General features: G+C 37.0%; 54 protein-coding genes (2 of these 54 cut by a window edge). 46 read left to right on the top strand and 8 right to left on the bottom strand.

The genetic code is table 11. From position 1 onward, the window contains the following. On the top strand, positions 1–343 hold the 3' portion of the coding sequence (locus DFQ12_RS21755; protein WP_120261172.1) for a DoxX family protein. Its footprint begins 65 nt before the window's first position; 343 of the gene's 408 nt are visible here — the last part of the coding sequence; its start codon lies off the left edge, out of view; it ends in the stop codon at positions 341–343. A 108-nt stretch (positions 344–451) separates the two neighbouring features. Here the strand turns inward: DFQ12_RS21755 and DFQ12_RS21750 are convergent, their stop codons facing one another. The 3 genes from DFQ12_RS21750 to DFQ12_RS21740 all read right to left on the bottom strand — a co-directional run bounded on the left by DFQ12_RS21750 (position 452) and on the right by DFQ12_RS21740 (position 5045). After that, complete coding sequence (locus DFQ12_RS21750) at positions 452–1282, bottom strand: universal stress protein (RefSeq protein ID WP_120261171.1); 831 nt, start codon at positions 1280–1282, stop codon at positions 452–454. A 238-nt stretch (positions 1283–1520) separates the two neighbouring features. Next, entirely contained in the window at positions 1521–3641 is a 2121-nt protein-coding gene (locus DFQ12_RS21745) for a carboxy terminal-processing peptidase (RefSeq protein WP_120261365.1), read from the bottom strand. 306 nt (positions 3642–3947) lie between these two features. After that, entirely contained in the window at positions 3948–5045 is a 1098-nt protein-coding gene (locus DFQ12_RS21740) for a tetratricopeptide repeat protein (protein WP_147420460.1), read from the bottom strand. Between the two features lie 243 nt (positions 5046–5288). Between DFQ12_RS21740 and DFQ12_RS21735 the strand changes: the two genes are divergently transcribed. After that, on the top strand, positions 5289–6569 hold the full coding sequence (locus DFQ12_RS21735; RefSeq protein ID WP_120261169.1) for a replication-associated recombination protein A: 1281 nt from the start codon (positions 5289–5291) through the stop codon (positions 6567–6569). Positions 6570–6659: 90 nt separating this feature from the next. Next, positions 6660–8225 carry a S41 family peptidase gene (locus DFQ12_RS21730; protein ID WP_120261168.1) on the top strand — a complete coding sequence of 522 codons (1566 nt, stop codon included), beginning with the start codon at positions 6660–6662 and terminating at the stop codon, positions 8223–8225. Positions 8226–8342: 117 nt separating this feature from the next. Here the strand turns inward: DFQ12_RS21730 and DFQ12_RS21725 are convergent, their stop codons facing one another. The 5 genes from DFQ12_RS21725 to DFQ12_RS21705 all read right to left on the bottom strand — a co-directional run bounded on the left by DFQ12_RS21725 (position 8343) and on the right by DFQ12_RS21705 (position 12916). Continuing rightward, positions 8343–9257, bottom strand: coding sequence for a hypothetical protein (locus tag DFQ12_RS21725; protein WP_120261167.1), 915 nt, complete (start codon positions 9255–9257; stop codon positions 8343–8345). A 120-nt stretch (positions 9258–9377) separates the two neighbouring features. Then, positions 9378–11006 carry an ABC transporter ATP-binding protein gene (locus tag DFQ12_RS21720; protein ID WP_120261166.1) on the bottom strand — a complete coding sequence of 543 codons (1629 nt, stop codon included), beginning with the start codon at positions 11004–11006 and terminating at the stop codon, positions 9378–9380. 21 nt (positions 11007–11027) lie between these two features. Further along, positions 11028–11297, bottom strand: coding sequence for a PqqD family protein (locus DFQ12_RS21715; protein ID WP_120261165.1), 270 nt, complete (start codon positions 11295–11297; stop codon positions 11028–11030). Positions 11298–11527: 230 nt separating this feature from the next. Further along, the gene (locus DFQ12_RS21710) at positions 11528–11998 is read right to left on the bottom strand and encodes a S24/S26 family peptidase (protein ID WP_120261164.1); all 471 of its coding nucleotides are present in this window, start codon (positions 11996–11998) and stop codon (positions 11528–11530) included. 3 nt (positions 11999–12001) lie between these two features. Further along, positions 12002–12916 (bottom strand): DUF5106 domain-containing protein, encoded by a 915-nt coding sequence (locus DFQ12_RS21705; RefSeq protein WP_120261163.1) that lies wholly within the window; start codon positions 12914–12916, stop codon positions 12002–12004. 304 nt (positions 12917–13220) lie between these two features. Here DFQ12_RS21705 and DFQ12_RS21700 point away from each other — a divergent pair, with 304 nt between their 5' ends. The 43 genes from DFQ12_RS21700 to DFQ12_RS21490 form a co-directional block, all read left to right on the top strand. After that, positions 13221–15752 carry an SLBB domain-containing protein gene (locus DFQ12_RS21700; protein ID WP_120261162.1) on the top strand — a complete coding sequence of 844 codons (2532 nt, stop codon included), beginning with the start codon at positions 13221–13223 and terminating at the stop codon, positions 15750–15752. 1 nt (position 15753) lies between these two features. Next, positions 15754–16827, top strand: a complete 1074-nt coding sequence (locus DFQ12_RS21695) for a Wzz/FepE/Etk N-terminal domain-containing protein (protein ID WP_120261161.1) — start codon at positions 15754–15756, stop codon at positions 16825–16827. A gap of 10 nt (positions 16828–16837) precedes the next feature. Beyond that, on the top strand, positions 16838–18364 hold the full coding sequence (locus DFQ12_RS21690) for a lipopolysaccharide biosynthesis protein (protein WP_120261160.1): 1527 nt from the start codon (positions 16838–16840) through the stop codon (positions 18362–18364). Further along, on the top strand, positions 18361–19089 hold the full coding sequence (locus tag DFQ12_RS21685) for a glycosyltransferase family 32 protein (RefSeq protein ID WP_120261159.1): 729 nt from the start codon (positions 18361–18363) through the stop codon (positions 19087–19089). The genes DFQ12_RS21690 and DFQ12_RS21685 overlap by 4 nt, the downstream gene beginning before the upstream one ends. Continuing rightward, the gene (locus DFQ12_RS21680; RefSeq protein WP_120261158.1) at positions 19089–20075 is read left to right on the top strand and encodes a glycosyltransferase family 2 protein; all 987 of its coding nucleotides are present in this window, start codon (positions 19089–19091) and stop codon (positions 20073–20075) included. Before DFQ12_RS21685 ends, DFQ12_RS21680 begins: the two co-directional genes overlap by 1 nt. 20 nt (positions 20076–20095) lie before the next feature. Continuing rightward, positions 20096–21160 (top strand): glycosyltransferase family protein, encoded by a 1065-nt coding sequence (locus DFQ12_RS21675; protein ID WP_120261157.1) that lies wholly within the window; start codon positions 20096–20098, stop codon positions 21158–21160. Between the two features lie 17 nt (positions 21161–21177). Next, on the top strand, positions 21178–22269 hold the full coding sequence (locus tag DFQ12_RS21670) for an EpsG family protein (RefSeq protein ID WP_120261156.1): 1092 nt from the start codon (positions 21178–21180) through the stop codon (positions 22267–22269). Next, entirely contained in the window at positions 22262–23158 is an 897-nt protein-coding gene (locus tag DFQ12_RS21665; protein ID WP_120261155.1) for a glycosyltransferase family 2 protein, read from the top strand. Before DFQ12_RS21670 ends, DFQ12_RS21665 begins: the two co-directional genes overlap by 8 nt. A 4-nt stretch (positions 23159–23162) precedes the next feature. Beyond that, positions 23163–24062 (top strand): glycosyltransferase family 2 protein, encoded by a 900-nt coding sequence (locus DFQ12_RS21660; protein WP_120261154.1) that lies wholly within the window; start codon positions 23163–23165, stop codon positions 24060–24062. A gap of 34 nt (positions 24063–24096) precedes the next feature. Then, positions 24097–25182, top strand: coding sequence for a glycosyltransferase (locus DFQ12_RS21655; protein WP_120261153.1), 1086 nt, complete (start codon positions 24097–24099; stop codon positions 25180–25182). 23 nt (positions 25183–25205) lie between these two features. Continuing rightward, the gene (locus DFQ12_RS21650) at positions 25206–26300 is read left to right on the top strand and encodes a glycosyltransferase family 4 protein (RefSeq protein WP_120261152.1); all 1095 of its coding nucleotides are present in this window, start codon (positions 25206–25208) and stop codon (positions 26298–26300) included. Positions 26301–26552: 252 nt separating this feature from the next. Continuing rightward, positions 26553–27674 carry an MraY family glycosyltransferase gene (locus DFQ12_RS21645; RefSeq protein ID WP_120261151.1) on the top strand — a complete coding sequence of 374 codons (1122 nt, stop codon included), beginning with the start codon at positions 26553–26555 and terminating at the stop codon, positions 27672–27674. A 50-nt stretch (positions 27675–27724) separates the two neighbouring features. Beyond that, the gene (locus DFQ12_RS21640; RefSeq protein ID WP_120261150.1) at positions 27725–28246 is read left to right on the top strand and encodes a 3'-5' exonuclease; all 522 of its coding nucleotides are present in this window, start codon (positions 27725–27727) and stop codon (positions 28244–28246) included. Between the two features lie 115 nt (positions 28247–28361). Then, on the top strand, positions 28362–28826 hold the full coding sequence (locus DFQ12_RS21635; RefSeq protein WP_120261149.1) for an adenylyltransferase/cytidyltransferase family protein: 465 nt from the start codon (positions 28362–28364) through the stop codon (positions 28824–28826). A gap of 52 nt (positions 28827–28878) precedes the next feature. Then, on the top strand, positions 28879–29301 hold the full coding sequence (locus DFQ12_RS21630; RefSeq protein ID WP_120261148.1) for an adenylyltransferase/cytidyltransferase family protein: 423 nt from the start codon (positions 28879–28881) through the stop codon (positions 29299–29301). A 6-nt stretch (positions 29302–29307) separates the two neighbouring features. After that, the gene (locus DFQ12_RS21625) at positions 29308–30306 is read left to right on the top strand and encodes a mannose-1-phosphate guanylyltransferase (RefSeq protein ID WP_120261147.1); all 999 of its coding nucleotides are present in this window, start codon (positions 29308–29310) and stop codon (positions 30304–30306) included. 356 nt (positions 30307–30662) lie between these two features. After that, positions 30663–31040, top strand: coding sequence for a hypothetical protein (locus DFQ12_RS21620; RefSeq protein WP_147420459.1), 378 nt, complete (start codon positions 30663–30665; stop codon positions 31038–31040). Positions 31041–31276: 236 nt separating this feature from the next. Then, complete coding sequence (locus DFQ12_RS21615) at positions 31277–31801, top strand: ArsR family transcriptional regulator (RefSeq protein ID WP_120261145.1); 525 nt, start codon at positions 31277–31279, stop codon at positions 31799–31801. Between the two features lie 59 nt (positions 31802–31860). Further along, positions 31861–32979, top strand: coding sequence for a non-hydrolyzing UDP-N-acetylglucosamine 2-epimerase (gene wecB / locus DFQ12_RS21610; RefSeq protein WP_120261144.1), 1119 nt, complete (start codon positions 31861–31863; stop codon positions 32977–32979). A 9-nt stretch (positions 32980–32988) separates the two neighbouring features. Further along, complete coding sequence (wecC, locus tag DFQ12_RS21605; RefSeq protein WP_120261143.1) at positions 32989–34200, top strand: UDP-N-acetyl-D-mannosamine dehydrogenase; 1212 nt, start codon at positions 32989–32991, stop codon at positions 34198–34200. Between the two features lie 2 nt (positions 34201–34202). Further along, positions 34203–35249, top strand: coding sequence for a dTDP-glucose 4,6-dehydratase (gene rfbB, locus DFQ12_RS21600; protein ID WP_120261142.1), 1047 nt, complete (start codon positions 34203–34205; stop codon positions 35247–35249). A gap of 16 nt (positions 35250–35265) precedes the next feature. Then, complete coding sequence (gene rfbA, locus DFQ12_RS21595) at positions 35266–36138, top strand: glucose-1-phosphate thymidylyltransferase RfbA (protein ID WP_120261141.1); 873 nt, start codon at positions 35266–35268, stop codon at positions 36136–36138. Positions 36139–36151: 13 nt separating this feature from the next. Continuing rightward, positions 36152–36850, top strand: coding sequence for a GNAT family N-acetyltransferase (locus tag DFQ12_RS21590; RefSeq protein WP_167457332.1), 699 nt, complete (start codon positions 36152–36154; stop codon positions 36848–36850). Continuing rightward, positions 36837–37967, top strand: a complete 1131-nt coding sequence (gene rffA / locus DFQ12_RS21585; protein ID WP_120261139.1) for a dTDP-4-amino-4,6-dideoxygalactose transaminase — start codon at positions 36837–36839, stop codon at positions 37965–37967. The genes DFQ12_RS21590 and rffA overlap by 14 nt, the downstream gene beginning before the upstream one ends. Before the next feature lie 2 nt (positions 37968–37969). After that, positions 37970–39103, top strand: coding sequence for a TDP-N-acetylfucosamine:lipid II N-acetylfucosaminyltransferase family protein (locus tag DFQ12_RS21580; RefSeq protein ID WP_120261138.1), 1134 nt, complete (start codon positions 37970–37972; stop codon positions 39101–39103). After that, entirely contained in the window at positions 39103–40389 is a 1287-nt protein-coding gene (locus DFQ12_RS21575; protein ID WP_120261137.1) for an MOP flippase family protein, read from the top strand. Before DFQ12_RS21580 ends, DFQ12_RS21575 begins: the two co-directional genes overlap by 1 nt. Positions 40390–40539: 150 nt before the next feature. Next, positions 40540–41757, top strand: a complete 1218-nt coding sequence (locus DFQ12_RS21570; RefSeq protein WP_120261136.1) for a hypothetical protein — start codon at positions 40540–40542, stop codon at positions 41755–41757. A 5-nt stretch (positions 41758–41762) separates the two neighbouring features. Beyond that, positions 41763–42920, top strand: coding sequence for a hypothetical protein (locus DFQ12_RS21565; RefSeq protein ID WP_120261135.1), 1158 nt, complete (start codon positions 41763–41765; stop codon positions 42918–42920). Next, a complete protein-coding gene (locus tag DFQ12_RS21560) occupies positions 42920–43741 on the top strand; it encodes a glycosyltransferase family 2 protein (RefSeq protein WP_120261134.1) in 822 nt (273 codons plus the stop codon). Before DFQ12_RS21565 ends, DFQ12_RS21560 begins: the two co-directional genes overlap by 1 nt. A gap of 2 nt (positions 43742–43743) precedes the next feature. Further along, entirely contained in the window at positions 43744–44865 is a 1122-nt protein-coding gene (locus DFQ12_RS21555) for a glycosyltransferase family protein (protein WP_120261133.1), read from the top strand. 2 nt (positions 44866–44867) lie between these two features. Then, the gene (locus DFQ12_RS21550) at positions 44868–46112 is read left to right on the top strand and encodes a glycosyltransferase family 4 protein (protein ID WP_120261132.1); all 1245 of its coding nucleotides are present in this window, start codon (positions 44868–44870) and stop codon (positions 46110–46112) included. Continuing rightward, positions 46105–46722 carry a sugar transferase gene (locus DFQ12_RS21545; RefSeq protein ID WP_120261131.1) on the top strand — a complete coding sequence of 206 codons (618 nt, stop codon included), beginning with the start codon at positions 46105–46107 and terminating at the stop codon, positions 46720–46722. Before DFQ12_RS21550 ends, DFQ12_RS21545 begins: the two co-directional genes overlap by 8 nt. 76 nt (positions 46723–46798) lie before the next feature. Then, positions 46799–47815: a 3-oxoacyl-ACP synthase III family protein gene (locus tag DFQ12_RS21540; RefSeq protein ID WP_120261130.1), complete on the top strand. Its 1017-nt coding sequence runs from the start codon at positions 46799–46801 to the stop codon at positions 47813–47815. Between the two features lie 5 nt (positions 47816–47820). Then, positions 47821–48051, top strand: coding sequence for an acyl carrier protein (locus DFQ12_RS21535; protein ID WP_120261129.1), 231 nt, complete (start codon positions 47821–47823; stop codon positions 48049–48051). A gap of 1 nt (position 48052) precedes the next feature. Next, the gene (locus DFQ12_RS21530; RefSeq protein WP_120261128.1) at positions 48053–48784 is read left to right on the top strand and encodes an SDR family NAD(P)-dependent oxidoreductase; all 732 of its coding nucleotides are present in this window, start codon (positions 48053–48055) and stop codon (positions 48782–48784) included. Further along, complete coding sequence (locus DFQ12_RS21525) at positions 48762–49403, top strand: acetyltransferase (RefSeq protein ID WP_120261127.1); 642 nt, start codon at positions 48762–48764, stop codon at positions 49401–49403. Before DFQ12_RS21530 ends, DFQ12_RS21525 begins: the two co-directional genes overlap by 23 nt. Before the next feature lie 2 nt (positions 49404–49405). Next, positions 49406–50539: a DegT/DnrJ/EryC1/StrS family aminotransferase gene (locus DFQ12_RS21520; RefSeq protein WP_120261126.1), complete on the top strand. Its 1134-nt coding sequence runs from the start codon at positions 49406–49408 to the stop codon at positions 50537–50539. A gap of 338 nt (positions 50540–50877) precedes the next feature. Beyond that, positions 50878–51543 (top strand): polysaccharide biosynthesis/export family protein, encoded by a 666-nt coding sequence (locus DFQ12_RS21515; protein ID WP_244211818.1) that lies wholly within the window; start codon positions 50878–50880, stop codon positions 51541–51543. 8 nt (positions 51544–51551) lie between these two features. Next, positions 51552–53951 carry a GumC family protein gene (locus DFQ12_RS21510; RefSeq protein WP_120261124.1) on the top strand — a complete coding sequence of 800 codons (2400 nt, stop codon included), beginning with the start codon at positions 51552–51554 and terminating at the stop codon, positions 53949–53951. A gap of 133 nt (positions 53952–54084) precedes the next feature. Further along, a complete protein-coding gene (locus DFQ12_RS21505; RefSeq protein ID WP_120261123.1) occupies positions 54085–54777 on the top strand; it encodes an outer membrane beta-barrel protein in 693 nt (230 codons plus the stop codon). A 30-nt stretch (positions 54778–54807) separates the two neighbouring features. Further along, positions 54808–56109: a T9SS ring complex lipoprotein PorK/GldK gene (porK, locus tag DFQ12_RS21500; RefSeq protein ID WP_120261122.1), complete on the top strand. Its 1302-nt coding sequence runs from the start codon at positions 54808–54810 to the stop codon at positions 56107–56109. Positions 56110–56145: 36 nt separating this feature from the next. Continuing rightward, the gene (gene porN, locus DFQ12_RS21495) at positions 56146–57198 is read left to right on the top strand and encodes a type IX secretion system ring subunit PorN/GldN (RefSeq protein ID WP_167457331.1); all 1053 of its coding nucleotides are present in this window, start codon (positions 56146–56148) and stop codon (positions 57196–57198) included. A 188-nt stretch (positions 57199–57386) separates the two neighbouring features. Next, positions 57387–57671, top strand: the start of a protein-coding gene (locus DFQ12_RS21490; RefSeq protein WP_120261120.1) for a nucleotidyltransferase family protein. Its footprint extends 672 nt past the window's final position; 285 of the gene's 957 nt are visible here — the first part of the coding sequence; the start codon lies at positions 57387–57389; its stop codon lies off the right edge, out of view.

Raw genomic sequence — 57671 nt, 5'->3', positions numbered from 1 at the left:
GGGAGTCATGATGATTATGCATGGTTTGCCGAAGTTGCAAGGAGGTCCTGAGCTCTGGGCGGGGGTTGGAAAGGCCATGGGCAATATGGGCATCAATTTTATTCCGACATTTTGGGGCTTTATGGCCGCGGCTACGGAAACTATTGGTGGTCTTTTCTTACTATTGGGCCTTTTTTTTAGACCTTCAGCCTTGTTACTTGCTTTTACCATGGTTGTTGCTGGATTGATGCATCTTTCAAAAGGCGATGGAGTCTCTGGCGCATCTCATGCCATTGAATTGTTCTTTGTATTTCTGGGACTCGTGTTTATCGGTCCAGGGAAACATTCTGTAGACAAGAAATAGATCCTGTACATAGAAATCTATGTAAAATGGCAGCAACCCAAAAAGACAAAAGTATATCCTGAATATTGAATATTCAGGATATACTTTTGCCCCAGCCCTTTATGCTATTTATGATTTATCCATCGGAATAACTAATAAGTTTGCCGCGCCATTCCAAGCGATTTTTTTGGATATACTTGTTTTAAATAAGCTCGCCAGTAAACCTTGTTTCTTGTGAAATGATAGGATGAGGTCTATATGTTTCTCTTTCGCATATTCCGCTATTCCCAATGTAATATCGTCATGACTGATGTAATCATAGATTGGTTTATATTTGTCCAACCGTTCATGCAAATATTTTAATTCTTGTGCCAAATCTGCGGCGGAGCCTTCTTTCTTCGCAACATTCAAAACATATAACTGCGCTGAAAAAGTGTCGAGGACTTGATCCAGATTAAACAAACTCAGTTTTCTGTCAACTTCTTTCAGGTCAGTGGTTGCCAATACATTTTTTGGAACCGCCGGATTTACCTTATGGGAGACAATTAACATCGGTTTATTGCAGATGTCCATTAGGGTAATGGCATTGCTTCCCACCAGGATCTTGGCGAAACCAGTCTGTCCTGTTATCCCTAATGCGACAAGATCAATATCTCCGGATTTACAGAGGTCATTTACACCTATTGGGAGATCGACATCTTCCATCTTGTGGGACAGTGTCACTTGTGCTGGAAAGAGTGGCCCGATTAGCTCCAACCAGGCATTTAATTCTTTCTCTTTGGCCTCTTTAACTTCGTCATTAACCACAACAATAGGTTCATTGTTTACAATTGTTACACTGTTATAAGTATGGTAAACAATAACTTTTTCAGTTTTCCAAGCCTCTGCACATAAGGCCACTTGTTTTGCCGCTAAAAGTGCATTTTCTGAAAAGTCGGTTAGAAGCAGGATACGTTTCATTGTGATATCGTTTTAAGGGTAAAATCCATCATTATCCAGACTCTTATTTTATAGATTCTGACGTTGTGAAACAATTGTCAGTGCTATTTTTAAAGTCTCTATGTGTAGAACAATTAATGTTAAGATAAGTTACAAAGAAAAGATGAATTTAATGTTAAAGGATTGAGATTGTGATGAGCATCATAAAAAAAGGCAACCGTTGTTACGATTGCCTTTTTTCGTGGAATTTTATCCGTCTTTATTTTTTGTTCGCAAAATTAATGATATAATCAGTCATTACTTTCGCACTCTCATCTTTTACAAAGTCAAGGTCCATCTTAGGTTGAGGTTTGCCTTCTTCCCATGCCGGTTTACCTTGTAATTTCAATAAAGCATTGATACGTTCTCTGTTTTTCTTGAGATTATCGTCTTTTTCTTTTTTGAATTTATTTAATTCCAATGAAATTTTGACATCTTCATCTTTTTGAGCCTCTTCAATATCTTCTTTCAAATACTTGTATTCGAGTGAATTTTTAATCCGGGTCTCATGTAGCGTCTCCAGCTTTTTATCCACTCCACTCATATCCGCTACTTTTTTGAAGTTACTGGATTGAATTTGATCCCAAGGAAGAGCAGATTTTTCTGAGCTTTCACCAAATTTCTCTGCAGAGAATTGGGACGGGAATGTAATGTCAGGAGTTACTCCTTTGTGTTGGGTACTGCTACCATTGACACGGTAAAATTTGCCCAACGTGATGTTGATTTGTCCATATTGTGGTGCTCCTTCCGGTGTGTCCGGATCTTTCTCTCCTGATGCTTTTAATAATAGGCGACTTGTAGGGCTAATCACGCGCGACATGTCGATAGCCGATTGAACAGTTCCTTTACCATAACTTTGTGAACCAAGGATTACTCCTCTACCATAATCTTGAATTGCACCAGCGAAAATTTCTGAGGCTGAGGCAGAGAAACGGTTGATCATTACACCTAATGGGCCGTCCCATGCTACACCTGCATTCTTGTCTTCTTCGACATCAATATTATTTTTGGTATCTCTTACTTGTACAACAGGTCCCTTGTCAATAAACAATCCGGTAAGATCAATCGCTTCAGGAAGTGAGCCCCCGCCATTGAAACGTAGGTCGATGAGTACAGCATCCACTTTGGCTTGTTTCAGCGTATCTAAGATCAGCCTTACATCTCTTGTTGTACTTTTATAGTTCGGATCGCGTCTTCTGTAAGCCTCAAAATCCATATAAAATTTAGGGATATTGATCACTCCGACTTTATACATTTTTCCATCAGCCCCTTTGATGTTCATGATCTCTTTTTTCGCAGATTCTTCCTCAACAACGATTTTTTCACGTACTAAGGAAACAATGCGCGGATGCGAGTTCATCGGTTGTCCTGCAGGGATAATCTTAAGTCGTACGATTGTTCCCTTCGGACCTTTTATTTTGGCTACAGCGGCGTCTAATCTCCAGCCGATGATATCTTCAAATTCGCCATCTTTACCTTGTGCCACAGCGATAATCTTGTCATTCACCTGAATGGTCTTGTCTTTAAAGATAGGTCCACCCGGAATGATCTCATTGATGCTTACGGCTTCATTGTCTATGGTCAATCTTGCTCCAATACCTTCAAATGTATTGGCCATCCCTTCATTAAAGGCTTGCGCATAAGAAGGGTTGAAATAAGAAGTATGCGGATCTACAGCATCTGTAAGCGCCTGCATGATGATCTGAAAGGCGTCATTTGAATTATATTTCTTTGTTTGGGAAATTAAATTCACATAACGTTTTTTCAATGTTTCTACCTGTTTAGTTTTTGCACTGTCAGTAGATTTACCACTAGCAGTTTCCAGGTTCAACAAATCGTACTTCACACGTTTACGCCATTGATCGTTGGCTTCGGCATCCGTTTTGAACCAACCTAATTTTTCACGGTTAGGCTGATAATATTCATCTTTGGTAAAATCTTGCTTTTTGTCGATTTCAGAAAGTGCATATTGCATTCTTTCCAAATATCTCTTTTTATAGACATTGAAGATCTGAAAGGCCGAAGAAAGATCTCCTCCTTTTATATCCTGGGCAAGGTTACTCTTGTAAGCCTGAAATGCATCAATATCCGATTGAAGAAGATAATTCTTGCTCTGGTCTAAACCTTTGATCAGATTATCATAGATAATTCCAGATATCGAATCATTCATTTTGACCTTCTTGTAGCTCGCATTTTCCAATAATCCAATCACTTCTTTCGCGATGATCTGATGCTGTGTGCTCGGTTTGAGCCCACCATCATCTGGAAGTGCTACCCGTGGTTTTGAACCACAAGAGACAATAGATACCACAAAAAGTGCAAATATGAGTTTCCTAAACATATTTTCGACAGTTTTAATAATCATTTTATAAACTAAGATAAATTTGCTTCTATATGCAATTTTAAATTAAGCTGAATATAGAACAAATTTATCGTTCTCTCCTTTGCCATCAATAAACTTTTATATAAAGGAAATAAAAATATTCAGCTCTTATTGATAAGCGTGCTAAATTTAGTGAAATTCATAGCACATTATCATAGATTCTAAAAATTTATTTGATTTATCCTTTAATATTTACAAAAAGCTTAAAATACGATTTATTTCTTACTTTCGATTCTTCGGCTGCTATTATCTTACGAAGATCAATTAATTGTACAATTCGTTTTTCAGTTGTGTATAAGCCTTGTAGGTCTGGTCGGCCGAAGGATAGTCCTTCAATACAAGGTATACTTCGCCCAATTTGTCTAATATCGCCAACGACAACTGTTTGTTATTCTCGTTTGCGGCCAATTCAGCTGCTTGAATAAATTCTTTGATGGACACCTTGTAATTCCCATCCTTTTGCTTGGAAGCGGCAAGCAGATATTCGATCTCCGCAAGTTCACCACTCAGATTTTTTGCATTGGCCAAGTCACGTGCCTGCAATAAAAACCATTGTGCCTCGGTGTATTTGTTTTGTTTAAAATAGATCTCCGCCAGCATCTCCCATGCGAATATTTTACCTTCATAAGCCTTTGCTTTATTAAATAAGGGGATAGCGCTTCGGATAATGTTATTTTCGGCGGCCTTAAAGTTTTTTTGCCCTGCACGGGCCATGGCAATTAATAACCAAGCATTGGCCTGCTCGAGATAGCTTTTGCTTACCGTGGCATAGCTATGATATTTTTGGGCACTTTCTTCGGCTTTGTCGAAATCGCCATGATACAATTGAAAATTGCTCAAATTCAAGTTAATTGTTGCAATATCATCTTTGTTGTCGGTACGATTTGCTAATGATAATGCGTCATATAGAAATTTTGAAGCTGCACTACTATCATTATTCTTAATTGCAAATAGGGCTGCTTCATTGGCTAAGGCATAGCCCGCAATCCAGTTTTCTGCTTTTTTCTGATTTTCGATGGTATTATTCCATGCTGAGGTATTAGCCGGAACGGGATTCATCAGATATTGAAAATGCCCCATATTATTGGTGCTTTTCAACTGCAGTAATAAACGTTGGAATAGCAGTTGCCTGGCGATTTCCTTGCTAAAGCTTTTTTTGCTCGTATAATTGTCTTCAATAATTTCGTTTTCAGTCTTTGGAGGAGGTAGGAAATACACCTCAGGACCTACGCCGCTAAATGAAGCATCATATTTTTTTATCGCCCCAGTATAGTCCTTTGGGGTATTCTGTGCCATAACCTTTCCGCTCATTCCAAGGGTCGTGGTTAGGGCAGTCAAAAGTAAGGTCCAGTATTTCGTCATACTCATTCATTATTACGCGTCAATTAACGTCTAATGCAAATATGAAGAAAAATTGTGTGAAAAAATGTTAAAGTGTTTTTTGAGTATTAAGTAGTTAGTATTGAGTATTGAGACCTTGGTGGTACAAGCCTGTGGCTTACCGATTATTTTCTTTTTTAGTTACACGCCCACTGCTTGGGTATACTTCATCAGACTACACTAAAATATTTAGTTATTGTAGGGTTTAATTTTTAAATTTGTACTATGGCAACACGTATCCCTCTTGCAGAACGATTACGACCACATCAATTGAAAGATTATGTGGGGCAGCAGCATATTGTTGGTCCCGATGCAGTACTTTATCATGCGATCCAACAAAAGAATATCCCTTCAATGATATTATGGGGGCCTCCAGGTGTTGGAAAGACAAGTTTAGCGCTGTTGATTGCCAAGGAGCTGGATAGACCTTTCTTTGCCCTGAGTGCAATTCAGGCTGGGGTAAAAGATATCCGGGAGGTCATTGATAAAGCCGAGCGACTGATGAATTTCAATCAGGATCAGCCAATTCTGTTTATTGATGAGATACATCGTTTTTCCAAATCCCAACAGGATTCGCTACTGGGAGCCGTTGAGCGCGGTTTGGTGACACTGATTGGCGCGACAACTGAAAACCCTTCATTCGAGGTTATATCCGCTTTGTTATCCCGTTGTCAGGTCTATGTACTGGAGCATCTCTCAGAGGCAGATCTTATCGGTCTGGTTCAAAAGGCGCTTCATGAGGACGAGTATCTCCAAAAGCAAGCGATTGCTGTTGAAGAGTATGAAGCGCTGTTACGCTTGTCCGGTGGTGATGCACGAAAGCTGTTGAATGTGCTTGAACTTGTTGTCAATGCCGCAGTTCTCCATAAGGAATCCATTAGCAATGCTTTTGTGCTGAAGCAGGTGCAACAGAATATGGCGATCTATGACAAAGCTGGGGAACAACATTATGATATTATTTCAGCTTTTATAAAATCTATACGAGGATCTGATCCGAACGCTGCCGTATACTGGCTTGCCCGAATGATCGAAGGGGGAGAAGACCCTTCATTTATTGCGCGTAGGTTATTGATTTTGGCCTCTGAAGATATTGGCAATGCCAATCCCAATGCGCTCTTGTTGGCGAATAACTGTTTCCAGGCGGTGAACGTCATCGGATGGCCCGAATCACGCATTATTCTTTCGCAAACCGTCATTTATCTTGCAACTTCGGTCAAGAGTAATGCATCCTATGAAGCCATTAATAAGGCGCAGGCGCTCGTGAAACAAACCGGGGATCTGTCGGTTCCCTTACATATCCGTAATGCACCGACTAAACTGATGAAGGAGCTCAACTATGGAGCCGAATATAAATATGCACATGCATATCCTGGGAACTTTGTGTTACAGGAATTTCTACCCAAAGAGGTTAGTGGTGTAAAATTATACGAACCAGGACAAAATCCTCAGGAGGAGAAGGTCCGACAGAGCCTTCGGGACAAGTGGAAAGAGAAATATAGATATTGAGAAAGTAAAAATGCCACTACAAAATCTCAATACTCAATACTAACTACTCAATACTAATATCTATATTTGTTTTACAAATTGCTTCAACATATGAACATAGTGCCTCTAAAGCAAGTAGGGCGTTGGGCAGCGATAGCGCTGATCGGACTTACTGTTCTTTCCTGTAAAAAGGATAATCCAAAACCCGAACCGGAGCCGGAACCAACTGACCGTACCGAAGGTCAGCTTATTAAAGACGATATTTATAAATATTATAAGCTTTATTCCGTATGGGCGGATGGATCTATTCCGGATTATTTAAAAAATCCGGCTCAGTATACCGATCAATATGGTTCGGCGAGTAACGTGCTTGATGCACTCAAAAGGCTGACACCAGTCCATATTGCCGCAGGATATGCGGGTGTTTTTGACCGCTTTTCCTTTATGGAAGGGATCAACGGCTACAATATCGCCGAGCAGGCCAGTACAAAGATGGATAATAACGAAGGCTATGGCATCTCAGTACAATGGTTTTCGCTAGATAGTAAGACTGCGCGGCCCTATATTTCCTTTGTTGAAGGGGGCTCTCCAGCGCAATTGGCGGGGTTTAAACGCGCAGATATCATTACAGCTGTCAATAATGACAAGGAAAATTATTCGATCGAAGTCAGCTGTCCTGACGCGGGCGGTACCTGTCAAGTGAAAGATCCAGCAGCCTACAGCCGCTTGCGGAATAATATCAATTCGGCATTGGATGCCGCAAATCTTACATTGCAGGTGAAACGTGCGGATAATAAGCTGTTCGAAAAACCGATGAGCTATAACAATTCGTATGTGATCAATCCGATCTACAAGGATACGATCTATCTCAACAGTAATAATAATGTCGGTTATCTGGCCTTATCTTCTTTTGAGGAGATTGGCAGTAACAATCAAAATCAGAAGAATATTGATGCGGCCTTTGCCCAATATGAAGCCAAACAGATCAAAAGCCTGATTGTTGATCTGCGTTACAATGGCGGGGGCTATGTAGATGCGGCTATCTATGTTGCGGATAAGATCGGCGGCGCCAAGACCAAAGGTAAACTGATGCTGACTTATGAAATGAATAAGTATATGCAGTCGGATGCAGCAAAGAACTTAAGAGATCAACTGAATATGCATGATACCTACTTTGACGGACTAAGTACGTTAAATCTTAATAAGGTTTATTTCTTAGTGAGCGAAGAGACTGCTTCAGCGGCTGAGATGCTGGTCAACGTACTTACTCCGCATCTTCCAGTTCAGATTATAGCCACTGAATCCAGAACCTACGGTAAGCCCGTAGGGTTTTTCGAGCAGAAAGTCCGGGACAAAGTATCTTATTGGCCGGCTTCATTTATTCTGAAGAATTCACGCGGAAATCTAGGCGAGAAATATAACAAGGGAACTGAATCTGGTCTGCGTGATTATTGGGACGGTCTAGTTCCTGATAAGAGCGGTATCGGTGACGATGTTTCAGCTGATGTCGGAGATCCTAAGGAGAAAATGCTGGCAACGGCTTTAGCTGATGCAGCTCCCACAAGTAAATCTCGAGCGGCTATGCGCAGTATTTCTGCACGTACGATCCAAACAGTGGATCAGGGCAAAATGCATACAAGGCCAGAGCGGGGCATGATCAAGACAAGGAGTAAATAAGTTAGTGTTGCTACTTGCGAAGAGAGCAAGTATGAGAATAGCTATGAGAGATATGGAGGTCACAGGATAATTAAGTCATCCTGTGACCTCTTAGTTTATTAGAAATCTCAATACGAACTATTTACTGCCAAATATGAATGAATGACACAGCTGGGCAGCAGCCGCGTCGGGCAAGCATTGTAAATAACCTACCGGTATTTCACCTACAATTTTTTCCAAAATTGTATTCATACTCGCAAAGAGATCTTTATTCCATCGGATTGCTGTGCAACTTGGTAAAACAGCAACAAAGCCTTTGAGTCCTGGTTGCCAGGTAAAGGTATTGGTCGGAGCCTGCTGTAACCGGACAAAGGCTTTTAGTGGTAATCGTTCATTTATATAACAAGGGGTCTTGCCACTCCATGGTGTTCCATAGATAAAAATGCCCTCCGCTGTTATTCGGACAGCCGGATTATCATCATTGAGCAATACAGTGTTGGGAATATGGGTAAGCCATAGTCTACTATGCGTACTTTTTCCGGTTCCACTTTTCCCTAAAAATGCGATTCCAGTACCTTGATGATTGACCACGGAGGCATGGATCATAATGGTCTCATGTAGAAGGCTGGCTTGGCCGAATATCATCATGGACATCCAGGTAATTACAGCACTCTGTTCAGCTGCTGAGCTCTCAGGAACATAAATCGTAGATCGCTCAAAGTTGCGGTTGCTATACTGATACCAAGTTCCATTTCCGTTATCATTTACTATTGTCGTAATAAATGTGTCCTCCTTCTCATAAAAACGAAAGCGATCTCCCCAAGCAATAGACTCATCTGTCCGCAATAACCCCATATCCGCTGTTACTGGTGCTTTTTCTAGACTGATATTAATTGTAATATCAGCTTTATCGTCAGCAATACCGATCTGAAAATCCCGAAAGGAACCCAGGATATGATTCAAAGCAATATGAGTTGGATGGTTAAACTCCAAGATTAAGTCAGCGATGCGGTAGCGGGTTTGAGATAACTCAGGTGAATTCGTTATATTCATAATTCAGTTCCTATGTAATAATTACTTCATGAGCTTGAAGGCTCGGTTCGTCTTTTATATTTATTGGTATGCCCAGATTTTTTTCATAACTATTTGTATTTGCTAATCACTGCTAGTACATTAATCGAGGTAGATGCGGTGTTGGCATTTATCTGCGAGATGTAAGTCGTGTGTTACAAATAGACATATTTTATGTTTTCCATATTCGAGCAGGCGTTGTGTAAGCATATCTGAAGTCGTTCTATCTAATGCAGAGGTTACTTCGTCAAAGAGCCAGATATCACCATCGTGCATCAGCGCGCGGGCAATAGCGATACGTTGCGCTTGTCCCTCGGATAAACCCATACCGGATTCCCCTACGAGGGTATCAACGCCATCTGGAAAGTCAAATACAAATTCTGCACAGGCCAACCATAGCGCCTGTTCTATATCTAGCACTCCGTCTTCTTTCACATGGAGGAGAAGATTTTCCCGTATTGTTCCGCTAAAGAGTGAATTGCCCTGTGGGATATAGGCAAAATTGACGCGATGTTTTGCCTCCAGCGATCGTTCTCCATCTATGTCTACCAATGTGATATCGCCTTTTTCAGCTTTGAGCAGTGATAACAATAGACGGATTAAGGTGGTCTTTCCTTTTCCACTGGGACCAATAATTGCTGTTGGTTCACCCACTTTGAGGGAAAGGTTTAACTGCTGCAGTACCCATTTGTCCTCGTAACGAAAGGATAGGTCGGTGATGCGCAGTTCTTCTGTTTTGTTCAGGCGCTCCTGTTTTACTTGAGGTTCAATCTCACCTTCTTGTAATTCCAGTAGCCGATCTGCAGATACCCGAAAGCGAACAAAACCTGGAATATAAGCAATCAATGCAAGAATTGGTGTTTGAATTCGAGCGACCAATTGCAAAAAGGCCGTCATTGTTCCAAAAGTAATCTGTCCGGATTGTAGCCGATAGACTCCCCAGATGAAGGCGACCAAATATCCTGCATTCATGGCGACTTTCATAGCGCCCTGGGTATAGGTTGAAAAATTAATCTGACGCATTTTCAGTAAGAAAAGCTGCTGCTGACTTGCTGTCAATTTTGCCCTCCTTTTTGGGAAAATGCCCATGGCGCGGATAAGCAAACGGAAACGTAAATTTTCCTGGAGAACTTTTGAAAAATTACTTTCCTCCTCTTTTACCTCCTTGCTCAATTTGCGCATTCTGCGGAAGTAAATCTTTGAAAATACAAATAGAGGTGATATGGCCAGGATCATAAGCGCAAGCATCGGATCCATATACCATAAGAAGCCGACCGAAGCCAATAGTTGGATAATAGTCAATACAAAGGAAAGCACCATATTGGCAATGGTATTGGCAACTTCTTCACAGTCAGTCTGAATCCGGATCTGGATATCACCTGTATGCCAGTTTTTGATCAGTTTCCATACGGATAACATCTGTGCATCGAGCATGGTTCGTTGCAGTTGGAGTGTAAGCATGAGCTTGACACGCTCCAGAAGACGGCCTGAATAGCCTTTTATAGCCACATTTAGCGTGATGCTTCCAATAATGCCGATCAACAGCCACTTAAGGGATAATACTCCCGGGGAAGTCGCCACATCAACTGCTTTTTTGGACAGGTATACAAAGATCAGGGAAAGACCGATACAGATCAGTTCCAATACAAAGTATAGGAGCAATCTACCGCGGTAACCATCGCTGACTGACCATGCCCAGCGCGCATGTTGTTTCAGGCTGTTGTTGTTCATTTGGATAGATCAATGGAAAGGTTATTTTTCCAATAGTCCTTGTTTCTCAAAATCCGCAAGTAAAACTTTAGCATCGGATTGTGCTTGTTCCTCTTCCACCTCATAGTTTTCACAGAGTAGTTTAACGATTGTGGTCGTGTCAAACTCTTTTTCTTTTAATTGCTCCCAAAGCCATGCTGCAGTGCTGTTTAGTGTGTATACCGTTGATAAATCAACCATATCCTGACTCGGGTCAACAATTAAATGATCTGAACCAATTGTTCTCAATACTAAATCCGATCTTAATTTCATATATAAATTATCTGTTTATTCATGAGCTAATTTTCCTTTTTTAATATACTCATGCTGCCTTCGGCGGTTTTAATATCCTATTGAATACCCAAATTTTTCTTACTTGTTTATCGTATTTGGGTATATCACGTATTAGGGTTAAATAGAATAAGTAAAATCAAAGTTAATAATTATTTTTTCAACCTTTTTATTTGTCGTTATAGATTTCAGTTTCTTCAGTAGGATCTGCTCTATCGGGCTATTAAGCGTTTCAGTTTTGCAATAACCCGGCGTAGCAGACGAATATGATACCATCCTAAACCGCGTAATCTCGCCCAACTACGATTTAAATTAATTTCCAATGCTGAGTTTTGTGGAAAATGAATAGAAGCGACCGCAATAATATCTTTGCTACTTATATACTCCCGCAATACAAGATTGCCATCGCCTGCTAATACGATCTGCGTATTCTTTTCTCCTACATAACGGTGAAAAACATATTTCCCCTCATGTTTGGCCAATATATTACTGCCTAGTTGCAAAGGTTCACCGCGATAAGCCTGTAATAAAACGCTGTCTCCGTCATCAATAAAAGGACGCATGCTCCCGCCTTTGATACGGATACGAACTTCCTTGCCCTCATTTAGCATACCTTGTACTTCGGTAAAATAGAGCTCATTGGAGATAACACGTGTCTTATTGTCTTCCGAATGTTCAGCCATATATTATTGATTGGGTTGAACAAAATATTGGATCACTGGTTGTAAATACGTGTCTTTTAATAGGACTTTCTTGTTTTCATCCAACAGATATATTGTTGGAGATGCCTTGAGGTCATACAAGTTGAACGACAGTATCTTGCTATCGGTATCAAAACCATTGATCCATTTTTCGGACATTTCTGGCATATAATTTTTCCATTTACTGCGATCTCCCCAAGGGTCGATGGCTAATACTTGCACTTGTAGTTGCGAGAATAACTCAACCAATTGTGGCGTATCACGGAGTTGGTGAATCGTCTCCTTACAATGGGCACAATCGGGGTCATAAAAGATCAAAAAGGTGAATTTTCCTTTAGTTTGTGATAGTTTCTGTTTTGTCCCATTGGCCAGCTCATAGCTAAAATCCTCAGCGGGTTGACCTACCTTATTACGCAACACTAACTTGTAGACAGGTCTATAGGCCTCTTTCTCCAGATCCGATAATAAATCTGTTTTGATCATATAACGTAGAACAGACTCGTAGATGATGTCATTTCGCATCGGTGAATTACCATCATAGAGATAACGGTCGTATAGTTTGATGAAGTAGTCGAAACTGGTTCTATTGGATTTGGCTTTGTCTAACATCAGGTCTACCGCTTTGTCTCGCATAGCGGAATCAGGTGTTTTTGATAATAATCCGATAAAATCAGCGAGTTGCTGCTCTCCTTTGTCTGGATTTTTAACCTGAGCAGTGTCTTTCATGTCGAATTTATCCCAGAAATGTAACAAGCTACTATCTGCGGTACTCATGGCACTCGCTTTTTGCGGTATTGTTTCGTTACTTTCTTTTTTTGATTTATTATTTCCATCACAGGCCCACAAAAGACCTACAATCATGCCTATCGGCAACCAAAAACCAAGAGTTGAACTTTTCATTCTAATTTAATGCTTAACTTCGCTAAGTTAATAAAACTTTCAGGATTCCATGGATAGAATCGACAGCATTAATTGAGGTTACAGCTGCCTATGTGCCTGGCCACTATTTAAATTGAAGTTCCTGATTTCTTTGGGGCAAGTCGTAGCAAAAGAAAGCCTTTTTACGTTAGATACCTGAATAGCGAAAGATTTATGCGAGGAGGTAGAGAGCTCTTTCCTGCCTGTTTAGAACCACTGGTGTAAATATTTTAAACGATTTAATTAAATAGTTTTACTAATTTTGCGGCAAACGCCAATATATCGAATGAAAAAAATAGTATTATGGTTTTGCATGATCGGATTTGTGGGCTCAGTATACGCACAGACCAATCCTGCCAATATCAAAGTAGATAATCTGACAGATGCACAGATAGAGCAATACGTAAAACAAGCTGCCTTAATGGGCTATGATGAAAGTCAGCTAGATGGTTTTGCTCGTGCGCAAGGGGTGTCTGCTGTTGAAGTACAAAAATTAAAAGAACGTTTGGCGAAAATTAAGCGTAAGAAACAACAACCCGATCAATCGCAGCGAACTAATACGACCGCTACCACAGGACGAGCAGTTGGTCGTCAAGTGGGGGGTGTAAATACGACAGATTCCTTACAGAATAAACGCAATGATAATCCCGATTCCGTTCAGCATGATGATGGAAAATTGAAGATTTTTGGCGCGGACTTGTTTAAAAATAATAGTATTACTTTTGAACCTAATCTTCGGATGGCGACGCCAAGTTCTTATATCATTGGTCCTGATGATGAGATCTTATTGGATATCACTGGTGATAATGAAGCTTCTTATACACTTCCTGTCAGCCCAGATGGAATGATCAAGGTGGAATATGTTGGTCAGATTAATGTTGCGGGCTTATCGATCGCTGCGGCGAAGAGCAAGATTGAACAACGTTTGAGTGGAACCTATCCTGCAATCCGTTCAGGAAGGACCAATGTAAGTGTAACAATTGGTAATATCCGCACCATTCGCGTTACCTTGACCGGAGCTGTCTCCAAACCAGGTACCTATAGTTTACCCTCTTTAGCCACAGTCTTCAATGCACTCTATGCTTCTGGAGGTCCTAATAAAAATGGTACCTACCGTCAGATCCAAGTGATCCGTGGTAATCGTGTCGTCAGCACAATCGATGTCTATGACTTCTTGGCTAATGGTATACAACAAGGTAATATACGTCTACAGGATCAAGATATTATCCATATTCCTGTATATGGAGCACGTGTGCAGTTTGAGGGTGAAGTAAAGCGACCTGCTATTTTCGAGACTGTAGCAGGAGAATCCTTATCCGATATCTTGCGTTATGCAGGCGATTTTACAGAGAATGCCTATACTGCAAAGATCAAGGTTTTGCAAACAACAGGACGTGAGCGCAGTGTGCAAGATGTCTACGCTGATCAATTCGCAAATTATACGCCTAAGGGTGGAGATCAATATATTGTTGAGCCGATATTGGAACGTTATGCCAATCGGGTATCTGTGCTTGGGGCGGTATTCCGTCCGGGTATATTTGGTTTGGAGTCAGGTCTGACGCTCAAGCAAGTGCTTGAAATGGCCGATGGTGTGCGTGAGGATGCCTTTTTGGAACGAGGGATCATTAACCGTTTGAAAGCAGATAATACGTCAGAACTGATCAATTTTAATGTACGGGAAGTATTGGCTGGTACAGTTGCTGATATACCATTGAAGCGTGAGGACAAGATCGAAATCGCTTCTATTTTTGATTTACGTGCCGAATATAAATTTACCGTTCAAGGCGAAGTACGTTTTCCTGGTGATTTACCTTTCGCTAGCAATGCAACGCTAGGTGACGTTATTCAAAAAGCTGGTGGATTTACTGAGGCTGCTAAAAATGCACGCGTGGAGATTGCTCGAAGACTTCAACAGCGCAATGCTGACGATCATAGTTCTTCGCAAACGATTTTAGTCGATATTAAAGATGGTATCCTTACAGATCCGACTATCGCTTTGCAACCTTATGATGTTGTTTCGGTATTAGGAGACGCGGGGTTCCGTACACAGCGACAAGTGACGATTGAGGGTGAGGTACTCTACCCGGGTATTTATACCATTTCACGCGAGGATGAACGTATTTCAGACATCGTCAAGCGGGCGGGTGGCTTAACAACGTATGCTTATACTGAAGGAGCATCTTTAAAACGTACGGGGATGTCCAAATTGAAAGCAGAGGAGAAAAAAGAGAAAGAACGTTTGAAAAAAGAGTTGGAGCAGGATAGTTTGGACGCGATAGGAGATAATAATAAAAATAAACAAGATAAGGAAAACGACGAAGAGAATACAGACAGTTCAAAGGCAAAAAGTAGTGCCTTAGCGAAGGTGTCACAGCAAGGGATGACGGCTGCTGATGTTGAACCAAGTGATCTTGTTGGGATTGAGTTAAATAAAATTTTGGAGAAGCCTTACGAAAAAGGCGATTTATTGGTATTAGATGGTGATATTATTACTGTGCCCAAAGAACTGGAAACAGTGAAGGTCGTAGGAGAGGTTTTGAATCCCAATAACGTCGTATATGTCAAAGGTAAAAACCTAAAATACTATATCAATCAAGCTGGTGGATTTACGGATAATGCCTTGAAAAAACGTGTCTTTGTTCAGTATGCCAACGGCGCTGTAAAAGGTAAATCGGGCGGGTATCCTGAAGTAAAACCGGGAGCGGAAATTGTTGTCCCGAAACGTGCGCCAAGAGAGCGAATGAGCGCTCAAGGTTGGGTTGGACTGGGAACAGGTATTGCCTCCTTGGCGGCTATTATTGTAAGTTTATTGAGATAGTATGGACGGAAAGAATAATTCTGAAAAGATTAGCCTAAAGGAGATACTTTTAGAAGTAGCAGCGTTATTTAGCTATTTATTTTCGAAATGGTATATTATCCTAATCGTTAGCATTTTGGGTGCAATGTTAGGTTTTTTCTATGCAAAAATGCAAACACCAACTTTCAGATCCACAACGACATTTGTTTTAGAATCAGGTGAAAGTGGAGGCGGAGGAATTGGACAGGTTGCTGGATTAGCAGCTTTGGCAGGTGTTGATTTGGGACAAACAGGGGGTGGGATCTTTCAGGGCGATAATTTATTTGAATTATATAGATCTAGAAAAATGATCGAATCTACGCTATTGCAACCGTCAGTTAGCGACAGCTCAATACTTCTTTTGGATCGCTATCTGGAATTGACCAAAGAAAGGGAGATGTGGAAAAAATCAAACCCTGAGCTGTTGAAAATTGATTTTTTAAAAGACCTAAATTCTAAAAATATTCGTTTAAGAGATAGTATTCTTCAGAGAACAGTACAGGATATAAATAGAAATAACCTTGAGGTGGGTAAGCTTGACAAAAAGTCTTCGATTATAAAAGTTGATGTGCTATCCCAAGATGAAGTGTTTTCAAAAGAATTTAATGAAGAGCTGGTAGGTCAGGTAAATAATTTTTACATCAAAACTAAAACAAAAAAATCTTTAAATAATATTCAAATTTTACAGCAAAAGACCGATTCTGTTCGTGCGGTGATGAATGGCGCTATCAGCGCGTCGGCCGTAGTCGCCGACGCAACCCCCAATCTTAACCCGACCAGACAATCGCAGCGTCTGATTCCTACACAGCAATCACAGTTTTCTGCGGAAACAAATAGAGCAATATTGGGTCAGCTCGTGCAAAATTTAGAAATGTCAAAAATGGCTTTACTAAAAGAGACTCCCCTTATTCAAGTGGTAGACCAGCCGATCTACCCCCTTCATGTTATTAAAGCAAGTAAATTAAAAGGCTTGATCGTTGGTGGATTTTTAGCCTCTTTCATTTGTATTGTTACTTTGTTGGGAATTAAATCATTCCGAGATTTAATGGCTAATTAATATTATTCAAATGGATTTGAGGCGTTTTTTAGTGAATTTGCTGTCAAACTGCATGAGTGCTTTGACGGGGGTGGGATTGACTTTTTTTTTGACGCCTTATATTGTTGATACACTAGGGAAGGAAGCCTATGGCTTTTACCCGCTGTCTAGCAATTTTATTATGTATGCCGGAATAGTAACAACTGCTTTGAACTCCATGTCTAGTCGGTTTATTACCATTAGTCTTGAGAAAAAAGATCTAAAGCAGGTAAACGTCTATTTCAATTCCGTTCTATTCGGGAACTTGTTGGTTTCCTTTTTTTTTATAGTTATTGGTGGGCTATTTTGTTATTTTGCCCAGCATATTCTAGACATTCCTGTCAATATCGAGTTGGATGTTAAGCTCCTATTTGCCTTTGTATTTTTAGGATTAGTTATTAATGTTTCCTCTTCCATATTTTCTGTAAGCGCATTTGCACTGAATCGATTCGACAAATTAGCAATGATTAATATTGTGATGAACGTCATTAGGTTGCTGATCATTATTCTTCTATTTTATATTTTCACGCCACGAATTTATTTCCTAGGGGTAGCCTCGTTTTTTTCATCATTATATTTTATGTATGCAAATTACAGGCTTACAAAAAATATAATGCCGGAGATTATTTTCTCTTTTAATAATTTTTCATTGGCAGCTATTTCTACGCTAATTGGAGCCGGGATATGGAATTCGGTACTAGCATTATCGAATGTCATTAACACTCAATTAGATCTAATATTGGCAAATCGTTTCTTTGGAGCCAGTGAAATGGGGGTCCTTTCTCTTACTAAAATGGTGCCTATAGCTCTCCAGATGCTTTTGGGTATTATTGTACCGCTTTTCCTTCCAGAGCTTTTAAAAGCGTATGCAAATAATGATTTAAAAAAAATGAAGGCTAATTTGGATTTTTCTTTTAAAGCTATTTTTATTGTTTTATTGCTTCCTATAGCTGTTTTCTTTGTGTTTGGACAAGAATTCTTCAAACTTTGGCTTCCACATGAAGATTCCGAGCAGCTTTATCTGTTATCGGTTATAACTCTTATACCCTTTATTATACATGGGACTATCGAAACAATACATCATGTCTTTGTAATCACAAATAAGTTGAGATTGGCGTCCTTTTGGGGTATTTTTATTTCTATTCTCAGTATTATTTCGGTTATTTTGCTGTGTAAATTTTCCAAACTGGGACTTTATGCTATCCCAACTGCGGCTCTTTTGACCGGTATAATTAGTCATCTTACATTTACACCTCTCTATGCTGCACGATGTTTAGGAGAAAGCCCTGGATATTTTTATAATCGAATAGGAAAGGGATTTGGTAGTTTTTTAATATTAATGCTTATTGCATATTTATGGAAATACTTTGCTATTATCTCACTGGATAGCTGGCAAGGTTTTATTTTAAATCTATCAATTTTGACTGTAATTCTACTAGTTGTTTGTGTAGTAGTGTTTTTTGATAAATCCATTATGAACAAAATATATATGGAAGTGAAAGGAAAGTTAAATATATGATACCGAAGATAATACACTATTGTTGGTTCGGCCGTGGAGCGATGCCTGATTTGGTATTGAAATGCATTGCCTCATGGAAAACATATTTGCCCGAATATGAGCTACATCTTTGGAACGAAGATAATTTTGATATTAATTTATATCCTTACGCAGCGGAAGCTTATACAGAACGTAAATTTGCTTTTGTTTCGGATGTATGCCGATTACATGTATTGAAAGAATTTGGTGGTATATACGTAGATAGCGATGTGGAAATCTTAAAACCTCTGGATCATTTTTTAACTCAACATGTCGCTTTTTCGGGGTTTGAAGATAATAATTATGTGCCCACGGGTTTAATGGCAAGCGAGAGAAATGGTCTATGGGTTAGCGATCTTTTGGCATATTATGATAGTAGGAGCTTTTATCTAAGTGACGGATCGCTGGATATGACAACCAATACCGAAGTAATAACTCAATTTATGAAAGGTAAAGGACTTATACTTCAGAACTCTTTTCAGGAGATAAATAATTATTGCACTTTTTATCCTAGTGAGTATTTTTGCCCGAAAAGTTGGAAAACAAAAGAGATTAATATCACAGCAAATACATATTGTATACATCATTTTGCGGGATCCTGGTTGCCGACTAAAAAGCGGTGGAATAAAAATGAATTTTTACTGAAGTTGTTGGGACCTAAAAAATTTGAACGATTGGTGGCCTTCTATTGTAAATTAAAGAAATAATGGAAAGGGTTATTCAGAATAATGTAAACAACTCCCAAGCGTCTTTGGTCTCTATTATTATTCCCATTTATAATGTGGAACGGTATCTTCGTGACTGTATTGAAAGTGTAATTAAGCAAACATACAAAAACCTAGAAATTATTTTAATAAATGATGGATCACCGGATAATTCAGGAAACATCTGTGACGAATATGCAAACCAAGATGCACGTATTAAAGTCGTCCATAAGAATAACGGCGGACTTTCAGATGCGAGGAACGTAGGATTAGATATTGCACATGGAGCATATATTTCTTTTATAGATTCGGATGATGTTATAAATGAGGATTTTATCCGTATTTTGTTAAGTATGTTACATGACTCAGATGCTTCGATTTCGATGTGTGATTATACCGAATTTTCAACGATTATACCGAAGATAGATTCTACACATAAAAATACATTCGAATTATACACCGGGGAATACATGCTTAATAACTTATATAACAAGTGTTGGACTCCAAGAAATGTAATTGCTTGTAATAAGCTTTATGAAAGATCTGTTTGGGATGGATTGCGATATTCAGTTGGTGTTCTACATGAAGATGAATATATTATTCATGAATTGTATGCTAAAGTACAGTCAGTTACTTATTGTTCAGCGCCTCTTTACTATTATAGGCAGCGAGAATCGAGTATTACGAAGGAAATTTCGTCTAAACGAATTCAAGATATATTAGCTATTTTTGATCTGCGAACAACATTTTTTAGAAAAAGAGGTTACAATGATCTTATTGTGCAGAATGCTAATGCGAAACTTTTGAATATTGCCATATTAGCAATAACTTATAAGAATAAAACCACAAGACGGCTATTAGTAGAAAATCTTCCAGCAATACTTAAACAAAGAAATGTTCCATTGAAGATGAAATGTTCCTGTGTTATTTTAGCAGCATTCCCAAAAATATTTTGGAGGATTAAAAGTCTGAGGAAAAGGGCGGTCTAAAACTAAAAGAAGGTGGTGTTATGAAGTTTTACATTAAACATTTTAAGGGAATTGTTTCAGAGGGCGGTGCTGTACGTAATGAGGCTTTTTATCAATATTTTAAAATGCGTGCTGATGTAAAGATAATGGATCTTACTTCTATGAATATACTGGATAGGATCATAAACACCCTGAAGTTTATTTTCTATTTTAGCGTTCGACGTAACGATTACATTTATTTGCACATGGGGGCAATTTTTGTTTTATTCCCCACGTTTTTATTTCGGATGGGTTTGTCACGTCTTATCTTTATCATGCTTGACCAGATTTCCAAAAAACATGTTTTGCATATAGAAGTAAACGATTTGCCTTTCGAACAAAGTAAAGATCTAGAATTACCAAACTTATCTTTTTGCCAATCTTTTCAAAAAAATCTTTTTAACCTTAAAAGAATAAGATTTGATTTTGCATCTAATAGTATGCGAAATTACGTAATAAACGAATATCAGCTAAAAGCAGAACAATGTCAAGTTATATTGAATGGGTCAGATAAATTAGAAGTATTTGATCAAACTATTTACGAATCTCTGTTGGTTAAAAATTCGAATAAGTTAAAATATGTTTATGTAGGTTCCTTGAATAAAGGACGTCAAATTGAAGATTTGATTGGAATTTTTAAACAGTCTCAACATGAACTGTTTTTACTTGGACCCGGAGGGCAATGGATAGCGCAGGAGCTGAAAGGTGATACTACTCCTAATATTAAATACTTAGGTGTCTTTAGCGATCCTATAGCACTCCAGATCTCTTCGCTTTGCGATGTCGGCGTTATTCCCTATGACGACAGTAGGTTCTACTATAATATCTGCTATCCAACCAAAGTGTCTTTTTATCTCGCCGCGGGTCTGCCTATTCTATCAACAAGATTATCGGAAACACAAGGGGTATTAGCACATAAAAATATAGCATGTTTTTTGCCAATTGATGCTTGGGGAGAGTATATTTCAAAGAGCACGATAGTGGAGATCAATACGTTGAAACAAAACGTTTTGTTTTATAGAAGTCAATTTTATTGGAGTTCTCTTTTAGAAGGACTGAATTTTTAATTATTGGATTAAAAACTATGGCACTATACTACATTATTTTTATAACGAGTTATCTGCTCTGCATATTTGATTTCACAGAATCAAGATCGGTCAAATTCTTGGTTTATTTTTCATTTTGCACATTAGTAACGCTTATCGTAGGGTTTCGTGAGGTTGGTATTGACAATGACAGTGTTGCTTACCAGGAGATGTTCGGATCCTATACCAATTCTACTTTTGACCAGATCATTGCTGGAGGTTACGGTTATGTTGAAAAAGGTTATGTATTTCTCAACAAGCTGATTGCCTTATTAGGAGGAAATTATAGGATACTTTTTATAGTTATGGCAATAGTTACAGCATTGTTTAATTATATTTTTTTCTGGAAGAAATCTGATTACTTTTTTTTAAGTCTGTTATTTTATATCAGTTTTTTCTATCTCTATAGGGATTTTACCCAGATACGCTACGGTTTGAGTGCTGCAATCTGTATGTGGAGTACGTATTATTTTTTCAAAAAGCAGTACTTTTATACCATATTAACTTTTATTCTTGCATTAGGTTTTCACAACTCAGCTGTTATTCTTCCCTTAGCTATACTTATTATTCGATTATTTAGAAGCCAAATTTGGTACGTTGTTATACCCATACCATGTATTTTCATTGGGAAATTGCTGACGCTCCAACTTCTATTCTCAGTTTTCGGCAATGGTACCGATCACATGGATATTTACTTAAAAGATGAAAGCCTGGGCAGTGCGTCCATTTCTTTGGTAGGCTATTGTATATGCCTGCTCTATTTCTTCCTTGTAAATTTTAAAGCGGAACACCTGAATAAAGAGTCATTTCTCATTAGAACCGGTGATTTTTATTTTAAATTGGTTTCTATAGCAGTGGCGATGAATTTTCTTTTTATCAATATTTCGATTTTTCAACGTTTTTCTTTTATCCTCTTCCAATTTTCCAGTATATTAATATCTATTACGATAAGTTTAATGGCGGAAAGAGTAAGAGAACGATACCTGTTTGTCATCTATTACTTTTTTATCGCCTCATTTTTTTTATTTTATGGTATGAGAATGATTAACGTTGACTTGGTTAGACCGTATAACTTACCTTTTTATGATTGATATATTACTTGCAACATATAATGGCGGAAAATTTATAGAGAGTCAACTCCTCTCTATTATTGGTCAGACGTTTAACGAGTGGAGATTAGTTATCCATGATGACGGATCGTCTGATGACACCATGCTGATTTTGAAGAAATATCAGTCTATTGATCCTAGAATATATATCATAGAAGACGCTGTCATGTGTCATTCTGCTGCTAAGAATTTTCTGCATTTATTATCTTATGCCACCGCAGAACATATCATTTTCTGTGACCAGGACGATATTTGGTTTGAGTCAAAATTGCAGACATTATATGATGCAATAAAACTAGAAGAAAAGCCGATGGTTGTATATTGTAATGCGTTTGCCTATAACGGTGTCTATATTACAAAAGATAAGGTCAATCTTTTTGAGCGGGATTGTTTAGCAAATAGTCTTTTTTTAAATAGTGGCGTCCAGGGGTGTTCCTTGATGTTTAATCGTGCACTTCTTAATGAAGTCATTGATTTTCCGGATTTCATCATCATGCATGATCATTATATGACAATGGGAGCAGTATCTTTTGGTAAGTTGAAGTACATCGACCTGTCTCTTATGCTCTATCGCCAACACGATAAGAATGTAACTGGCCATGTTGCCACCTCTTTGCTAGACCGTATGCGTAGCTTTTTTAATCACGCTACTCCTATCTTAGATCGCGGACATTATGAGGCGAACAAATCATTTTACGAAAGATTTAGAAAAAAGTTTACTCCTGAACAATCAGTTGTTTTTGAAGCCTATCTTAAATTTCCCGAATTGAATTTTATAGAAAAGATATTCTATATTTTTAAATATAATTTTCGGATTGGAAAGAGCAGAACCGTTTTATTACTAAAACTAATTTTGAAACGTACAATTTAATTTAATGTTGCTTTCTATCATTACACCGAGTTTCAATAGAGGCTATTGTTTGCACAGAATTTATCAGACACTCATTCAGTTTGACCCCCATGACTTTGAATGGGTTCTGGTCGATGATGGATCTACGGATGATACGATGTCAATAGTACAGCCATGGCTTGATGAGAAGAAACTAAATATCCGATATATAAAACAGAATAATGCGGGCAAGACAAATGCTGTTATTCATGCATTTGACCAAAAACCTGTTGGGACCTATACATTGGTCTTGGATTCTGATGATTATCTGCTCCCAAATGCATTGGAACTCATCAAACGATATATTTCGGAGTTGAGGGCGGAGGAGATCGGTTTGGTATTTCTCAAATCAAACACAGTAGGAGAAATTATCGGTACCGAGTTTAATTTGGAGACTTCGACCTACATCGAGATGTACTTTGGAAAGTACAAATGTGAAGGTGATAAACTATTTATTGTACATACCGCTTTATATAAAGAAAGTTTGGTCGCTGCCTATCCGGGGGAAAAACTGATTCCCGAAGGTGTTATCTACATGAATATGCAACGATACGGAAAATTTAGATGCGTAAATAAACTTTTATATGCTGGAGATTACCTAGCAGATGGTTTATCCTCCAGTACAACTAATCTTGCGGCAAATAATATTAATGGGTTTATACTTGAGAAGCGTATGCTCCAAGATCAACCACTCGATTTATTGTCTGCAGCCAAAAATTACGTCAAATATATATCATATTCTATCTCGGGAAACAAAAGTTTTAGAGAGATTTTTTATCATTCGCGAAATAAATTCCTAATTTTCCTTTTACTATTTCCCGCTTTCGTTTTGAGTTGGAAACGCATCAGCCAGATAAGAGCGATAATTAAGAAGCGGAAATTTTAATTAATAGTGTTGTCACCCATTAAAGTAATTCATATTGAAGGTTTTACATGTAATCAATAGTCTCCATACAGGTGGTGCTGAGAAATTAATTATTTCTATTTTGCCCAGCTTAGTACAAGGGAAGTTCCAGGTTGACTTATTATTGTTAAATGGAGAGCGGACGCCGTTTTTTGAAGAATTACAGAAAAAGTCAAACATTCGAATTGAATTCCTGGGGAAATCATTTTATAATCCATTTTATATCTTCAAGTTAATTCCCTACCTAAAGAGATATGAGCTAATTCATGTACACCTTTTTCCGTCCATGTATTTTGTTGCTTTGGCAAAGCTTTTATCATTTAGTAAAACAACGTTAATATTTACAGAACATAGTACTTCCAACCGTCGGCTTCAAAGTTGGGTGTTTCGTCCGTTGGAACGCGTGATTTATTCGATGTATACAGCTATCATTTGCATAAGTGAAAGCGTGAAAATAACTTTGCAGAATAAAATGGGAGCAGCCGACAGCAAGTACAAGGTGATAAATAATGGAATCCAAATAGGATGTATTAATGAAGCTGTGGCGCATGACAGAAGCCTGTTTGGATTTGGTAATCAGGACAAATTGATGTGCATGGTGGCAGCATTTCGACAAGAGAAAGATCAAGACACAGTGGTTCGATCATTACAATTGCTTCCCCAGCAATTTAAATTGCTGTTCATCGGAGAAGGGGAACGCTTTGAAGCTGTCAAACAGCTTGCAATAGCGTTAGGTGTTAGCGAAAGGGTGACTTTTTTAGGAATACGAACAGATATTTATTCCTTAATAAAAATGTGTGATATTGCTATTCTAAGTTCACATTGGGAAGGGTTTGGCTTAGCCGCCGCCGAAGCTATGGCCTGTGGAATTCCGACAATAGCGTCGAATGTCAATGGTTTGGCTCAAGTAGTGTCTGGTGGTGGATTATTATTTGAAAAAGGAAATATAGCGGAACTTGCTGAACAAATTTTATCTTTAGACGATCCGATATTCTATTGTAATATTCGAGAGAAAGGTTTGCAAAGGTCTCAAAATTATGATTTGGAAACGACAGTACATCAGTTGATAAATCTATATAACACTTTAAAATACAAATTATAGCGGGTGACAATTAATTGTGCGGAATGAAAAAAATATTACATGTAATCAACGTGTCATTTGTGGTTAATCACTTTTTTGGGAATCAATTCTCACACTTTTCCAAGAAAGGGTATGATTTCACAGTGGCTTGTACTGAGGATGAATATCTTTATAAACAGGCTAAGGAAAAAGGCTTTAAAGTATTTCCTGTTGCAGTTCTAAAGGCTATTTCGCCACTTCAAGATGCTCTCTCCATTCTACGGTTGACAAGATTTATAAGGAAAGAGAGATTTCCGATTGTAGTGGCACACTCGCCAAAAGGAGGACTTATTGGGATTACAGCAGCTTATTTAGCCAGAGTAGAAAAAAGAGTGTTTTTTAGACATGGTGTTGTTTTTGAGACAGCCAAAGGATTTAAAAGGACATTATTGATCATGATTGAAAGATTTGTGGGGGCATTAGCTACAGATGTGGTGATCGTAAGCGAATCCCTGCAGAGGCTATCTAAGGATTACAAACTGAATAATCCGGCCAAAAGTATGGTATTGGGAAAAGGAACCTGTAGTGGAATAGATATACAACGTTTTCAATACAGGCCAAAGCAAAATAGTGATTTCGTAGTCGGATATGTTGGTCGGCTTGTTAGAGATAAAGGCGTAGTAGAGTTGATACAAGGCTGGCTACAGTTTGCAGATGGAAAATCTGATGTTTATCTACATATTGTTGGACCTTTGGAAGTGCGGGATGCTGTTCCAGAAGATACACTCCAAAAAATTAAAAATAGTCCTTCAATTCGTTTTTTTGACTTTGTAGAAGATACTGCTTCATGTTACAATGAAATGGATGTCTTCATCCTGCCATCATATCGTGAAGGCTTTCCTGTGGGGATATTAGAGGCTTCGGCCAGTAGGTTACCTATAATCACAACCAAAAGTACTGGTTGTATCAATGCGATTCAAGAAAATATAACAGGTATATACACTGAAATTGCACCCAAGCCGATTGCTGAAGCAATAGATTACTATTATAAAAACCCACAAGTTAGACAAGAACATGGTAGGAATGGTGTCTTATTTGTGAAGAATAACTTCTCCGAGCAGAAACTATTTGTTGAAATAGAGAATAAGATATTAAATTAATACAGAGAAAAAAACGTTAACGTTTTTTTCTCTGTATTAATTTAAGTTGTTTGCATGCTTTTTGCAAAAGATCACTGATTCCTTTTTTATCAAGTCAAGAAAGCTGTTTTTTTGTATTGATCCTCATTTACAAAAAAAAAAACAAAAGAAATATTTTCTTAATGTAGCGAAAATGTTGTTAGTAACGTTTGTTAAATAAAACTTAATATTATTATATTTGCACAGCTTTATTTGACTCACTAATTACATTTTATGATTTATATCTTTACTCTTATATTCCTTTTCGCCTTAGAATTTCTTTATTTAAAAATTGCAGATCGATTTAATATAATTGATAAACCCAATGAGCGTTCTTCACATACGAAGGTGACAATTCGTGGGGCGGGTATTATTTTTTATGTCGCTGCAATTATATATTTTATAAACAACGATTTCCAGTATCCCTGGTTCTTTTTGGGCTTAACGCTTTTAACTTATATTTCATTCTTGGATGATATTCGAGGAGTACATCCAACAGCAAGATTAACAGTGCATTTGGCATCCGTTTTACTTATGGTGTATGAGTTCGGTATATTCAATTATCCTTGGTATTACCTTGTATTGGCTTTTGTATTTACGATTGGAGTTATCAATGCTTACAATTTTATGGATGGCATCAATGGGATGACTGCTTTTTGTACATTGATCATGGGCGGTCTCTTATTTTACGTTAATACAAAGATTAATTATATCGAGCAAGATTTCCTGATCTTTACCTTATTGGGGGTGGTTGTTTTTGGATTTTTTAACTTTCGTAAGAAAGCAGCTTGTTTCGCCGGAGATGTAGGACCAGCCGTACTCTCCTTTATGCTATTGTTTGCTTTGGGCAAATTAATTCTTAAAACGGGTGATTTTACGTATGTTCTTTTCCTCGGGGTATATGGTATTGAAATCGGTTGGTCCGTTGCACGTCGTGTTTACCAAGGTTATCATATCTTTGAGCCACATCGCACATTCTTACTCCATGTGTTAAGCAACGAAGTTGGTCGCAGTAGCTTGCTGGTCTCCACTGTTTATGGCCTTGTCCAGTTAGTGCTTGGCGCATCGGTCATTTATATTGTCCAATTTGATGCATCAACGCAATGGTCCTTTGCTATAGCTATATTAACAGCATTGAGCGCTTTTTATCTCATTGTCAAACAGTATATTTTTAACAATTATCATATAAAAGGCGAAATCGAGCATGCTGTACGCCGCCGGCGTATACAGATGGTGAGGGCGCGCAGAAGCAGAAGAGCACAGCGGATTCCAGAAGTGGCTGTAGTCAAAGAAGCAAAAATTATCGAAATGCCTAAAAAAGAGAAGCAGGAGAGCTTGTTGCAAACGGGGGTTTGATATGATCTAAAAAACCTCTAATTTTACCTCGACTTTTAGGAGGAGTGAACATGCAATCAGGATTAAGTTTTACAGCAATAGATTTCGAGACAGCTACGGCCAACCAAAACTCCGCTTGTGCCATTGGCCTGGTGGTAGTGGAGCAAGGGGTTATCGTTGAAGAGTTTTATTCACTGATCCAACCTCCTCAAAACCAATATATGTGGCAGACAACGCGTGTTCATGGGATTAGGCCAAGAGATACAGCACAAGCGCCTACTTTTAAAGAGTTGTTTTCCCGGATTTTCCCATTGATCAATAATCGAATTATGGTTGCACATAATGAATTATTTGACCGTGGAGTATTGCGTAAAACCATGAATTATTATAATCTACCTTACGATAGTTTGGGTTTAATGGAAAAATGGGAATGCACGTTCAAGATTTATCAAGAAAAAGGCTTTAAGCCGGCCCGACTGAACGCCTGTTGTGAAGTGCTAGGGATTGAACTTAATCACCATGAGGCACTTTCCGATGCACGTGCCTGTGCGAATTTGTACCTTAGACATGCCGATGTCCCTTCTTTGGTGTGATATTCGCCTTAATTTTGTCGAACTAAATGTTATTTTCTATTGTTCTCCTGTTATAATTTTATATTTGGTAAATTTATAAAGGAAGTACCTTTAATAATTAAATTTTAATGTTATTATGGTAAATATACCAGCCAAAAATACGCGTATCGGTATCACATTCAGTGCATTTGATTTGTTACATGCCGGACATATCAAAATGCTTGAAGATGCCAAGCGTCAGTGCGATTTCTTAATCTGTGGTCTGCAGACCGATCCGACCTTGGATCGTCCCGAAAAAAACAAACCTGCGCAAACTGTTGTGGAACGTTATATTCAGCTCAAGGGCTGTAAATATGTGGATCAGATTGTACCTTATGCTACTGAGCAGGATCTGGAGGATATCCTGAGGTCCTTTAAAGTCGATGTGCGTATTGTCGGCGATGAATACCGGGAGAAGAGCTTCACAGGAAGGGAGTACTGTGAGGAAACGGGTATTGAGTTATATTTTAACAGTAGAGACCACCGTTTTTCAAGTTCAGGCCTGCGTAAGATTGTTGCGGATGCTAATTCAAATGAAGAAACAGTTTTAAAATCTATTTAGAGAAAGATGAAACCGAGCTTGCGAGCTCTCATCAGCAAAAAAACATAATTAGATGAAAATAGGAATTACTTTTGGTGTATTCGATCTATTGCATGCTGGCCATATTATGATGTTGGAAGAAGCTAAGCGACACTGTGATTATCTGATCGTTGGACTTAATACGGATCCTTCGGAGGTATTTCCGGAGAAAGCCAAGCCCACACAGACTATTGTCGAACGTTATATTCAATTGGAGGGCTGCCGCTATGTGGATGAGATAATCCCTTATGAGACTGAACAGGATTTGATTGATATGATCAAAGCTTTACCAATTCATATACGTATTATTGGCGAGGAGTATCGGGATACTGATTTTACAGGAAGATCCTACTGTGTAGAAGAAAATATTGAAATTTATTATAATAAGCGTACACATCGTTTTTCAAGTGCGGGTTTACGAAAAGTCGTAGCCGATAAGGAAGCGGGAAATAATTAATTGATCATGAGTACTATTATCCATGTTGTATTAACTGGAGGAGTTGGTAGCCGGCTGTGGCCCCTATCACGGAAGAGCTATCCCAAACAATATCTCTCTTTATTCAAAGAGGGGTCTTTGTTTGAAATGACCATTAAGCGTAATCAGTCCTTATGCGGTCAGGTGATTGTCGTAGGCAATCGTGACAATCATAGCCTGAGCCGGGAGGTGATGGAAAACAATAAAGTGGACTATATCGATATTGTGGAAGCTACACCACGCAATACGGCCGCAGCAATTGCATTTGCTGCTTTTGCAGCACAGCCAGACGATATTCTGATTGTCACGCCATCGGATCATGTTATTGTAGGCGATGATGCTTACGCAAAGGCTATTCAATCCGGAATTGAAAAAGCAAACAAAGGTTATATTGTCACCTTTGGTATACAGCCAACACGACCTGAAACGGGCTACGGTTATATTGAATACAAAGATGATAAGGTGTTATCTTTTCGGGAGAAGCCAAATCAAGATACGGCGGAAGATTTTATTGAGCGAGGCAATTTCCTATGGAACTCAGGGATGTTCTGTTTCCGTGCAGACACTTTTCTTAGCGAATTACAGAATTTTGAACCCAAGGTATATGCAACAGCGTTTAATGCCTGGCAGCATCGCCAGGATGGGGAGCTCGGCTTGACTCTGTCAAAAGAGATCCCATCCATTTCTATTGATTATGCGGTCATGGAACGGTCCAAAAAAATTCGCGTGGTTGCAACAAGTTTTCAATGGTCAGATCTCGGATCTTTTGAATCTATGTATGATTATTTAAAACAGACAGGGCATCCTGTGGATGAAAATGGTAATATGGTCATAGGTACGGATGTTTATACTGCCTTTGTTGGTTTAAAAGATAGTATACTTGTGCATACCAAAGATGCCATTCTTGTACTGCAGAAAGAAAAGTCGCAGGACGTCAAAAAAATATATAATACTTTAGAACGTCATCAGTCCAAACTGATTGACTAGATCGACAAAGGAGCCGGATCATATTATGATCTGGCTCCTTTGTTTCGGAATTGTACTTTTTATTCAAACCTATACCCGGGACTTTGTTAATAAAAAGTTAATCTGCATAGGGGGCTGTTTGCGAGTGCATTCTCAAATGTCCCTTATTTGTCCCTGGTCGATTTAATGTTGAATTAATAGTAATATCAGATATTTGGTTGTGTTTAATAGCACCGATGTGTGCAACACGTTAGTCATTTAATTTTAACCAACATATTGATATGATGACCATAGCCGTACTTATTTTTTTATTTTTAGGGGGGTATCTTTTTTGGAGGAAAAGACAACTTGAGCAACGATTTAATAGAAGCGTTGGAATGACTGTCAGCTATATGTTTCAGGAGCGCCCGGGGCAATACAGTGGCGATAGAAATGCCAGAAGTGGGGTGTTTGTCTTCAAAGCCGAACGAAACGATGACCGTCTCAAGAATATTGTTATTCGAAAAGTAAAGCCATTACATTCTGCTTTGGATGTTAATTTGGAGCAAATTTTGGTCATTCCATTTGAACGGAAAGACAATATAAAGTCTGATGTTTCTGTTCGCTTTAAGGTGAATCGAAGGGCAGCAAAAATTGAAAACTTAACTGGTGGACGGGTAACTATCTCAGGTGTGTTAAATTTTGAGCAAAATAGACCAGAGTCATTTACAGCAACTTTACCTATTTCAGATCTCTATCAAGAAGCTGAGGTTTAATTGTGTCAAAATAACGCTTGTTTTTTGTTTTTTTAGGGCGCCTTGTTACAGGGAGCCCAATTTTATTTCTTTTTCCCTTGATGTTCCACGTGAATTATAGCGCTTAAGCCTTGGTAATTAAACCGTTTGAAAAGATATATGTAAATAGTCAGAAGTTACAATTGTTATTTAACAATTTCTTCATTTGCATTACCTAATTGTATTGAGTACTTTTGTTACTCATTAAAACTAAACCGATGTTGGACTCATTAATTACTTCCAAAACCCGGCTCAAACTGTTGATTAAGTTTTTTGTTTCTGCAGGCAATCAAGGGCACCTACGTGGACTGGCTGATGAGTTCCAGGAATCTACCAACTCCATTCGCAAAGAACTTAATCAGTTGTCAGAAGCGGGTTTTTTAGAGAAAAGTACATCTAAGAATAAGATTTTATACAAGGCCAATACCGAACATTCTTTATTTGGGCCATTACAAAAACTAATTCATGCCTATTTAGGTATTGACGAAATCGTGGAGAAAATCCTACAAAAAGCAGGAGATATTCAGGAGGTTAGCTTAATAGGAGACTACGCTGAGGGAGTGGACTCCGGGAAAATAGATGTGTTAATTTTAGGAGAGAACATAAAACAGGCATATTTATTGCAGTTAGCGGACAAGGTTGAAAAAAAATTAGGGAAAAACATTAAAATCCATTTCAAAACGTTGGATATAAGACGGAAAATAGTACTTTTTGAAAGCAGTGAAAAACAAAAAAATAAATAAAAATTGGCTGAAATTGCTGCCCATTCAATAAGCAAGATTTTTGATTTGACTAATAATATATGAAGAAGAATTTAATTGTATTCGGAACTAGACCAGAGGCTATTAAGATGGCTCCTTTGGTTAAAGAGTTCCAAAAAGATGAATCTTTTGAAACAAAGGTATGTGTGACGGCACAACATCGTGAAATGTTGGATCAGGTATTGGAATTTTTCGATATCAAACCCGATTACGATTTGAACTTAATGAAGCCAAATCAAAATCTATATTCCTTGACCGCTGATATTATCACTGAGATGAAGGCTGTATTGGAAGATTTTAAACCAGATTATGTTTATGTGCATGGTGATACAACGACAACAATGGCCTCAAGTATTGCTGCATTCTATTCTGGTGCGCAGGTATGTCATGTTGAAGCAGGTCTTCGTACGCATAATAAACGCTCGCCGTTTCCAGAGGAAATAAATAGACAGGTCGCAGGACGCATCTGCGATTTCCATTTCGCTCCTACTGAGGCCTCCCGTCAAAATTTATTACGTGAAAATATTCAAGATCGGGACATTCTGGTTACAGGAAATACTGTCATTGATGCTTTATTTGAAAGCTCAGGTCGTGTAAAGGACTTGGATAATAGTGAAATTAACCGTTTAAAAGAGTTGGTTGATCCTACGAAAAAATTAATCTTGGTAACAGGGCACAGACGTGAGAATCATGGACAGGGTTTTATCAATATTTGTCAGGCATTAAAGGAAATTGCGTTATCTAATAGCGATGTGCAAATTATCTATCCAGTGCATTTAAATCCAAATGTGAAAAAACCCGTATATGAGATCTTATCTGATGTACATAATATTCATTTAATTGATCCGCTAGCTTATCCAGCTTTTGTCTGGTTGATGAATGAATCTTACTTGATTATTACAGATTCTGGTGGTGTGCAGGAGGAAGCGCCAAGTTTGGGTAAACCCGTATTGGTCATGCGTGACACGACCGAAAGACCAGAAGCGGTTGATGCGGGTACAGTGATCTTGGTAGGAACAGATACACAAAAAATTATTAAAGAAGCTCAGGATCTGTTGAGTAACGAAGGTAGGTATCAGCAAATGAGTGAATTACATAACCCGTACGGGGATGGGAAGGCCTGTGAAAGAATTGTTAACTTTATTAAGAACTTAAAATAAATCATATCAATGCAAGCAAAAGTAGTAACCGTTGGTTTAGGATATATTGGACTGCCTACCTCGGCATTAATAGCAAATAGTGGTATAGCGGTTCATGGTGTAGATATTTCTCAACATGTAGTCGATACAATCAATGCTGGAAAGATTCACATCGTTGAACCGGATTTGGACAAAGCTGTAGCAAAGGCCGTGGCAGAGGGCTTTTTAAAAGCTGATACAAAACCGGTTGAGGCAGATACTTACTTAGTCGTTGTTCCTACACCTTTTAAAGGTGATCATCAACCTGATATTTCGTATGTGCAGGCTGCTACTGAAGGGATTATACCATTGTTGAAAGAAGGCGATTTATATGTAATTGAGTCTACTTCGCCTGTCGGAACCACCGAGAAGATGATGGCTTTGATTTTTGCGAAGCGCCCCGAACTTGAGGGAAAGATTTCTTTGGCATACTGTCCGGAGCGTGTTCTTCCTGGAAATGTAATGTACGAATTGGTTCATAACGATCGAGTGATCGGTGGAGTAAACGATGCATCTACCCAAAAGGCATTAGCATTTTATGGGCAATTTGTAAAAGGTGAATTGCATCCAACAAATGCACGTACTGCTGAGATGTGTAAGTTGACTGAAAATGCATCGAGAGATTCTCAGATTGCTTTTGCAAATGAGCTTTCTTTGATCTGTGATAAGGCAGATATCAATGTCTGGGATTTGATTCGCTTAGCTAACAAGCATCCACGTGTGAATATCTTACAGCCGGGTTGTGGGGTAGGGGGACACTGTATTGCAGTTGATCCGTATTTCTTGACAGCAGATTTCCCGATGGAATCGCGTATGATTGCACAGGCGAGAGAAACTAATAACTATAAGTCTTTCTGGTGTGCAGAAAAGGTAAAAACAGCACGTTTGGAGTTTGAGATTAAGAATGGCCGCCAACCTTCAATAGCGATTATGGGGCTGGCCTTTAAACCAAATATCGATGATTTGAGAGAATCTCCTGCTATCCATATTGCAGAGCGTGTGTTACAGGATTCGGGGGATGCAGATATGTTTATCGTCGAGCCGAATGTACATGAGCATAAGGTGTTTAAATTGACAGATTACAAGGATGCGATAACAAAAGCGGATATTATTGTTTTCTTGGTGGCACATAATGAATTTAAAAATCTGGAAATTGCTGAAGAAAAGGTAGTCCTTGATTTTTGTGGAGTGACAAATAAATAAATATGAAATCTATCGTTATAACTGGTGGTGCAGGTTTTATCGGGTCACATGTTGTACGTGAATTTGTCAATAAGTATCCAGATTACCAAATCATTAATCTGGATTCTTTGACTTATGCGGGTAATTTGGCTAATTTAAAAGATATTGAATCTCAATCAAATTACACCTTTGTTAAAGCTGACATCACAGATGCATCGCATATTTTAGAAGTATTCAAACAGTTTCAGCCTGAAGGAGTTATTCATCTGGCGGCAGAATCACATGTCGATAGATCAATCGCAGACCCTAAGGCATTTGTGATGACTAATGTGATCGGCACAGTAAATTTATTAAATGCGGCGAGGGAAATCTGGAAAGACAACTTCGATGGCAAACGTTTCCATCATGTATCTACCGATGAGGTTTATGGCACATTGGGTGAAACAGGATTGTTTATTGAGACAACAGCATATGATCCACATTCTCCATATTCGGCATCTAAGGCTTCTTCGGATCATTTTGTTAGAGCTTACCACGATACCTATGGTCTTCCGATTGTTTTGACGAACTGTTCTAATAATTACGGTCCAAATCATTTTCCTGAGAAGCTTATCCCTTTATGTATCCACAATATTTTATATAATAAACCCTTGCCCATCTATGGTGATGGAAAATTCACACGTGATTGGTTATTTGTAATAGACCACGCACGTGCCATAGATTTGGTGTTCCATTCTGGAAAAAACGGTGATTCCTACAATGTTGGCGGATTCAATGAGTGGAAAAATATAGATTTGGTTAGGGAGTTGTGTCAGCAAATGGATGAAAAATTAGGCCGTGCGGAAGGTGCTTCATCACAGTTAATAACCTTTGTAAAAGATCGTCCTGGACATGATCTGCGTTATGCGATAGATGCAACAAAAATTAATCAGGAGTTAGGATATCAACCTTCCGTTACGTTTCAAGAGGGGTTATCAAAAACGATTGATTGGTATTTAGCAAATCAAGACTGGTTGGATCAGGTGACATCCGGGGAATATCAAAATTATTACGAAAAGCAATATCAATAATAGAGAGACAAATACAATGAAAGGAATCATATTAGCTGGAGGATCAGGGACACGTTTGCACCCGCTGACAATTGCTGTTTCAAAACAATTGTTGCCGGTATATGATAAACCGATGATTTATTATCCGTTGTCGGTGCTGATGTTGGCTGAAATACGGGAGGTTCTGATTATCTCAACACCGCATGATCTTCCTAATTTTAAGAAGTTGCTTGGAGATGGATCACAATTGGGAATTTCACTAAGTTATGCTGAGCAACCGAGCCCTGATGGGTTAGCGCAAGCATTTATTATTGGCGAGGAATTTATTGCTGACGATGATGTTTGCTTGATCTTAGGCGATAACATATTCTATGGGGCTGGCTTTCAAAAATTGCTTGCTGATTCCGTCAGGAATGTCAAGGAAGATAAGAACGCGGTTGTTTTCGGTTATTATGTTGAAGATCCTGAACGCTATGGAGTCGCAGAATTTAATTCAGAGGGAAAGGTACTTAGCATTGAGGAAAAACCAAAAGAACCGAAATCAAATCATGCTGTAGTCGGTCTGTATTTTTATCCGAATTCTGTGATTGAGGTCGCTAAAAATGTAAAGCCTTCGACACGAGGAGAATTAGAAATTACTTCTGTTAATCAACATTATTTATCCCATGGTCAACTTAGTCTTAAAACTATGAGTCGGGGATTTGCTTGGCTCGACACGGGGACGCATGAATCATTAACCGAAGCGACGGAATTTGTTAAAGCTGTTGAAAAGAGGACTGGTCTAAAAATTGCATGTCTTGAGGAAATTGCTTCTCGTTATCAATGGATTGATAAGCAAAACCTCCAAAATCAAATTAGAAGCATGAAGGGAGATTATTACGACTATATTAAAAAGAAAGTTCTAAGTTAAAGAGATGAATTATATGCAGTTAGCTTCATTAAAGTGGGACAGTGATTTTTTTGGCTACAATATTGCGAAGTTGGAAGTTGATGATCCAATCAATTTTTCTTTTTCATCGAGTCCATTTTTTCGACTGGTATATGTATTTAGTAAACAGCCTATTCATGGATTTGAATCTAAATTAGTTGACAAAAAAGCTTGTTTTTTCACAGATTGTATTAGCATAAACAATGAAATAGTGAATCAAGACATTTTGATAGAGCCTTTTGATGCACTTAGTCATTCTTATGATCAATTAAAAAGTCTTACATTGGAAAGCGGTATTTTTTCACGTTTTTTTGTGGACAAGAATTTTGTTAATAATGAATATTCCAAATTATATACAAAATGGATTGAAAATTCAGTTAGTAAGGTCTCTGCTGTTGAAGTTTTTGTAGCAGTGCAGGATAATGAACTATTGGGATTTATTACACTAACAAAAAAAGCAGATGACCTGGCAGATATTGGATTGCTAGCTGTCAGTCCCAAAGCTCGAGGAAGAAAGGTTGCCACTTCTTTAATTGAACATGCAAAAGGATATGCGATAAATTTGGGCTTTACACGTATACAGGTGGTAACACAACTTAATAATTCACCTGCTGTAAAACTATATGAATCCGTTGGATTTGAATTAAAAGAATTAACATACATTTACCATATTTGGAACTATGATACCATTTAATAAACCTTACTTAACAGGCAAAGAAGCCCATTATATGTATGATGCTGTGTACACTGGAAAGTTGTCCGGCAATGGGAAATTTACAAAAAAATGTCAGCAATTTTTTGAATCTACATACGGTTTTAAAAAGTGTCTTTTGACAACCTCTTGTACCGATGCCTTGGAGATGGCGGCGATTCTTGCCGATATTCAGCCGGGAGATGAGGTCATTATGCCTTCTTATACCTTTGTTTCTACTTCCAATGCCTTTGTTTTAAGAGGTGCCCATATACGTTTTGCAGATAGTAGAAAAGATCATCCAGGAATTGATGAAGATAGTATTGAATCGCTAATTACAGATCGAACAAAAGCAATTGTACCGGTCCACTATGCAGGTGTAGCATGTGATATGGAAAAAATTATGGCAATAGCTGCTAAATATAATTTGTTGGTTATTGAAGATGCAGCACAGGCGATTGATAGCTATTTTACTTTTAGTGATGGTACTGTTAAAGCGTTGGGTGCTATAGGACATTTAGCAGCTTTTTCATTCCATGAAACCAAAAATATTATATCCGGTGAAGGGGGACTATTAGCAATCAATGACGATAGGTTTTCAAAGCGAGCTGAGATAATTTGGGAAAAAGGAACAAATAGATCTGCATTTTTTAGAGGAGAGGTCGACAAATATGGTTGGGTTGATATAGGTTCTTCGTTTTTACCATCGGAGACAATCGCGGCGTTTTTGTGGGCACAACTTGAGAATTTAGATGATATACAGTCTAGACGTAAGCAGCATTGGAATACATATTACGAAGGGTTGAAAGAATGGGCTGAAAAGAATAATGTTGGCTTACCACAGATTCCGAATTTCGCGACTAATAATGCGCATATGTTTTATTTAGTATGTGAATCGATTGAACAACGTTCTGCAATTATTGAACGATTGAAATCAAATAATATTTCTGCGGTTTTTCATTATTTAAGTTTACATAAAAGTCCTTTTTACAATGAAAAACATGATGGAAGGGAACTACCAGCATCAGATTTTTATTCGGAATGTTTGGTCCGGTTACCAATGTATTACGAGTTGAAACAAAATGAAATAGAGCAAATAATAGAAGTTATAAAAGCTTAGTGGTGTCCAGAAAGAAAATCCTACATTTAATTCCTAACGAGAAGATAACCTCTCAGATAGTTGACAATTTTAATTTGATTAATGTAGAAAATATATTTATTTTTTTTACAAATGATTCTTATTCTATTAATGATTCAGTAGACTTATTTTCTATTAAGAATCTGAAATTAAATGAGATAATTAATGAAAAAAAAATTGAAGGACTAATAATCCATGGGCTATATCCTCAATTTGCGAAGCTAATTTGTGGTTTAAAGAGCGATATTAAAATTGCTTGGTTTGTATGGGGATTCGATATATATAACAGACCAAAAGTTAGGAGAACTCTTTATGCGGCAGAAACTAAATCCATTGTTTTAAATAGCATGAGTATAGCAGAAAGATTTAAAAGTTATCCTTTTTTAAGGAAGCTATTTTGCTTAATAACTAAGAAGGAGGATTTTGAAATATATATCGAATCTTCATATAAGCGTATCACCTACTTTTGTACTTATATATTTGAAGATTTTAAATTTTTCGATACCCATTTTAATCATAGAACGAGTTTTTTCGACACCCCATTTTGTAGCATTGAACAGTACCTGGCGGGAAATAAGGAATTAAGGATTAATGATAATGCCAGGGATATTATTATTGGTAACTCTAATTCCAGCGAGAATAATCATTTGGACGTATTTCTGAATTTAAAAAAAATAAGTTTGGAGTTACCGAATATATATGTTCCCCTGAGCTATGGTAATGATTTGGTATACAGGGGAGTCGTTTTAAAAAAGGGAAAGGAAATAATTCGAGAGCATTTTCAACCATTGTTGGATTTCATGGATAGAGGTAAATATTTTGAAATACTGCGAGGATGTAGTGTGGCCATTTTCTATCATTATCGTCAGCAGGCAATGGGAAATATTATAGCACTGCTTTATATGGGAGTACGTGTTTATTTATCTCAGAAAAATCCGATTTATCAATTCTTTTTAAGGCATGATATATCTGTATATGATTTCGATTCAGAATTCAAAAAATTCAGTAATCAGAAGATGTATTCTGAGGATGCAGAAAATAATAGAAGAATTCTATCAGAACTGTTTAGCGAGGAGCGAATTAAAAAATCTTTGACAGCTTTAACTAATGAGTTATAATGGATATTAGATCAACAGTTCTTAAAGGAGTAAAATGGACGACTGTAAGTACAATTGTTTTGGCAGTAGTTGCTATATTGAAAATTTCTATTTTAACTCGTTTTCTTGATAAATCAGCATTCGGTTTAGTTGCAATTGTCACATTTATTTTGACTTTTATGGAACTTTTTAATGATATGGGGATTTCAACCGCAATTTTGCACAAACAAGATATTAGTGAGAAACAATATTCAAGTCTCTATTGGACAAATCTCATTTTTAGTAGCGCATTATATGGATTAGTATGTCTGATTACGCCCTTAGTTGCTTCATTCTATGACCAACCAACATTAAGCGAGATCATGCCCCTACTCGGCCTTAATTTAGTTTTTACTGGTATCGGAAGGCAGTTTCGTGTCATTAAGCAAAAAGAAATGAATTTTAAAAGCTTAGCGATTGTGGATATTTTTTCGGCTGTTACTTCGCTAATATTGGCTCTCTTTTTAGCTATTAAAGGCCAGGGGATTTACTCTCTAGTATATTCTACTGTTTTTCAGTTTTTCTTTTCCAATCTCTTCTTTTTAATGACGGGTCTTAAAAGGCATAGAGTTAAATTTTATTGTAACTTTATGATAATCTCTGATTTTCTTAGGATAGGTGTTTTTCAAGTTGGCGGACAATTAGCAAATTATTTTAATAGGGACTTAGATGTATTAATTATTGGTAAGCTTTTCTCAGCAGATATTTTAGGTGGATATAGTTTAGCCAAACAACTCGTTTTTCGGCCATTTCAACTAATCAATCCAATTATTATAAAGGTCGCTTCACCCGCCTTAGCAAAATTTCAAGATGATACAGTAAAACTTAAATCCAATTATCTAAGGTTGTTGAATATTGTATCCTCAATAAATATTCTAACTTATTTAATAATGTTAGTTTTTACTCCAATAATAGTATCAATTCTATATGGTAATGGATATGAATCGATACATATGGTTGTAAGAATATTGTGCATATACATGATATTTAGGGCTATAGGTAATCCCGTAGGAAGTTTAGTTGTCGCAACAGGAAGAACTGATTTAGATTTTAATTGGAATATGATAACTCTTATCGTAACTCCATTATCAGTAGTTATTGGAAGTTCATTTGGCATAGAGGGAGTTGCTTTCGCCTTAACTATGGCTATGATTTTTTTATATTATCCGAGTTGGAGGTTTTTAATTAAACGGATGATTAATGTTACATTTCTTGATTATGTTATAGCATGCTTTAAAATAAATGTAAAGACTATATTAAATAAATGACGAATAGTTTTTTGAGTATAAAGTTGCTGAATTTCGTCTATAAAATGATGGTGTAATATTTTATAACAAGTTATCTGCTCTGTAGAATTAACTGATGGTGTAAGAAGATAGTTTAAACTCTGCTTCAAAAATTGTATTAAATTTATAATAATGATTAAATATCTGTTTTTGTTTATTCTCTTTGTTAGTTTTTGTTTGCCAACAAACACTAGCTTCTATATTGAGTTACCTGGTATCCAATTAAAATATTCTGAATTGGGCTTTTTATTGTTACCCATATTGAATCTACTTTGTAAGGGAGAAAATCAACAAGTAGCCAATCTAAAAAGTTTTAATATTAATATTGCTGTTCTTTTATCGATTGTTTTAATTAACGAGTTTGTAATCAAGTATGTTGTTTTTTCGCAGAGCCCTTCAGATGCATTCAAGTCAATTCGTATAGGTTTACCTTTGTTTTCTTCATTTATCCTATTAAAGACAGGTTTTAATATTGATATAAAACTCGTTTGGAAAACCTTATGTATGGCTGTTTTAGTTTCTATTAGCTTATCTTTCATTTCAGTCTTTTTTCCTCTTCCAATTTTTACAAAATTGGAAAATGAAGATGTTTTGTTATATAGTGGTGGTAGGATCATGAATTCAAATGCTGCATTTGGTTTTATCGGTCTTTATTTTTCTTTTAATAAAAAAGGAGAATGGTTTAATAGCGGTAAATTTTATAATTCAGTTTATTTGCTTTCTATTATTTCTTTATTGGCCACTTTTAATAGAACATATTTAGCTCTATTTGTTCTCGCAACTATATATCTAGTTGTTTCAAATAATTTACTAAAGATGACTCCTAAAATTATATTCTTGTCCTTGGTTATAATCATTATTTTTTCCACTATATATAATAGTTTTGAGATTGTGCGTTTACAAATTGATCGACGAATTTTGTCTATTTTAATTTCTGATCAGTCAATTTATGAATCTGCCATATCTAATAATCGAGAATTTATTTATGATGGAATTAGAGATAAACTAGCTCAGTTCCATTGGGTAATAGGATTGCCTTATGATATGCCTATTTTCATTCGACCTGCGATGTTCGGGTTGGATGCTACAAATATGAAGACAACTGATACGTCTTTTGTAAATATTATTTTGCGCTTTGGAATCATTCCTTTATTTCTAATTATCAAAAGCTATATTATTCTATTTAGAAGAGACATTGGTGGGATATTTAGATTCTTATTTCTTATATTTTTATTGGCATGTTGGAATATTGATTGTTTATTACAGCATAATAGCGTGTTTTTTCTAGTTTTGGTGTTTTTTATGACAAATAATAAGGATTATTTGTTTTCTAAGTTAAATATAAAATAAAAAAAATGAGTAGATCAAAAATTTTAGGAGTTTCAAAAGGCTTATTTATAGTTTTTTTTTACAATCTATATATATTGACAGCTTTCTCTCAATCTCTACAAAGCTCCTTTTTCGAAAAAAAAATTGTTCAGGTTTTAAATAATAAATCAAGCCAAAATAACATTGATAATCTTATTAGTGTCGCAAAGAGAGGTAATCCAAATAATTTTCTAGTGTTATCATATTTTATAAATTCAAACAATCATAATTTCTCTAGAACTAAGGAAAGGAATTATTTAGATTTGAATTTACGATTGATAAATTCTATTATGAATAGCGGTGATAATGCAAAGGGAAAGAAAAAGTGGACAGCAGAAATTTCTTCAAGGGACATTAATTATAAAATGAATGGACAAGAATTTATGTTATATGAAGGATATTTATTTAGATACATATTAGAATTTTTGTCAATAGGAGGTTCAAATATTGATAATGAAACTAAGAATGGTATTTTATCTTTTGTTGAAGACAACTTTTTTAAATGGTATGACCGCTCGATAAATCAGTACAATGACGTTTCTCTATTTATTGGGGCACGTGTTCATATGGGAGCCTTATGGGGAAGTATTGCTGTTTATCTAAACAATATGTCTTCGAAAAAAGCAGTATTAACTGCTTCTAAAGAAGTATTCACTACATTTAATAGCCTTTTAAAGAAAAATATGAAAAAGGTTACTGAAGGTGGTAAGTCTTGTTATATTTGGAATTCAAGTTATGATTTAAGTGCTACAAAATATTTGTCATCGGCAAAGTTCAAGTCCTGGAATAAAGGGACCGAAGTTCAAGATATTTCTCATGGGAATCACGTAATCCAATTTATTTTGGATTGCATAAAATTAAAAGTAGGTGAGTGGAGTAATAATGATCTTTTATTGCTATGTAATACTTTAAAGGAACGACTATGGAATGCCAAAAAATCAAATTTTCATTCATTAGTGAATGGACAAGAATCGAATGATAAAATCATACGAACTGGTTCTTGGAAAGTTTCAGACGGATGGTTAAAGTTAATTAAATATGATAGGTCATTGGTCTCAATTTTTCGAGAATTTTATTCTAATAATAGAACTCAAATAGATGGGAATAGTATGAACTATCAGTTTTATACAATGATTTTGCAATAATGGGAAGAGTGTCAATAATAATTCCTACTTATAGACCAGGACTTTACTTCAAAGAGTGTATTGATTCTATCAAAAGCCAAGTGAATAGAGATCCAATTTTAGAAGTAATAATAGTATTAAATGGAGAAAGGAGGGGTTATTTTGAAGATATTTTGAAGTGGATTGGTAATTGCGATATCTTTAAACTAATATTTAGTAGCTCTGTTGGCGTATCTAATGCAAGAAATCTTGGAATAGAACTTGCGCATGGAGATTATTTATTGTTCTTAGACGATGATGATTATATTAGTTCTGATTTCCTACAAGGATTAATAAATAGGATTGAAGTAGGAGATCCGCCAGAATCATCAATAGTAGTTTCTCGGTTTTTGACGTTTGATGACCAATCCAATAAAATAGGAGAAGATTATGTCACAATGGCATATAATAATCTTAAACATGCTTCTACCTTTAATATAGTTAAATATAGAGGTTTTTTATCGAGTGTATGTGGTAAATTAATCCCTCGAAAAGTAGTTGCAAATTTTCGATTCAAACCTTATGTTAAGATAAGTGAGGATGGGCTCTTTATGTTTGAGATCTCTCAAAATATTACAAGTATTATTCTTGCTGAAGAGAATGTTATCTATTATAGAAGGTTGAGATCGGGGTCCGCTCTAAGGTCTAAGAAAACTTGGGTTTATAGGACAAGGCTTTGGATTGCTTCTTTAAAAAATTATTCTATGGTATATTTTTCTGCTCCGCTTAAATATAGTTTTATTTTTTTTGTCACACGCCTACTAGCGGTTAGCAAGGTTTACTTTTATAGTTTTTTTAAATAGTTATGGAGAAAAAAGTTGTTTTTATAGCCAAGACAGATCTAAATGTTGATGGTCGGATTATTAACCAAATTAAGATTTTAAGAAATAGTGGATTGATTAATAATTTGGATTTTATTTTGTTACCAGATAAGCCATATCAGAATTTTTTAGAAGGTGTAGAGGTTTATGAACTTGAATCTAAATTTAGGAATAAATCTTTATTTAGGATTTTTACAGTGATAGATACTACAATCAAAAGTTTATTGCTCTTATTTAGACTAAGGCCTGACGTTCTTCACGTTCAGGATACAGCTGTGGTTCTTCCTTCATTAATCTATCGTATAATAAAGGGTAAATCCTTTACATTAATTTACGATGACCACGAATTACCAAACGAAAATGAATCTCTACAATATAGGGTTTATCAATCTTTGGAGAACCAATTAATGAGGAAAGCGGACTTGGTGATTTTTGCAAATCAGGAAAGGATGGACATTGTCTGTCAGAATTTAAAATTGAAATGCAATATTGATTTTTTCCTTAATCTTCCTTATTATAATGATAGGATTAATGAAGATTTGTTAGTAAATGATGTGAGATTTCAAGAATTAGATTCAGTGTTGAACAAAGGAGTTAAATTTATAATGCATCAAGGATCTTTAGAGGTCGAACGGGGGAGGGAAAAACTTGCCGAGTTCAGTCGAATTGTGCCTTCAGATTTTAAAATACTTATTGTAGGAGTAAGTGATATTCAATTTAAAAAATTTTTAAAGGAATTTAAACTGGATGCTGAGAATTTTTATTTCTTTGGCACTGTAAAGTATGAGTTATTGGGTAAAGTTTGGTCAAAGTGTATTGCATCAATAGTTATGTATTTACCTACATATATCAATAATAGATTATGTGCACCAAATCGATTGTACATTTCATTAAAAAATGCTATGCCAGTCATAATAAATAAAGATAATCCGGTACTTAATGGAATTGTTTCACACTTGGAATGTGGCTGGAATATAGAGGAATTTAAGGTGGAAGATTTTCCAAAATTAAAGAAGAGGGATGTTTTCTCCCAAAGTTTGGATCAACTAATTAACGAAAATGTTTCAAAGTTTACCAAGTTGTATTGGGATATAATACTAAAATAATTATGAGAATTTTATTGTTACATCAATATTTCTTAGAAGAAGATGATCCTGGAGGGTCGCGTTGGAACGAAATAACAAAGACATGGACTGAGATGGGGCATGAGGTTGTCGTTATTGCAGGGATGATGCATGCCCATGGAAATAAAAAGCGGGCAGAATATGGCGGGAAGTACTTTGTGAAGAAAAAACAGGGAAATGTTACTGTTCATAGAACTCACGTTTCTGAGTCATATAATAATGGGTTTTTGGGGCGACTTTGGGGATATTTCTCTTTTATGTTTTCGTCTTTATGGGGCGGATTATTTAAAGTGAAAGGAAAGTATGATGTTGTAGTAGTGACATCACCTCCATTGTTCGTTGGAATTTCGGGGTATTTGATTGCCTTATTTAAACGTTTGCCAATGGTTTTCGAAATTCGTGATCTTTGGCCCGAATCTGCTATAGATACGGGTGTTTTGACAAACAAATGGATTATAAAATTAGCTTATTCGGTCGAGCGGTTTATCTATAGAAAAGCGAGATTAATTAATGTACTGACACCTGCTTTTTTTAATACTTTAAGAGATAAAAAAAGGATTTCCGAGGGTAAATTAATTATGATCCCAAATGCTGCAGACTTCTCATTATCAGAAGACCTTGTTAAAACTTTTGATAAAGAAAACTTCAGACGGGAGCATGATTTAAAAGATAAGTTCGTTATTACATATGTTGGAGCGCATGGAGTTGCAAATCATCTTGATCAATTGTTAGATGCAGGTAAGCTATTAGAGAATACTCCAGTTCTTTTTTTGCTAATCGGACAAGGTATGGAAAAAGACAGGTTGATTGTTAAGGCAAAGCAGATGCAAATTCGAAATGTACGTTTTCTCGACTCTGTACCAAAGCGCGAGGTTTTTAAATTTATTTTAGCATCAGATATGGGGGCATCGGTCTTAAAAAAAGTTGATACATTTAAAACAGTTTACTCAAATAAAACGTTCGATTATTTCTCCTGCAAGAAACCTATATTAATGGCTATTGATGGTGTATCGAGAGAGCTGGTTGAAAAAGCACAAGCTGGTACATACGTAGAGCCAGAAAATGCATTAGAGTATGACCGTATTATAAGAGAATATCTTTCCGATCCTGTACGAATCACGCGTGAGGGAGAGAATGGATATAAATATGCGAAAGAGAACTTCGATAGGAAGTTTTTAGCGGAACGTTTTTTAATTGAGATTCAAAACATCACAGAGAAGTATGTATAAGCATTCACTTAAACGCCTTGTAGACTTTTTTGTAGCTTTATCGGGGTTATTGATACTTTCGCCACTATTTGTTTTGGTGACTGTCGGATTGTATATTGCAAATAACGGTCGGCCGTTTTTTTTTCAAGAGCGCCCGGGTAAAAATGGGAGGATATTTAAAATCATCAAATTTAAAACCATGAATGATAGGAAGGACGAAGAGGGAAATCTCTTATCCGATACCGATCGTTTAACTCCAGTTGGTGCGTTTGTGCGGAAAACTTCTCTTGATGAAATTCCTCAGTTAATCAATGTGCTGAAAGGCGATATGGCATTAATTGGACCTCGTCCACTTTTGGTTCAATATTTGCCTTTATACAGCGATGTGCAAAGAAGAAGACATGACGTTCGGCCGGGAATTACCGGATGGGCACAGGTTAATGGAAGAAATGCTATATCTTGGGAACAAAAGTTCGAATATGACGTTTGGTATGTAAATAATGTTTCTTTTTTAGTGGACGTTCGAATATTTTTTTTAACAATAAAAAAGGTATTTATACGAGAAGGGATATCAGCGGAAGGGCAAGCAACGATGGAAGCTTTTAAAGGAAATAAAACAAATAATAAGTAGTTTGCTTAGCTTCGTATGATTCAATTGTGGACAATCTTTGATATAATCGATAGATTAATAAATAAATAAATTAGCTATGGGCGTTAAAATACAGGCATTAGAATATTATTTGCCAACGAATAAGATTACAAATGAAATGCTTCAGGATCGTTTCCCAGATTATGATTTTACGAAATTTGAATCTAAGGTGGGAATTAAGTCCCGGTATTGGGCGAATTCTGAGGAAACGGCTTTAGATTTAGCTGAGCAAGCTTGTTTAAAATTATTTCAAGTCATTGACAAGACACAGGTAGAATATATTGTCTACTGTACACAAAGCCCAGAATATATTTTGCCAACTACTGCTTGTCTGTTACAAGAGAGGCTTGGTCTTTCACGTTCTGTGGGCGCCTTTGATTTTAATTTAGGATGTTCTGGTTATGTATATGGATTAAGCTTAGCTAAGGGACTTATAGAGAGTGGACAGGTTAGCAGTGTCTTACTTGTAACTGCTGAGACGTATTCTAAATATCTCAATGTTGAAGATCGTTCAAATAGAGCAATATTCGGAGATGCGGCGTCAGCCACGTTTTTAGTCAAAAGTGATCAAGATGGATTAAGACAGTTTGCTTTCGGATCGGATGGAAGTGGTGCCGAAAAACTGATCATAAAGAACGGTGGGACTAAAAGCTCTTGTGTTACAAACCCAGAAATACGAGTATACGGCTCTGAAAATCAATATACAGATAATGATTTGTATATGAACGGTCCAGAAATTTTTAATTTTACGACTGAAAATATTCCGGATTTCACAAAAAAAATATTGGAAATCAATAAAATGGAATTGAGTGATCCAGACTACTTTGTTTTTCACCAAGCAAATTCGTTTATGCTTGATTTTTTACGGAAGCGTATAAAGATAGAAAAGGATAAGTTTTACGTAAATATGTCTGATAGCGGTAATACGGTTTCTAATACAATCCCTATAGCATTAAAGCGTTTAATGGAAGGTTTAGGTAATGTTGAAAGTCCGTTAACAGTGGTTATTGTAGGGTTCGGAGTAGGGTTATCGTGGGCAGGAGGAATAATTGAAATTGATAACAGTTTAATATAGTCATTATGAACACAGAAAAATTTTTAGAATTATTAAAAGAAGAATTAGAACTAGAATCTGATTTACAGACGTCAACAAACTTGAAAGAGTTGGATGAATGGGATTCAATGGTAGCGATGCTATTGATAGGTCTTGTATCCAATGAATTTGATGTAAACTTGACGGGAGATGATATAAATTCTATTACGACTGTTCAATCCTTAATGGAGAAGATCGGAGCCGAACGTTTTGAATAATATGTTTGAAAAAAGAAATATACTAATCACAGGGGCGACTTCCGGTATAGGCAAAGCTTTAGCGAGCTTTCTTGTTAAAGATGTGAATACTTGTGTATATGGGATTGGAAGGGACGAAGAAAAGATACAGGATTTAATAGGCTTTGAGAATTTTAACTTTGTAAAGTTTGATCTGTTTAATGTTGAAGAAATTGAAAACCTTTTTAAGTCAACTTTGGATATTAAATTTAATGGCTTTGTACATTGCGCTGGGTTAGAAGAAACATTACCTATTTCGTTATATACACAAGACAGAGTACAGCGAATCTTCACCTTGAATGTCTTTTCTGCAATAGAAATATTAAGAAATTTGTCCAAAAAAAAGTATTCAACGGAAAGTGCTAGTTTTATTCTATTGTCATCGGTGATGGGAGAACTCGGTCAACCTGGCAAGATCGGATATTGTGCTAGTAAATCTGCTTTATTAGGACTGACTAGGTCATTGGCATTGGAGCTTGCAAAGAGAAAGATTAGAGTAAACAGCGTTTCTCCGGGGATTGTAAACACTCCTTTGACCCAAAAGCTTTTTGAGCAACTAGAGGAGGATAATAAAAAGAGAATTATCGGTATGCATCCGATTGGTATCGGAGAGTCTGAAGATGTCGTATATTTAATTGATTATTTGTTGTCAGAAAAATCTAAATGGGTAACGGGGCAAAATATAAAAATAGATGGAGGATATTCAATTCAGTAAAATAAATGTAGATATCATTGGGGCAGGTGGACTTGCTAGAGAGCTGCTTTCTTGGATAAATAAGGATGAGCATGCATTTATGAAAATTAATGGATTTTGGGATGATAATCTCGAAGCTTTGATGCCCTATGAAATGACACACGAAGTATTAGGCAACATTGCTGCATTTCAATCGGGGAATGTGCTGATGGGAATTATGAATCCTCACGTAAAGGAAAAAATTTTAGAGGGTTTTGCTCGCAATACATCAATTAACGTATTAAGCTTTTTCCATTCTTCTATAATATTAGGTGAAAGAACAAATATAGGAAAGGGAGTTATTTTGTTTCCGAATGTAATCGTATCCTGTGATGTGAATATAGGAGACGGAACGTTTATAAATTTAGGCTCGCAAATTGGGCATGACGTGAAAATTGGTAATAATGTCAGCATAATGCCTAATGTGGATATTGGTGGTGGATGTGTTATAGGAGATAATGTATTTATTGGATCTGGAGCTACAATATTGCCAGGAGTTAAAATCGAAAGGAATACAAGGATCGGAGCAGGTGCTGTGATATTAAAGACAATAAAAAAAGAGGGAACTTATTTTGGTAACCCTGCAAAAAAAATTTTTTAGCAATGAAAGATAAAATATGGCTGTCGTCGCCTCACATGGGAGGGAACGAGCTAAAATACGTACACGAAGCATTTGATAATAATTGGGTTGCCCCCTTAGGTCCCAATGTTAATGGGTTTGAGCAGGATTTGGAAAAATTTTTAAATACAGATGTTAAGATTGCGGCATTGTCCGCTGGAACTGCGGCACTACATTTAGCTTTAATTGAGTGCGGTGTCGGTTACGGAGATGAAGTGATCTGTCAATCGATGACATTCTCCGCTTCTGCAAACCCAATAGCGTATCAAGGAGCTATACCGGTGTTTGTTGACTCTGAAATAGATACTTGGAATATGTGTCCAGTAGCTTTGGGAGAAGCTATTCGCGATCGTTTTGCGAAAGGCAAGAAACCCAAGGCTATTATTGTCGTCCATCTCTACGGAATGCCGGCAAAAATGGATGAGATTCTTGCGGTAGCAAAAGAGTTTGATATTCCTGTGATTGAAGATGCGGCTGAAGCTTTGGGATCAATTTATAAGGGGAAGGCATGCGGTACTTTTGGAAGATTTGGTGTATTAAGTTTTAACGGAAATAAAATTATTACTACATCAGGTGGTGGCGCATTAGTTTGCCATACACAGGAAGATAAAGATAAAGCCGTATTTTTATCTACGCAAGCCCGTGATAATGCTCCACACTATCAACACTCTCATATTGGTTATAATTATAGAATGTCTAATATCTGTGCAGGTATTGGTCGGGGGCAAATGGAAGTTTTAAAGGATCGTATTCAGGCACGTCGTGAAATGACTCAATTTTATATTGATTTATTTGCTAATATTGAGGGTATCAACGTTTTTACAGAACCTTCAACAGATTTTTATTCTAACCATTGGTTAGCGGCAATCACAATAGAAGCGGGTAAAGTGGGGAAAACTCGTGAAGATCTTAGACTGGCTTTATTGGAAGATAATATCGAATCCCGGCCGTTATGGAAACCAATGCATTTGCAACCAGTATTTAAAAATGCAGTATATTATGGGGAAAATGTGGCTGAGGATTTGTTTAATAACGGTCTTTGTTTGCCATCGGGGTCTAATTTGACAGATGTAGAGAAGGAACGTATTAAGGAATCTATCGTTACTCTTTTTAATTAAGCGGTAGTACTTAAAACCAGTGATGATAACCTAATTTTTTAAGAACAAAAATAGGCTATGAAAAGTTTTTATAAAAATAATAAAAAAGAGGTTTTAGGCATAGATCTTGCCTGTGTAAGGAAGATTTTTTGTGATGTGTTTTGAAAATGATGTTTTTATAGTTGTAAAAAAGATATATTTTTGTCTGCAAATCATGAATCAATTTATAATTTAAATAGCGCATGCGATTTTTTTCAAAGTATAGTTTGATATTAGGACTGTGTTTATCAGTTTTAATAATGTTTAGTTCCTGTGGATCCCGTAAGAATATGGTTTATTTACAGCCAGATTCCACACAGATGACCACTTTATATGAACAATATGTTCCTAAGATTCAGGTTAATGATATTTTAACCATTGTGGTCACAGCGGCCGACCCAAAAGTAACAGCTCCTTTCAACCCAGTCAGTACAATGGCAACAAGTAATTTTACGCAACAAACTGATATGGCACTAAAACCTACATATACAGTTGATGAGCAGGGTGATATTACCTTGCCAATGTTAGGAAAGATAAAAGTAGCTGGTTTAACTAGAATACAAGCTATAGAAAAATTGAGAATAGAGTTAGGTAAATATATTAAAGATCCCGGAGTTAATATGAACTTTAATAATTTTCGTGTTTCTGTGTTAGGTGAAGTTGCAAGACCTGGATCGTTTATTATGCCAACTGAACGTGTGACAGTTTTGGAAGCATTAGGCATGGCGGGAGACATGACCATTAGAGGGGTTCGAGAGAGAGTTCTGCTAGTTCGTGAAATTGATGGTCAAAAAACTACACATCGCTTAGACTTAACGCAACAGGATATTCTAAACTCACCTTATTACTATTTAGCTCAGAATGATGTAATTTATGTTGAACCCAACAAGGCACAAATTAACAACTCCAAGCTTGGCGCAAATACAAATATCATTATATCTATAGCAAGCCTTTTAATTACCGTAATTTCAGTATTGACCCGTTAACAGAATTCATGGAACAGCGATCTACATATATAAAAGAAAAACAAGAAGACGATATTAATTTAAGGCAGCTTTTTGAGCAATATGCCTTCTATTGGAAATGGTTTGCATTAGCAATTATTCTATGCGTTAGCACTGCTATAGTTTACCTAAGGTATGCAAAGAAAAATTATAGTGTCACCGCTAAAATCCTGTTGAAAGACGAGCGAAGTGCTTCGGCAGGTGAATTAGCAGGTATTGCGGAATTGAGTAATAGTATGGGGTTTGGTGGTACCAGAGGGGGCTTTGTCACCGATCAAATTGAGGTTCTTTATTCTCGAAGATTAATGCGCAAGGTTGTGGATCAATATCATTTGAACGTAATATACTCAGAGAAAGGCAAAATAAGATCTTCTGAGGTTTTAGAAAAAGATATGCCCTTCTCTGTCCAACCGCTCGGAGATCAAGATTCTACAATACTAGCTCTGAAGGTGAATTTTATTGCTAATAATAAATTACACATTAAAGATCTAACTTCAGATAGAAATTTTGATATTGATTTTGATAAAACTGTAAGGATTGGGGAAAACACAATAGTATTTAAGAAAAGTATTAACAATAGATTAGATACAGATAAGGAATATATAATAAATATAATTCCTAAAGACTGGGCTGTAGATGCGAATTTATCTTCGATAAATATTACACCTAGTAAAGAGATGCAATCTTTCATCGTAAACTTTGCAATGGTTGCAGAATTGGGTAAAAAGGCTGAATTGATATTAAATGCATTAATTGATGTCTATAATACGGATTTGACTAGCGACAAGTTACGAATGACCCGTGCTACATCTGATTTTATTAACAAGCGCTTGATGTTGATATCTAAGGATCTCTCTGGCGCTGATGAGCAGGCCGCTGAATTTAAATCAGCTAACTCGATGGTTGATATGGCAACAGAAGCTGGTGTATTCTTAAATAATGCATCCGAGAACGATAAGAAAGTCTTGGAATATAAAACGCAATTGAAGCTCGTTGATCATATGTCGGATTTTTTGAAAAGCCAAGAAGTAGGGAAATTATTACCATCTAACATTGGCTTACAAGATGCTTCTATTGGTGATGCTATTGCTGCTTATAATAAGTTGGTTTTAGAACGTGATGATTTATTAAAGTCCGCTTCTGAACAAAATCCAGCTGTAATCGCCCTAAACGAGAATATTAAGGAGAGTGATAAAAATATCCGTCAATCTCTGCAAAACTACCAAAAAGTAACTCAGCTTGCATTAAACAGTATTGAACGAAAATCAACTGAAATTAAAGGTAGGATTAGTTCGATTCCAAATCAGGAACAAGGCTTTAAAAAGATCTCAAGGCAACAACAAATCGTTGAATCTTTGTATCTTTTATTACTCCAAAAGCGTGAGGAGAGTGAAGTAAAGGCAGCAGCCACCCCTGATAATTTGAAAATAATTGATGCAGCTTATGTTAATGGGAGACCTGTATCTCCTAAAAGATCTATAGTATTATTGGGCGCTTTATTTTGCGGATTTTTTATTCCTTTTGGTATTTTATATTTAAAATTCCTTTTAGATAACAAAATCCATTCGCGTAAAGATATTGAAGATATTGTCAAGATACCAGTCTTGGGAGAGATTCCGACAGCCGAGGACACTATTGTGCATCTTAATGACCGTTCCTCCTTAGCTGAAGCCTTTCGTATATTAAGAACTAATATGAACTTTATGTTCGGAGCAGATCAAAAGGATTCTTCAAAAGTTGTTTTTGTAACCTCAACAATTTCTGGTGAAGGTAAATCATTTGTCACTACAAACCTGGCGCAGATCCTATCCATGTCTGGAAAAAAAGTTGTGCTAATCGGTGCTGATATTCGTAGCCCTAAGGTGTTAGATTACTTGGGTCTTTCCCATTTGCAACATACTAATGTTGGAATTACGCAATTCTTAATTAATCCGGAGATGAATGTGGATAACATTATTATCAAGAAACCGGGGAATTATGATTTTGATGTGATCTATTCAGGATATATTGCACCAAACCCTGCCGAGTTGTTGATGAATGGACACTTCGATGATGTAATCAAATATACTCGTGAACATTATGATTATATTTTAGTGGATACAGCACCAGTCAGTTTAGTTACCGATACGCTATTAATTGCACATAATGCCGACTTGACCCTGTATGTTTCTCGTGTTAATTATCTTGATAAACGTTTATTACAGGTGCCGCGTGAGCTTTATGTAGATGGCAAATTGAAAAATCTTGCAGCTGTAGTCAATGATGTGGACTTTGCCCGCGGCTATGGTTACGGCTATGGCTACGGTTATGGTTATGGTGACAAAGGCAAAAAGAAAACAGGATTTGCAAAAGTATGGCAGGATATCAAAGATCGATTAAATATAAAATAGATCTATAGTTTAATAGATTTTGGCCTTATTGTTGTTAACCCCAAGTCGTGCATTCGACTTGGGGTTTTATTTTACAATAATTATTTATACAATCCGTTATGATTGTAATATTTTTAATACTAATCAACACACTATGAGAAAAAAACTATTATGTACAGCAGCAGGAATTTTAGGTTTTATGATAGGGACAGTTTCGGCACAATTTTCAAGACCTATTAGTGTGGGAGCAGGTGCTGGTGTAGCTTATAACTTAACAGATCTGGCGAATGTAGAAGCTAAATTTGCTTTCTATGGCGAAGCTGATTACCTAATCAATCCTTTTATATCCGTTGGTTTGCGGGGCGAAAAAGGTACATTGAGTGGCAATGGTCACAATAGTGATTTTGAAAATAGATACTTTGCTGGGAACCTAAATGGAAAAGTTCGTTTGGGTCAGTTTATGGGACATGCAGACAATTACAGTTATTATACACTACAAGCCAATACACTTTCACGCATTCTTTCCAATATCTATATTGGTGCTGGTGCTGGTTTGGTTAAAAACCGGATTAAACGTAATATAGATCCAATTTATGCTGATGCAATTACCAATCAAGGCGGTGAATTTGCTGACGATTTAGGTGAAATCCATTTTGTGGTTCCGTTAAATATTGGTGTTGATATTCCCTTTGGGCGTACTTTATACGGGCCACAATGGGCAATTAATGTAAACTATCAGCATACCTTAACGACCAATGATAATCTTGACGGTATAAAGAATAAAAATAACGATCAATATGGTTTTGTCTCGTTGGGTGTAAAATATGCCCTTTTCAATCGGAAATAAACGAATCGAACAACCTAATTTAATTAACAAATGATGATAACGATAATAAAACAGATCTCTAAAAATCGTCTGTTGGGTTTTGGTGCTTTGGCACTTTTAATCGGTTTCTCTGCCTGTAAATCGAACTCAGCAATATATAAAGCACCCAAGGTAAATGCTTTTCGAGGTGGTAAACTCCCAGCGCCTCCGGGAATGGTTTATATCCCTTCAGGAACAATTCTATTCAAGGGCTCTTTGGATAGCGGTAATGTTGGTAAAAATGTAAGTGTAAGTGCTTTTTTCATTGATGAAGCTGAAGTAACAAATAAGCAGTATCGTGAGTTTGTGAATTGGGTAGCTGATTCTGTTGCGGTAACGGATTACCTGCAAGATGATCAGTACTTTTTGGAGATTGCCGGCGAACAGGTTGGACAGCGAAGAATCAATTGGGCAAAGGTCAAGAAGGTATCTCCCTTATGGAAAAGCAATGACCCAAGCATTCAGGAACGTCTTGCTCCCATGTTGGAAATGCGGGGCAACCGACGTGCGCTTAATCCAGAAGTAATTAAATACCGCTTCTCGTATTTACAGTCAAAAGGAAATATGAAAAAGGGGTATGTAACGGATTCCGTTGCGGTGATGCCCGTGGAAGACATCTGGACAAAAGATTTTCCAAACGCACAATTAGCTTCTTTGGATGCGAATTATTTTACGCACCCTTCCTTTGATTATTATCCCGTTGTTGGAGTAACATGGAGACAAGCGCGGGCATTCACGGATTGGCGTGCAAGCGAAATGGCGGCTACAGTATTAAAAAATTCTTACCTCAATGGTTATCAACTAAGCCTAAGCTTACCAACAGAAGCGCAATGGCAATATGCCGCATCTGGAAAACTGGATCCACAAGATACAATAGCTGGTTCAAGAATGACTATTGATGGTACAGAGGGGAAAAAGAAACTGGCTGTCAACTTTAAACAAGGCGAGGGTACTTACTCACGTGATGGAGCCACGTTCACACTACCAGTTAAATCGTATATGCCGAATGCATTTGGTGTCTACAATATGGCGGGTAATGTTTCCGAGTGGACATTGGATGCCTATAGTCCATCGGCTGTCGTATTTGTTAATGACCTTAATCCCGCATTATTATATGATGCCGATGCAAAGGATGGGGATGCGCTCAAACGAAAAGTCGTACGTGGCGGCTCATGGAAAGACAATGGTGAACAATTAAATAGTGAAACACGTAATTATTCGGTGGATTACGAGCCGCATTCTTATATCGGTTTTCGTTGTGTGATGTCTGCATTCGAAATGCCAACTGTGCAAAGTAAAACACGTAAGTATTAATTCGGACTGTAAAATATAAATTCGATAATGATGAACATGAAAGCAGTAATGACAGTTACCATGGCATTGGTAACTGGATCATTGTTCGCTCAGCAAGAGACGACAATAGATACGGTTCCTAGAAAACAGGATACTTTAAATAATGTAATGTCAGCGATACCAGTCGTTTCGGGGGAAGTTAATCCGGATACGATTCCAACTACAGATGGATTTTATCAGGCGAACAATATGGAAGATGCGGTGCCATTTGCTTATCCTGAGGTGAACAAGAAGAATATTCGTTTCTATAAACGGGTATGGCGTGATATCGATCTAAAGGATGAAAAAAATTATATTTTAGCCATTCCAGGAAACTCTTTGATTGAAGTGGTAATGAAAGCAATTGAAAAAGGAAAACTTTCGCTTTATAGCCCTGATGATGATTCTTTCAAAGGTCGTTTAAGTGCACAGGAAGGTATGGCGCGTTTTGCAGATAGTGTGTTGGTACCCATCTTTGACGGCGAAGGAAATCAGATCGATTCCAAAATGGCCCTGAACGAGTTTGATCCAAGCAGGGTGACTAAATTTCGCGTTAAGGAAGATATCTTCTTCGATAAACAACGGAGCAGATTGGAAACACGCATTATCGGTGTGGCTCCATTAATGAATATTACTACTTCTGCTGAGTTAGCGGAGTCTGTGGGTGCGACGCCTGCTTTTTGGCTATATTTTCCACAATTACGCTATAGCTTGGTACAGGTAGATATTTCTGATCCAGATAAAGGGCTTTATGATATGACCATGGATGACTTTTTTGTGCAGAACAAATTTGCGAGTACAATTGTGCGTGAATCATCTCCAGGTATGTTACAGAATGTAAAAGAATCTGAGAATGGTGGACAATTATTAGATGGCCGGAAGGTAGAGGAGAAGCTGGACGCTTATAAAAAGAAATTATGGAGCAATCCGAAAGGAGTGAAGGCGGAGGAACTCGAAGGGAGTCAATCTAATCAATCGGAGACTGAAAAAATAAAAACTCAGTCGGAACAGCAAGAGAAAAATAATTCTGAGAATTCAGAAAATAATAAAGCAACGGAAGAGAAGCTGTAAAGGTATGAATTAAATGGACGGAAGCGAGTTTGTTCTATTTCTATAGGTCAGCTCGCTTTCTTCGTTAAAATTTCATGATTTATTAATAATAAACGAATGAGGTTGGTATAAATATTGCCTATAGGGTGTTCTATATAATTAGGATAATTCTTTTTTAAATAAAAAATCGCTTTTAAACTAACGTAAAAATGAGGGAAATATTAGATCAAAAGCCAATTTTGGTCATTTTGGCGGCCGGGATGGCAAGCCGTTATGGTTCAGCAAAGCAAGTAGAGAGTTTTGGGCCATTTGGTGAAAAGATAATTGATTATTCTATATATGATGCAATACGTGCTGGCTTTGGCAAGGTGGTTTTTGTCATTCGAGAGGAGTTTTTGGAGGTAATGAAAACTAATGTTGGTGATAAATTGCCTGATACAGTCGAAGTGGAGTATGTATACCAAAACTTTGATTTAAGTAAATTTGGTGTAGAT

This window comes from Sphingobacterium detergens (assembly GCF_003610355.1).
GTDB classification, from domain to species: Bacteria; Bacteroidota; Bacteroidia; order Sphingobacteriales; family Sphingobacteriaceae; genus Sphingobacterium; species Sphingobacterium detergens.
Note: the sequence above shows the minus strand (reverse complement) of the source record. Positions and strands in the feature narration are given on the sequence as shown.

Bases quoted from the DNA above. Each gene is read 5' to 3' on its own strand.
- DFQ12_RS21505 (WP_120261123.1), top strand. From the start codon at position 54,085: ATGAGAAAAAAACTATTATGTACAGCAGCAGGAATTTTAGGTTTTATG.
- DFQ12_RS21615 (WP_120261145.1), top strand. From the start codon at position 31,277: ATGTTGGACTCATTAATTACTTCCAAAACCCGGCTCAAACTGTTGATT.
- DFQ12_RS21730 (WP_120261168.1), top strand. From the start codon at position 6,660: ATGAACATAGTGCCTCTAAAGCAAGTAGGGCGTTGGGCAGCGATAGCG.
- DFQ12_RS21680 (WP_120261158.1), top strand. From the start codon at position 19,089: ATGGAAAGGGTTATTCAGAATAATGTAAACAACTCCCAAGCGTCTTTG.
- DFQ12_RS21545 (WP_120261131.1), top strand. From the start codon at position 46,105: ATGTATAAGCATTCACTTAAACGCCTTGTAGACTTTTTTGTAGCTTTA.
- DFQ12_RS21640 (WP_120261150.1), top strand. From the start codon at position 27,725: ATGCAATCAGGATTAAGTTTTACAGCAATAGATTTCGAGACAGCTACG.
- DFQ12_RS21685 (WP_120261159.1), top strand. From the start codon at position 18,361: ATGATACCGAAGATAATACACTATTGTTGGTTCGGCCGTGGAGCGATG.
- DFQ12_RS21735 (WP_120261169.1), top strand. From the start codon at position 5,289: ATGGCAACACGTATCCCTCTTGCAGAACGATTACGACCACATCAATTG.
- DFQ12_RS21550 (WP_120261132.1), top strand. From the start codon at position 44,868: ATGAGAATTTTATTGTTACATCAATATTTCTTAGAAGAAGATGATCCT.
- porK (WP_120261122.1), top strand. From the start codon at position 54,808: ATGATGATAACGATAATAAAACAGATCTCTAAAAATCGTCTGTTGGGT.
- DFQ12_RS21695 (WP_120261161.1), top strand. From the start codon at position 15,754: ATGGACGGAAAGAATAATTCTGAAAAGATTAGCCTAAAGGAGATACTT.
- DFQ12_RS21575 (WP_120261137.1), top strand. From the start codon at position 39,103: ATGGATATTAGATCAACAGTTCTTAAAGGAGTAAAATGGACGACTGTA.
- DFQ12_RS21530 (WP_120261128.1), top strand. From the start codon at position 48,053: ATGTTTGAAAAAAGAAATATACTAATCACAGGGGCGACTTCCGGTATA.
- wecB (WP_120261144.1), top strand. From the start codon at position 31,861: ATGAAGAAGAATTTAATTGTATTCGGAACTAGACCAGAGGCTATTAAG.
- DFQ12_RS21560 (WP_120261134.1), top strand. From the start codon at position 42,920: ATGGGAAGAGTGTCAATAATAATTCCTACTTATAGACCAGGACTTTAC.
- DFQ12_RS21725 (WP_120261167.1), bottom strand. From the start codon at position 9,257: ATGAATATAACGAATTCACCTGAGTTATCTCAAACCCGCTACCGCATC.
- DFQ12_RS21700 (WP_120261162.1), top strand. From the start codon at position 13,221: ATGAAAAAAATAGTATTATGGTTTTGCATGATCGGATTTGTGGGCTCA.
- DFQ12_RS21555 (WP_120261133.1), top strand. From the start codon at position 43,744: ATGGAGAAAAAAGTTGTTTTTATAGCCAAGACAGATCTAAATGTTGAT.
- DFQ12_RS21565 (WP_120261135.1), top strand. From the start codon at position 41,763: ATGAGTAGATCAAAAATTTTAGGAGTTTCAAAAGGCTTATTTATAGTT.
- DFQ12_RS21525 (WP_120261127.1), top strand. From the start codon at position 48,762: ATGGAGGATATTCAATTCAGTAAAATAAATGTAGATATCATTGGGGCA.
- DFQ12_RS21510 (WP_120261124.1), top strand. From the start codon at position 51,552: ATGGAACAGCGATCTACATATATAAAAGAAAAACAAGAAGACGATATT.
- DFQ12_RS21740 (WP_147420460.1), bottom strand. From the start codon at position 5,045: ATGACGAAATACTGGACCTTACTTTTGACTGCCCTAACCACGACCCTT.
- rffA (WP_120261139.1), top strand. From the start codon at position 36,837: ATGATACCATTTAATAAACCTTACTTAACAGGCAAAGAAGCCCATTAT.
- DFQ12_RS21620 (WP_147420459.1), top strand. From the start codon at position 30,663: ATGACTGTCAGCTATATGTTTCAGGAGCGCCCGGGGCAATACAGTGGC.
- DFQ12_RS21750 (WP_120261171.1), bottom strand. From the start codon at position 1,282: ATGAAACGTATCCTGCTTCTAACCGACTTTTCAGAAAATGCACTTTTA.
- wecC (WP_120261143.1), top strand. From the start codon at position 32,989: ATGCAAGCAAAAGTAGTAACCGTTGGTTTAGGATATATTGGACTGCCT.
- porN (WP_167457331.1), top strand. From the start codon at position 56,146: ATGAAAGCAGTAATGACAGTTACCATGGCATTGGTAACTGGATCATTG.
- DFQ12_RS21635 (WP_120261149.1), top strand. From the start codon at position 28,362: ATGGTAAATATACCAGCCAAAAATACGCGTATCGGTATCACATTCAGT.
- rfbB (WP_120261142.1), top strand. From the start codon at position 34,203: ATGAAATCTATCGTTATAACTGGTGGTGCAGGTTTTATCGGGTCACAT.
- DFQ12_RS21675 (WP_120261157.1), top strand. From the start codon at position 20,096: ATGAAGTTTTACATTAAACATTTTAAGGGAATTGTTTCAGAGGGCGGT.
- DFQ12_RS21665 (WP_120261155.1), top strand. From the start codon at position 22,262: ATGATTGATATATTACTTGCAACATATAATGGCGGAAAATTTATAGAG.
- DFQ12_RS21630 (WP_120261148.1), top strand. From the start codon at position 28,879: ATGAAAATAGGAATTACTTTTGGTGTATTCGATCTATTGCATGCTGGC.
- DFQ12_RS21625 (WP_120261147.1), top strand. From the start codon at position 29,308: ATGAGTACTATTATCCATGTTGTATTAACTGGAGGAGTTGGTAGCCGG.
- DFQ12_RS21590 (WP_167457332.1), top strand. From the start codon at position 36,152: ATGCAGTTAGCTTCATTAAAGTGGGACAGTGATTTTTTTGGCTACAAT.
- DFQ12_RS21710 (WP_120261164.1), bottom strand. From the start codon at position 11,998: ATGGCTGAACATTCGGAAGACAATAAGACACGTGTTATCTCCAATGAG.
- DFQ12_RS21645 (WP_120261151.1), top strand. From the start codon at position 26,553: ATGATTTATATCTTTACTCTTATATTCCTTTTCGCCTTAGAATTTCTT.
- DFQ12_RS21540 (WP_120261130.1), top strand. From the start codon at position 46,799: ATGGGCGTTAAAATACAGGCATTAGAATATTATTTGCCAACGAATAAG.
- DFQ12_RS21720 (WP_120261166.1), bottom strand. From the start codon at position 11,006: ATGAACAACAACAGCCTGAAACAACATGCGCGCTGGGCATGGTCAGTC.
- DFQ12_RS21670 (WP_120261156.1), top strand. From the start codon at position 21,178: ATGGCACTATACTACATTATTTTTATAACGAGTTATCTGCTCTGCATA.
- DFQ12_RS21515 (WP_244211818.1), top strand. From the start codon at position 50,878: ATGACCACTTTATATGAACAATATGTTCCTAAGATTCAGGTTAATGAT.
- DFQ12_RS21690 (WP_120261160.1), top strand. From the start codon at position 16,838: ATGGATTTGAGGCGTTTTTTAGTGAATTTGCTGTCAAACTGCATGAGT.
- DFQ12_RS21570 (WP_120261136.1), top strand. From the start codon at position 40,540: ATGATTAAATATCTGTTTTTGTTTATTCTCTTTGTTAGTTTTTGTTTG.
- DFQ12_RS21650 (WP_120261152.1), top strand. From the start codon at position 25,206: ATGAAAAAAATATTACATGTAATCAACGTGTCATTTGTGGTTAATCAC.
- DFQ12_RS21705 (WP_120261163.1), bottom strand. From the start codon at position 12,916: ATGAAAAGTTCAACTCTTGGTTTTTGGTTGCCGATAGGCATGATTGTA.
- rfbA (WP_120261141.1), top strand. From the start codon at position 35,266: ATGAAAGGAATCATATTAGCTGGAGGATCAGGGACACGTTTGCACCCG.
- DFQ12_RS21535 (WP_120261129.1), top strand. From the start codon at position 47,821: ATGAACACAGAAAAATTTTTAGAATTATTAAAAGAAGAATTAGAACTA.
- DFQ12_RS21520 (WP_120261126.1), top strand. From the start codon at position 49,406: ATGAAAGATAAAATATGGCTGTCGTCGCCTCACATGGGAGGGAACGAG.
- DFQ12_RS21660 (WP_120261154.1), top strand. From the start codon at position 23,163: ATGTTGCTTTCTATCATTACACCGAGTTTCAATAGAGGCTATTGTTTG.
- DFQ12_RS21715 (WP_120261165.1), bottom strand. From the start codon at position 11,297: ATGAAATTAAGATCGGATTTAGTATTGAGAACAATTGGTTCAGATCAT.
- DFQ12_RS21745 (WP_120261365.1), bottom strand. From the start codon at position 3,641: ATGTTTAGGAAACTCATATTTGCACTTTTTGTGGTATCTATTGTCTCT.